This is a genomic window from Nostoc sp. (assembly GCF_036917135.1).
GTDB lineage: Bacteria > Cyanobacteriota > Cyanobacteriia > Cyanobacteriales > Nostocaceae > Nostoc.
Map to the genome: position 1 here is coordinate 115343 of NZ_JBALEA010000061.1, position 57671 is coordinate 173013.

The 57671-nt window shown below is 42.2% G+C and carries 49 protein-coding genes and 4 pseudogenes (2 of these 53 running past the window's edge); 25 read left to right on the forward strand and 28 right to left on the reverse strand.

Annotated features, from left to right (window positions below; genetic code table 11):
• The 3 genes from V7K50_RS18470 to V7K50_RS18480 form a co-directional block, all read right to left on the reverse strand.
• Positions 1-491, reverse strand: the start of a protein-coding gene (locus V7K50_RS18470; RefSeq protein WP_334962480.1) for an Hsp70 family protein. Its footprint begins 1108 nt before the window's first position; the window shows 491 of its 1599 coding nt (coding positions 1-491); its start codon is at positions 489-491; the stop codon falls past the left edge of the window.
• Positions 492-532: 41 nt separating this feature from the next.
• Positions 533-751: a hypothetical protein gene (locus tag V7K50_RS18475; protein WP_334962482.1), complete on the reverse strand. Its 219-nt coding sequence runs from the start codon at positions 749-751 to the stop codon at positions 533-535.
• 85 nt (positions 752-836) lie between these two features.
• A complete protein-coding gene (locus V7K50_RS18480; RefSeq protein ID WP_334962484.1) occupies positions 837-1880 on the reverse strand; it encodes a RelA/SpoT domain-containing protein in 1044 nt (347 codons plus the stop codon).
• Between the two features lie 91 nt (positions 1881-1971).
• Here V7K50_RS18480 and V7K50_RS18485 point away from each other — a divergent pair, with 91 nt between their 5' ends.
• Positions 1972-2304: a WYL domain-containing protein gene (locus tag V7K50_RS18485; protein ID WP_334962486.1), complete on the forward strand. Its 333-nt coding sequence runs from the start codon at positions 1972-1974 to the stop codon at positions 2302-2304.
• Between the two features lie 114 nt (positions 2305-2418).
• On the opposite strand, the gene V7K50_RS18490 is transcribed toward V7K50_RS18485, so the two are convergent.
• A complete protein-coding gene (locus tag V7K50_RS18490) occupies positions 2419-2658 on the reverse strand; it encodes a hypothetical protein (protein ID WP_334962488.1) in 240 nt (79 codons plus the stop codon).
• A gap of 413 nt (positions 2659-3071) precedes the next feature.
• Positions 3072-4907: a signal peptide peptidase SppA gene (gene sppA, locus V7K50_RS18495; RefSeq protein ID WP_334962490.1), complete on the reverse strand. Its 1836-nt coding sequence runs from the start codon at positions 4905-4907 to the stop codon at positions 3072-3074.
• A 340-nt stretch (positions 4908-5247) separates the two neighbouring features.
• Here sppA and V7K50_RS18500 point away from each other — a divergent pair, with 340 nt between their 5' ends.
• From V7K50_RS18500 to minE, 6 genes are all read left to right on the forward strand, one after another.
• Positions 5248-5415, forward strand: a complete 168-nt coding sequence (locus tag V7K50_RS18500; RefSeq protein WP_334962492.1) for a hypothetical protein — start codon at positions 5248-5250, stop codon at positions 5413-5415.
• A 40-nt stretch (positions 5416-5455) separates the two neighbouring features.
• Positions 5456-6118 (forward strand): hypothetical protein, encoded by a 663-nt coding sequence (locus V7K50_RS18505; RefSeq protein ID WP_334962494.1) that lies wholly within the window; start codon positions 5456-5458, stop codon positions 6116-6118.
• A 282-nt stretch (positions 6119-6400) separates the two neighbouring features.
• A complete protein-coding gene (locus V7K50_RS18510; RefSeq protein WP_334962495.1) occupies positions 6401-7726 on the forward strand; it encodes a four-carbon acid sugar kinase family protein in 1326 nt (441 codons plus the stop codon).
• A gap of 191 nt (positions 7727-7917) precedes the next feature.
• Complete coding sequence (gene minC, locus V7K50_RS18515) at positions 7918-8964, forward strand: septum site-determining protein MinC (RefSeq protein WP_334962496.1); 1047 nt, start codon at positions 7918-7920, stop codon at positions 8962-8964.
• 171 nt (positions 8965-9135) lie between these two features.
• A complete protein-coding gene (gene minD, locus V7K50_RS18520) occupies positions 9136-9942 on the forward strand; it encodes a septum site-determining protein MinD (RefSeq protein WP_334802419.1) in 807 nt (268 codons plus the stop codon).
• Positions 9943-9977: 35 nt separating this feature from the next.
• A complete protein-coding gene (gene minE, locus V7K50_RS18525; protein WP_334802418.1) occupies positions 9978-10274 on the forward strand; it encodes a cell division topological specificity factor MinE in 297 nt (98 codons plus the stop codon).
• A gap of 195 nt (positions 10275-10469) precedes the next feature.
• On the opposite strand, the gene V7K50_RS18530 is transcribed toward minE, so the two are convergent.
• From V7K50_RS18530 to V7K50_RS18545, 4 genes are all read right to left on the reverse strand, one after another.
• Positions 10470-11690 carry a glutathione S-transferase family protein gene (locus tag V7K50_RS18530; RefSeq protein WP_334962497.1) on the reverse strand — a complete coding sequence of 407 codons (1221 nt, stop codon included), beginning with the start codon at positions 11688-11690 and terminating at the stop codon, positions 10470-10472.
• Between the two features lie 553 nt (positions 11691-12243).
• Complete coding sequence (locus tag V7K50_RS18535) at positions 12244-12492, reverse strand: hypothetical protein (protein ID WP_334962499.1); 249 nt, start codon at positions 12490-12492, stop codon at positions 12244-12246.
• Positions 12493-12570: 78 nt separating this feature from the next.
• Positions 12571-12936, reverse strand: a complete 366-nt coding sequence (locus tag V7K50_RS18540) for a hypothetical protein (protein ID WP_334962501.1) — start codon at positions 12934-12936, stop codon at positions 12571-12573.
• 513 nt (positions 12937-13449) lie between these two features.
• Positions 13450-14769, reverse strand: a complete 1320-nt coding sequence (locus tag V7K50_RS18545; RefSeq protein WP_334962503.1) for a hypothetical protein — start codon at positions 14767-14769, stop codon at positions 13450-13452.
• A gap of 708 nt (positions 14770-15477) precedes the next feature.
• On the opposite strand from V7K50_RS18545, the gene V7K50_RS18550 reads away from it, so the two are divergent.
• Positions 15478-15786, forward strand: a complete 309-nt coding sequence (locus V7K50_RS18550) for a hypothetical protein (RefSeq protein ID WP_334962505.1) — start codon at positions 15478-15480, stop codon at positions 15784-15786.
• Here V7K50_RS18550 and V7K50_RS18555 read toward each other — a convergent pair.
• Complete coding sequence (locus V7K50_RS18555; protein WP_334962507.1) at positions 15760-16494, reverse strand: chromophore lyase CpcT/CpeT; 735 nt, start codon at positions 16492-16494, stop codon at positions 15760-15762. The two genes, V7K50_RS18550 and V7K50_RS18555, sit on opposite strands and share 27 nt — an antisense overlap.
• Before the next feature lie 350 nt (positions 16495-16844).
• On the opposite strand from V7K50_RS18555, the gene fmt reads away from it, so the two are divergent.
• Entirely contained in the window at positions 16845-17876 is a 1032-nt protein-coding gene (gene fmt, locus V7K50_RS18560) for a methionyl-tRNA formyltransferase (protein ID WP_334962509.1), read from the forward strand.
• Positions 17877-17997: 121 nt separating this feature from the next.
• Here fmt and V7K50_RS18565 read toward each other — a convergent pair whose 3' ends face one another.
• The gene (locus V7K50_RS18565; protein WP_334962511.1) at positions 17998-18360 is read right to left on the reverse strand and encodes a DUF6464 family protein; all 363 of its coding nucleotides are present in this window, start codon (positions 18358-18360) and stop codon (positions 17998-18000) included.
• A 119-nt stretch (positions 18361-18479) separates the two neighbouring features.
• Positions 18480-19991, reverse strand: coding sequence for a hydroxysqualene dehydroxylase (locus tag V7K50_RS18570; protein WP_334962513.1), 1512 nt, complete (start codon positions 19989-19991; stop codon positions 18480-18482).
• 264 nt (positions 19992-20255) lie between these two features.
• Here V7K50_RS18570 and V7K50_RS18575 point away from each other — a divergent pair, with 264 nt between their 5' ends.
• The gene (locus V7K50_RS18575; protein ID WP_334962515.1) at positions 20256-21158 is read left to right on the forward strand and encodes a class I SAM-dependent methyltransferase; all 903 of its coding nucleotides are present in this window, start codon (positions 20256-20258) and stop codon (positions 21156-21158) included.
• Between the two features lie 216 nt (positions 21159-21374).
• Entirely contained in the window at positions 21375-23183 is a 1809-nt protein-coding gene (modB, locus tag V7K50_RS18580; RefSeq protein WP_334962517.1) for a molybdate ABC transporter permease subunit, read from the forward strand.
• A gap of 180 nt (positions 23184-23363) precedes the next feature.
• On the opposite strand, the gene V7K50_RS18585 is transcribed toward modB, so the two are convergent.
• A complete protein-coding gene (locus tag V7K50_RS18585) occupies positions 23364-24335 on the reverse strand; it encodes a DUF362 domain-containing protein (protein ID WP_334962519.1) in 972 nt (323 codons plus the stop codon).
• 132 nt (positions 24336-24467) lie between these two features.
• Complete coding sequence (locus V7K50_RS18590) at positions 24468-25889, reverse strand: aspartate ammonia-lyase (protein WP_334962521.1); 1422 nt, start codon at positions 25887-25889, stop codon at positions 24468-24470.
• A gap of 130 nt (positions 25890-26019) precedes the next feature.
• Between V7K50_RS18590 and pgsA the strand changes: the two genes are divergently transcribed.
• Positions 26020-26529, forward strand: coding sequence for a CDP-diacylglycerol--glycerol-3-phosphate 3-phosphatidyltransferase (gene pgsA, locus V7K50_RS18595; RefSeq protein ID WP_334962522.1), 510 nt, complete (start codon positions 26020-26022; stop codon positions 26527-26529).
• Positions 26530-26553: 24 nt separating this feature from the next.
• On the forward strand, positions 26554-26877 hold the full coding sequence (locus tag V7K50_RS18600) for a hypothetical protein (RefSeq protein WP_334962524.1): 324 nt from the start codon (positions 26554-26556) through the stop codon (positions 26875-26877).
• 78 nt (positions 26878-26955) lie between these two features.
• Here the strand turns inward: V7K50_RS18600 and V7K50_RS18605 are convergent, their stop codons facing one another.
• On the reverse strand, positions 26956-27840 hold the full coding sequence (locus V7K50_RS18605) for an SMP-30/gluconolactonase/LRE family protein (protein ID WP_334962526.1): 885 nt from the start codon (positions 27838-27840) through the stop codon (positions 26956-26958).
• Between the two features lie 344 nt (positions 27841-28184).
• On the opposite strand from V7K50_RS18605, the pseudogene V7K50_RS18610 reads away from it, so the two are divergent.
• Positions 28185-28918, forward strand: a pseudogene (locus V7K50_RS18610) (Uma2 family endonuclease).
• A gap of 186 nt (positions 28919-29104) precedes the next feature.
• Here the strand turns inward: V7K50_RS18610 and V7K50_RS18615 are convergent.
• Positions 29105-30049, reverse strand: a complete 945-nt coding sequence (locus V7K50_RS18615) for an NAD-dependent epimerase/dehydratase family protein (RefSeq protein ID WP_334962528.1) — start codon at positions 30047-30049, stop codon at positions 29105-29107.
• Between the two features lie 371 nt (positions 30050-30420).
• Between V7K50_RS18615 and V7K50_RS18620 the strand changes: the two genes are divergently transcribed.
• The 7 genes from V7K50_RS18620 to V7K50_RS18650 all read left to right on the forward strand — a co-directional run bounded on the left by V7K50_RS18620 (position 30421) and on the right by V7K50_RS18650 (position 37738).
• Positions 30421-31563 carry a glycosyltransferase gene (locus V7K50_RS18620; protein ID WP_334962530.1) on the forward strand — a complete coding sequence of 381 codons (1143 nt, stop codon included), beginning with the start codon at positions 30421-30423 and terminating at the stop codon, positions 31561-31563.
• 112 nt (positions 31564-31675) lie between these two features.
• Positions 31676-32434 carry a sugar transferase gene (locus tag V7K50_RS18625; RefSeq protein WP_334804768.1) on the forward strand — a complete coding sequence of 253 codons (759 nt, stop codon included), beginning with the start codon at positions 31676-31678 and terminating at the stop codon, positions 32432-32434.
• A 471-nt stretch (positions 32435-32905) separates the two neighbouring features.
• Positions 32906-33985 (forward strand): GDP-mannose 4,6-dehydratase, encoded by a 1080-nt coding sequence (gene gmd / locus V7K50_RS18630; protein ID WP_334962531.1) that lies wholly within the window; start codon positions 32906-32908, stop codon positions 33983-33985.
• A gap of 23 nt (positions 33986-34008) precedes the next feature.
• Positions 34009-34953, forward strand: a complete 945-nt coding sequence (locus V7K50_RS18635; protein ID WP_334962533.1) for a GDP-L-fucose synthase family protein — start codon at positions 34009-34011, stop codon at positions 34951-34953.
• Between the two features lie 66 nt (positions 34954-35019).
• Complete coding sequence (locus V7K50_RS18640) at positions 35020-35595, forward strand: 5-formyltetrahydrofolate cyclo-ligase (protein ID WP_334962535.1); 576 nt, start codon at positions 35020-35022, stop codon at positions 35593-35595.
• 38 nt (positions 35596-35633) lie between these two features.
• Positions 35634-36644: a catalase family protein gene (locus tag V7K50_RS18645; protein ID WP_334962537.1), complete on the forward strand. Its 1011-nt coding sequence runs from the start codon at positions 35634-35636 to the stop codon at positions 36642-36644.
• Between the two features lie 257 nt (positions 36645-36901).
• The gene (locus tag V7K50_RS18650; RefSeq protein WP_334962539.1) at positions 36902-37738 is read left to right on the forward strand and encodes a carbohydrate ABC transporter permease; all 837 of its coding nucleotides are present in this window, start codon (positions 36902-36904) and stop codon (positions 37736-37738) included.
• 189 nt (positions 37739-37927) lie between these two features.
• On the opposite strand, the gene V7K50_RS18655 is transcribed toward V7K50_RS18650, so the two are convergent.
• The 4 genes and pseudogenes from V7K50_RS18655 to V7K50_RS18670 form a co-directional block, all read right to left on the reverse strand.
• A complete protein-coding gene (locus V7K50_RS18655) occupies positions 37928-38581 on the reverse strand; it encodes a sugar transferase (RefSeq protein WP_334962541.1) in 654 nt (217 codons plus the stop codon).
• Positions 38582-39102: 521 nt separating this feature from the next.
• Positions 39103-39234 (reverse strand): annotated as a pseudogene (locus V7K50_RS18660) (transposase); the annotation flags it as partial.
• A gap of 157 nt (positions 39235-39391) precedes the next feature.
• Positions 39392-40180 carry a PRC-barrel domain-containing protein gene (locus tag V7K50_RS18665; protein ID WP_334962543.1) on the reverse strand — a complete coding sequence of 263 codons (789 nt, stop codon included), beginning with the start codon at positions 40178-40180 and terminating at the stop codon, positions 39392-39394.
• A 188-nt stretch (positions 40181-40368) separates the two neighbouring features.
• Positions 40369-44340 (reverse strand): hypothetical protein, encoded by a 3972-nt coding sequence (locus V7K50_RS18670; RefSeq protein ID WP_334962545.1) that lies wholly within the window; start codon positions 44338-44340, stop codon positions 40369-40371.
• Between the two features lie 616 nt (positions 44341-44956).
• Between V7K50_RS18670 and V7K50_RS18675 the strand changes: the two genes are divergently transcribed.
• The 3 genes from V7K50_RS18675 to cobT all read left to right on the forward strand — a co-directional run bounded on the left by V7K50_RS18675 (position 44957) and on the right by cobT (position 47947).
• Positions 44957-45658, forward strand: a complete 702-nt coding sequence (locus V7K50_RS18675; protein WP_334962547.1) for a Crp/Fnr family transcriptional regulator — start codon at positions 44957-44959, stop codon at positions 45656-45658.
• A 258-nt stretch (positions 45659-45916) separates the two neighbouring features.
• Positions 45917-46657 carry a DUF2232 domain-containing protein gene (locus V7K50_RS18680; protein ID WP_334962549.1) on the forward strand — a complete coding sequence of 247 codons (741 nt, stop codon included), beginning with the start codon at positions 45917-45919 and terminating at the stop codon, positions 46655-46657.
• Between the two features lie 78 nt (positions 46658-46735).
• Positions 46736-47947, forward strand: coding sequence for a nicotinate mononucleotide-dependent phosphoribosyltransferase CobT (gene cobT / locus V7K50_RS18685; protein WP_334962600.1), 1212 nt, complete (start codon positions 46736-46738; stop codon positions 47945-47947).
• Between the two features lie 376 nt (positions 47948-48323).
• Here the strand turns inward: cobT and V7K50_RS18690 are convergent.
• The 4 genes and pseudogenes from V7K50_RS18690 to V7K50_RS18705 form a co-directional block, all read right to left on the reverse strand.
• Positions 48324-48854: pseudogene (locus V7K50_RS18690) on the reverse strand (IS630 family transposase); the annotation flags it as partial.
• Entirely contained in the window at positions 48851-49273 is a 423-nt protein-coding gene (locus tag V7K50_RS18695) for a helix-turn-helix domain-containing protein (RefSeq protein ID WP_334962550.1), read from the reverse strand. The pseudogene V7K50_RS18690 and the gene V7K50_RS18695, both read right to left, overlap by 4 nt.
• Before the next feature lie 45 nt (positions 49274-49318).
• Positions 49319-49672: a hypothetical protein gene (locus V7K50_RS18700; RefSeq protein WP_334962551.1), complete on the reverse strand. Its 354-nt coding sequence runs from the start codon at positions 49670-49672 to the stop codon at positions 49319-49321.
• Positions 49673-50126: 454 nt separating this feature from the next.
• Positions 50127-50498: a hypothetical protein gene (locus V7K50_RS18705; protein WP_334962552.1), complete on the reverse strand. Its 372-nt coding sequence runs from the start codon at positions 50496-50498 to the stop codon at positions 50127-50129.
• Positions 50499-50854: 356 nt separating this feature from the next.
• On the opposite strand from V7K50_RS18705, the gene V7K50_RS18710 reads away from it, so the two are divergent.
• On the forward strand, positions 50855-52033 hold the full coding sequence (locus tag V7K50_RS18710; RefSeq protein ID WP_334962554.1) for an extracellular solute-binding protein: 1179 nt from the start codon (positions 50855-50857) through the stop codon (positions 52031-52033).
• Positions 52034-52318: 285 nt separating this feature from the next.
• Here the strand turns inward: V7K50_RS18710 and V7K50_RS18715 are convergent, their stop codons facing one another.
• From V7K50_RS18715 to V7K50_RS18730, 4 genes and pseudogenes are all read right to left on the reverse strand, one after another.
• The gene (locus tag V7K50_RS18715) at positions 52319-52882 is read right to left on the reverse strand and encodes a hypothetical protein (RefSeq protein WP_334962556.1); all 564 of its coding nucleotides are present in this window, start codon (positions 52880-52882) and stop codon (positions 52319-52321) included.
• Between the two features lie 41 nt (positions 52883-52923).
• Positions 52924-53715, reverse strand: a pseudogene (locus V7K50_RS18720) (class I SAM-dependent methyltransferase).
• A gap of 168 nt (positions 53716-53883) precedes the next feature.
• Positions 53884-54849: a trypsin-like serine peptidase gene (locus tag V7K50_RS18725; RefSeq protein ID WP_334962557.1), complete on the reverse strand. Its 966-nt coding sequence runs from the start codon at positions 54847-54849 to the stop codon at positions 53884-53886.
• Positions 54850-55158: 309 nt separating this feature from the next.
• A protein-coding gene (locus V7K50_RS18730) for a CHAT domain-containing protein (RefSeq protein ID WP_334962559.1) crosses the window boundary here: on the reverse strand, positions 55159-57671 show its 3' portion. 1252 nt of this gene lie beyond the right edge of the window; 2513 of the gene's 3765 nt are visible here — the last part of the coding sequence; its start codon lies beyond the right edge, outside the window; its stop codon occupies positions 55159-55161.

Consider the following 57671-nt stretch of genomic DNA (forward strand, 5'->3'; position numbering starts at 1 on the left):
GCGGCTGTAGGTTCATCCAGCATTCGCACCTGTTCAACGGGAAGTGCTTGACAAACTTTCCCCAACCAGTGACGATAAGCTTCAAAACTGTCTACGGGTACAGTTAGTACTAGAGAATCTAACCCACCTTGTAGGGGTGCGAGTTCTTCAATTACTTTGGTGAGGAACCATTGCCCAACTTGTTCAAAGGTGACAATTTGCCCGTCTAGTTCTGGTAAGAAACCTTGGATATCTGCACCGATACCCCGCTTGAAGCTGCGGAAAAATCGCGTTTCGCCTTTGAGGTCAAGACCGCGATCGCGTACTTGTTGACCTACCAAGACTTTATTTTGGGTTGCGTCTTCAACATAAACCAAGCTGGGAATCAGTGGCGGATTGAGACTTTGTTTAATTGATAAACCTGGTAGATTCAGGGTTTCTGGCTGCTGGGTGACAGGGTTCCAACGAGCAATGACTGTGTTGCTAGTACCAAAATCGATTGCGATCGCCATATTTTATATTTATTCTCTCGCACGAAGATGCCAAAGCTGCTTTATTTGTGATTATTCTCTATAAGCCACCAAGAATGCAAATGCGCCCAGACGCTTGCTTCTTTGCATCCCAATCCAGATATCGATTCAGTCTGTTGCAGCGAAGTGTTAGCTGTAATGGATAGCACAGTTAGACAATGATCCTGGGTTTTGACGTGTCCAGAAGCTGTAATTAACTCATAGTTTTTCAGCCGAACTCGGTCATGCCAGTAATCAAACAATGTATTGCTGTTTGTCCATTATTGTCCGTGCGATCGCTTGTAAATATACTCCGCGATGACAAATACTGATTCTCTGGGGATTCACTTATATTTCTTTTGCTAGAGCCTCGTTAAGTTTGTCTAAAAACTCTTTAGAGTCAGCAAAATAATTTGGATATGCTTTTTTTAATGTCTTTATTGATTTGGCGTTAACTAATACGATATCTACCTCTTTTGTATCTTTGTATTTTTTCTCAAAATTATTATAGTCTTCAGTTGCTTGAAAACGGTATTTTTCTTTGTAAGACCATATTTGAACATCTTGTTTATCAATATTAAGCAGAATCAGAAAATAACCACAAGCATCGTTTTTTCCATTATCAGTAATTAGATGAGTTGAAACTGAAAATGCCTGAAGTTTTTTGAATACTTCTAATTCTACTACTAATATATTTACTTCTTCTTTAATTTCTTTTAACCTTTCGTTGGTTATATTTTCTGGTAAACAATTTTCTAGGAATGCCAAAAGTAAGCTTACTAACTTGAAAAAATGTAACCATTTTTCAGAACCTTCTCCTGACTTTAGAGATTGTTTTAAGAATGTTCCTACAACTTCTACTGCTGTAGCCCATGAGTGCTGTATCTTTGTTCTTACTTGTATTTCAATTGTATACCCATTATATATATTATCTTTTTTACCTTTATATTTATAAATTAAATGTATCCCTCTATATCCTGAAGGTTTAGGATTTTCGATATAATCATTTTGTTTTACCAATTCATTTTTTGTTTTGCTATTCAATAGTAAGTCTCTTAAAGTATGTACTTTTTTTATATCTGATAAAACTACTCTACATCCTCCAATATCCTGCATTGTATGTAATCTCATATTAGGAAGGCGTTTCAGTTTTCCTAGTATTGATGGAATACGCTTTAATCTTTGGGTAATTATTGCATTTTTTTCAACATTTTTTACCTTAGACCTTAATAAACTTGCAATAATATGTAAGGTAAATGTATATGATGACCTCCAATTGCTGACGATATCTAATGATTCTAGATTTTCTTCTTCAGATGAATCCGAATTTATTAAAATATCACCTGCTCTGCTTACTGCTTTCCTGCTAGATTTTGGTTCAACCCAAGTCATATTTTTCTTGTATATTTTATATTCAAGGTAAAGATCCAATATACTTTAATATAACTTCAAAGGTCGGGGGTCAGATATCCAATGGAAAAGCTTGCATATCGCTCATCGACTCTTAGAGGCAGGTTGGGCGTTGAAGTTGGGTTCAAGAGAAGATCAGCAACGCGAGATCCTTGGAGAACTAGAGCTTGTAGAAGTGCGAGTTCTATTTTTTCCTGAAGTTATGGAATTTATCCAGGAGGGAGAGAAGCGACATCCCAAGCAAGACATTGAACTCGGGCCAAAGAGAAAAGATGGCAAACTTGCTTACGTAGATTATATTGTTAAACTTCCTGAGCGATCGCTGGAGGAGTTTTGTCGCTGGGTGTATCGCTTCATGGGCAATGCTCAGTTCATCTCTCCTCAAAATCTAGCTGAACAACACTAGAAATTTGCTCGTGCATTAATAGATCGCTATTCTTCCAAAGCCACATAAATCAGAATGATTAACAGTCCAGAAAACTAATCTAACCCGAAACTCCGGGTTAGTGGTAATTCATGCTCAATCTTCATGCCGTAACTGCCATACTGCACCGAAAGCAGCCCCAGCCCCAGCTAACAATCCGGTACTCATTCCTTCGATAGTTTTTTGGATTGGATCTTGGGTTAGGCACTCACTTGTAACTTTACTGTCTCCCAAGCAGAGATTACTTTCTGCCCAACCAGCAGTACCTCCTAAAATTACACCAGTCACACTACAGCAAATAATTAGCAGCAAAAGGCGTTGTGTTTTTCTAGCCATAGATGGATGTTTTACTCAATTTTGTATTTTAGACTTTAGACTGGGCTTAATATGTGAATGCAATTGGTCTGAATCAAGAATTTTAGATTTTTCCATAGTTGAGCCACTATTTAAGCGGGCTGCCTCAGCAAAATTTTAAATCTAAAATTCTGTCAAAAGTTAGAGATTGTAGTTGACTCTCAACTACTTTACACATCAGGGCTGCAAATGTCAGCTGGTTTATGGCTAGCGAGGCCAATTCATGCGCCTCGCCGTAGTAGTCTGTGAAGTTTAAATTTATGGGTAAGCAAGTTCGTAGTAAGGACTTTAGTCCTTATTTTCTCAGGACTAAAGTCCTTACTACAAACTCTTTATTACTAGTTTGACAAAGTAGTAGTTGTGAATGGGTTGCCCACTGATGCTCAAAAAAGCATCTACTCAATCTTCAAGTTGAAAGGCAAACGGGCGTAGATCCCCTGTGGATCGTTCATCTTTTGCAGAATCCCGATTTCTTGTTGGAGTTTCTGGAATTCAATGGTGAGGGGATTAGATTGTTTGACTTGCGCCGACTCAATTCCTAAAGCAGTCCGCGCCTCTTCTGTTGCACGCCCAAAAAAGCGTTCTCCAAAGCTGCCAGTGCGAGGATATTCTTGCACTTCCCAGTCTTCTCCTAGTTTTGCCTCTTTAGCAGCATAAGCGATCGCAGTATTCAAACCACCAATCTCATCTACCAAACCAATTTCCTTGGCCGCCACACCAGACCAAACTCTTCCTTGGGCAATTTCTGCCACTTTTTGTCCTGGTAAGTTTCGACCTTGAGAAACTTTATTCAGAAACATATTATAGATGCGGTTGACACTGCGTTGATAAAGTTCCAACTCTTGGGGCGATTTCGGACGCGAAACTGTTTGACTATCAGCATAACGTGCAGTTTTCACCGAATCCCAGGTGATGCCGTTGTTATTGGCTAGCTTTTCCCCATTAAATAGCATCCCAAATACCCCTATAGAGCCTGTAATGGTATTTGGTTCGGCAAAAATGCGATTAGAGTCGCTAGCAATCCAATAACCACCAGAGGCGGCGACATCACCCATTGACACCACAACTGGTTTTACCTGACGAGTTAATTTCACTTCTCGCTGCATGACTTCGGCTGCGGTAGCGCTACCACCAGGACTATTAATCCTTAATACAACAGCCTTCACATCTTTATCTTGGCGTAGTTTGTTGAAGATTTTGGCAAAGCGATCGCCTCCAACTTGCCCATCTTCTCCTTTCCCATCGACAATCTCGCCCTCAGCATAAACAACGGCAATTTGATTTTTGGAGTTACGTTCTACACCCAAAGATTTGCCGGAAACTTCCGCGTAGCTATTGAGGCTAATTTGTCGGAATGTTTTGTCTTCTTGATCGCTAGCTGTCAACTTTTTGAGGTCATTAACCACTTCATCGGGGTATTCTACTTGATCAACTAAACCGTTAGTTTTGGCTTCTGTCGCTTCTAGTATGGACTGATTATCTGCGATCGCCTGCAACTGTTCAGGTTGAATTTTCCGACTTGCGCCTACAGCAGTGCGCCACTCTCCCCAAACATCATCCAATAATTTCTGAGTTTGTTCGCGGTTTTCTGGACTCAACTTGGTGAGGATAAACGGTTCAACGGCTCCCTTAAACTTCCCTACCCGCACGACTTGAACACCAATACCGTACTTTTGCAATGCTCCCGCGTAGAACATCGGTTGTGAACTCAAACCGTTGACTTCCATCATTCCCAGAGGATTAATTATAATGGAATCTGCCACTGAACTGACGTAATATTCCTTTTTACTCCAATCACTGCCATAAGCGACAATCTTTTTGCCAGCTGCGCGAAACTCCTCCAGCGCTTTCCGAATTTCTTTCAGGGAGGCATAGCCGACGTTACTAACTTGGCTGGCGCTAGTTGCATCCAGATAGATCCCGACAATTCGCGGATCGCGCCGTGCCTTTTCTAAAGTTTCCACAACTTTGCGGAGTGCCATTCTCTCGTCATCCACACCTGATATTGTGTTTTGAAACACTTCGTCTGAACTAGGTTCGCTATCAGTAATTTTCATTGACAAGTCAAAAACCAGCATGGACTTATCTTTCACCTTTGGCCCAGTATCTTTAGAGGAAGTAGCGGCCAATACCAGCAAGAACAGTCCAGTGGTTCCCAAACCACCGAAAATAATTAGTCCTAATAAGGTGCCAACTAAACTAGCAAAAGTTTGTTTGATAAAATTACGCATTAGTTATTAGTTATTAGTTATGGGGTATTGGGCATGGGGCATGGGGCATTGGGCATTTACAAATGACAAAGGACTAATGACTAATGACCTATTTACTTATTCTATGCGCTCTCAAGTGCCAGAGTGCTTTAACTGATACAAGGTGGTGTTGCCAGTGCAAAATAAGACTGTAGTGATTTAGCGACACTGAACATCTTGCTCTAAACAAATCTGAATGAAGGAGACGAGCAGCGATCGCATTTTGTTGGCAAACCTAACTATTACAGCTATTTTCAGGTAAATAGACCACGGGGTAGGGGCACAGCATGCTGTGCCCCTACGACATCTGTGGTTCAAATACATGAAAACTGCTGTAAGGTGCGATCGTGCGATACCTAGGTTGGTAAACTACGCTGTCAACTTACCATTGACATATTTACTCTTATACCCAATTGGCTCTTTAGAACAAATCTTAGATGAAAACTGGTTTCCTGAATATAACCACAATCATCACGGTAAACCCGATTAAAATAAATACGCAACTGGGGTTTCCATAGGAGTATGCAGCCGTGCAGCCGGACTTAATAGGCTTGGAAATTAGCAAGGGGGAACTGAGACGTTTGACTGGGTTCGATCCAGAAGACGTTTTTCGCCCTTCTGTTCTGCGAGATAGCAAAAAGCGATTAGGGTTTTTGATCAATGAAATGCTGGTGACGCTGGCGCTAACGCCAATAATTGTTGGGTTTATTTATGCGTTTATTATTCTGCCGACAATTGGTTCTTCAATTAAATTCGGAATTCTTTTACTAATTTTAGTGCCAATGCCGATATTAGTGGGGCGATGGCTGTGGCGACAATTAACTTGTCCCGAAGGACTGACAATACTTTTAGATGAAGTTGATAAATATCATGACCTAGTTGCTGCCATCGATATTAATGACCAATTGGCAGCGTCAGGAAACGTAGAAAGCAGCATCCATGACCGAGATAAAGTCACCGCCGCCCTGCAACTAATCAGAGAAGATTTAGTCCGCGCTTTGAAAACGGAACGAATTTTGCGGGATAATAAAAAGCTGCTTGCTAATAACCAAGAGTTATTTGTCAATAATTTAGCCAGTTTGCAAGCTTTACAAGTTAGTAGTCAAGCAGGCGAATATGGTCAACTGCTAAATCAATCATTGCAAATTGCGATCGATGTGCAAACAGAAATCAGAAAATTGCAGAAAGGCTAAGTAGATGACTGACAAATAAAAAAATATCCAATTAACTCTTGTGGGGTGGGCGTCTCGCCCGCCCTATGGAGTGGGCGTCTCGCCCGCCCCACAATATTGGATAATTTATTTCTTGGAGTTCCCTAGATGTTTGTAAAGCTTGGGCGACTAGAAGTCGCAGCTACAAGAGACTTTACCTGCCTCCGCAGGTTAGAAAACCCTTGATTTATTAGTCCACGGAGGTGGACTAAGCTTTGTGTAGTCGCAACTTCTAGTCGCCCAATACTTTCCCAGAAAACTTAAATGACCAACAAACCCAAAATAATTGTCTTGGATGATGACCCTACAGGTTCTCAAACAGTTCATAGCTGCTTGCTGCTAATGCACTGGGATGTGGAGACTTTACGTATCGGGTTGCAGGATGATTCGCCGATTTTCTTTGTGCTGACGAATACTAGATCCCTAACCCCAGAGTCAGCTGCATCTGTCACCAAAGAAGTTTGCCAAAACCTGAAAATTGCTTTGAATGCTGAAGGAATTGACGATTTTCTCATTGTCAGCCGTTCTGATTCTACCTTGCGGGGACATTACCCCATTGAAACAGATGCGATCGCTCAAGAACTCGGCCCTTTTGATGCTCATTTTCTCGTACCAGCTTTTTTTGAGGGTGGACGCATCACCCGCGATAGCGTGCATTACTTGATTATTGGTGGTGTAACTACTCCAGTCCATGAAACCGAATTTGCCCGTGATTCCGTCTTCAGCTACCATCACAGTTACTTACCCAAGTATGTCGAAGAAAAGACTCAAGGAGGAATTAGTGGCGAAACTGTAGAAAGGTTTCTCCTAGCCGATATTCGCGCTGGTAGCTTGTCACGCTTACTAAAACTGAGTGGTAATCAATGCGCTGTTGTCGATGCTGAAACTCAAGACGATCTCAACCGCTTTGCAGTAGATATCTTAGCAGCAGCAAGTCAAGGTAAACGCTTTTTATTTCGCAGTGCAGCCAGTATTTTAACCGCTTTAGCCGCTTTACCTCCCCAACCCATTGCCGCCGAAAACATGGCGCAGTACGTGCGACAAGGCAAACCAGGTGCGGTGATTGTTGGTTCCCATGTGAAAAAGACTACTCAGCAATTAGAGGCGCTATTGCAACTAGAGGGAACTGTGGGGATTGAAGTGAATGTAGCGCGATTACTTGATGATGGGGCAAATCAATCTGTGGCATTGCTAACTGAAATCAAAGAAAGTACACGGGCGGTACACGAAGCTGGCAAAACACCAGTAGTTTATACTAGCCGTCAAGAACTGAATTTTAAAGATGTCAAGACACGATTGGAGTTTGGAGAAAAAGTTTCAGGTCTATTGATGGATATTGTGCGCGGTTTACCATCTGATATAGGATTCTTAATCAGCAAGGGTGGTATTACTTCCAACGATGTCTTGAGTAATGGACTAGCTTTAACTTCAGCCCGTTTACTCGGTCAAGTTTTAGCTGGTTGTTCAATGGTGTTAACGTCATCCGATCATCCCCAGTTTCCTGATTTGCCTGTGGTGCTGTTTCCAGGTAATGTCGGCGATGCTGATGCCTTGGGGACAGTTTATCAGAGGTTGACCGTGCCAATTTGAGATTTGAGACTTCGGCTACGCTCAGTCGAACGATTTGAGATTAAAGAATCTTTTGCTTGATGTCGAACAAACGTCCCGCTATGCGCTTTCACCCCTTGTGGGTGACACAAATCCAAAATCCAAGTTGCGCTGTCAGCGCACCAAAGGTGCGACCCAAAATTTAAAATCTGTTGTCTTTTGGCTAGTACTTCATGACTTCTGATTCTGCGATTCCCAATCTCAAGTCAAATTCTGCACTTCCTAATGCAGAATCAAACTCTATCTTTTCTGAGGTAGAGGTAAATCCTGATGTTTCTGATGTAGAGTCAGATTCTATCCCCCCGGATGCTGAGTTAAATTCTGTCCTCCTTTATTTAAAATCAAATACTGTCCTTGGGGATATAGAGTCAAATCCTGCTAAACCAGATGTAGAGTCAAATACTGATACGGCATCAGATTTTATCCTTACAGATTTAAATCCCAATGAGTTAGCATTACCAGGGCACCGCGTAAATGATAATACTCAAGTCCAGTTAAAAAGTAAGGAGGGACGACTGTTATTAATTTTGCCCCCGGAATCTCAACTATCTGCCTCAGAACTCACTTGGTCTGATATTTGGCAACAAATCAGGCAACGTCTAAATGCAGGCGATCGCTTTCGTGTATCTAATACACCTGTACATCTAATGGCACAAGACCGCCTAGTAGATTCTAGACAACTCCAAGAACTCGCCGAGGCTTTAACTGAAGTCCAACTGCGACTCATATCTGTCTCAACCAGTCGGCGACAAACTGCGATCGCCGCCGTGACATCTGGGTACTCTGTAGAACAATTACAGCCCGTAACTTCCCTGAGTTCCGAGCCAACGGCTACAGCCATCCCCCAGGCAGATGCCCTTTATCTGGAAATGACAGTCCGCTCTGGAGTCGAAATTCGTCATCCTGGGACAGTAATTCTCTTGGGAGATATAAATCCAGGTGGTATTGTAATTGCAGATGGAGATATTATCATCTGGGGTCGCCTACGTGGAATTGCTCATGCTGGGGCTGGAGGCAACCGTGAGTGTCTAATTATGGCCTTGCAAATGGAACCAACCCAATTACGGATTGCGGATGCTGTAGCGAGGGCACCAGAAAAACCGCCAATGCAGTTTTCTCCAGAGGTGGCACATATTACACCCCAAGGAATTCGCATCGCTAGGGCTACTGATTTTTCCCGAAATCAATTCACCAAGAACAATCAAAAGCCATTTACTTAAAATATTTACTTAAAGAATGAAGTATATAAGTAAGATGAAATAAAACAAATATTCATGCTTCACCTCATCAAGGAGAACAGATATTTCTTCATACTTGATACGATACTTCATACTTTATACTGCAATTTACTGTTTTATATTTCCTGAACCCTCATTGACTGCATTTCTATCATGACTCGCATTATTGTGATTACCTCCGGCAAAGGAGGAGTGGGTAAAACCACAGTTTCAGCAAATTTGGGCATGGCTTTAGCCAAAATGGGGCGTCAAGTTGCCTTAGTTGATGCAGATTTTGGTCTGAGAAATTTGGATTTGCTGCTAGGGCTGGAAAACCGCATCGTTTATACTGCGGTGGAAGTCTTAGCCAGAGAGTGCCGCCTAGAACAAGCTTTGGTGAAAGATAAGCGCCAACCCAATCTCGTACTTCTGCCGGCAGCCCAAAATCGCTCGAAAGATGCAGTCACACCCGAACAGATGAAGTTATTGGTGAATGCACTAGCCCAAAAGTATCAGTACGTGATTATTGATAGCCCCGCCGGGATTGAAAATGGGTTTAAAAATGCGATCGGGCCGGCAAAAGAAGCGCTAATTGTCAGCACGCCAGAAATTTCCTCAGTTCGTGATGCCGATCGGGTAGTGGGGTTACTAGAAGCACAAGGCATCAAGCGTGTTCATTTAATAATTAACCGCATTAGACCCGCAATGGTGAAAGCAAATGATATGATGTCAGTGCAAGATGTTCAGGAACTTCTCGCCATTCCCCTCATCGGGGTAATCCCTGACGACGAGCGTGTTATTGTATCTACCAATCGCGGCGAACCCTTAGTGTTAGCGGAAAATCCCTCTTTAGCTGCCACAGCCTTTGAGAACATTGCTCGTAGATTAGAAGGGGAAAGTGTGGAATTTCTGGAGATCGACTCGTCCCAAGACAGCATCTTCGCCCGTATACGAAGGTTGTTCAGGACAAAGATTGTTTAACTTATTTTCCAGTCTCCGCCCCAGACCTATTCGTAATGATTGAACTTCTAGAAAAACTTTTTTCTCGCGGCCCTGATAGCAGTCGAACTCAAGTTAAACGTCGCCTGCAATTGGTGATTGCTCACGATCGCGCTGATTTAGATCCTCAAACGTTGGAAAAAATGCGAAAAGAAATCCTGGATGTAGTCTGTCGCTATGTCGAAATTGAGACAGAGGGCTTGGAGTTTTCTTTAGAAAGCAACCAACGAACCACAGCTTTAATTGCTAATTTGCCCATCCGCCGGATCAAAGGTGTCATACCTGAATGGGAAAAGGGTGATAAGTCTGTATAGTTTTAATCCTCTACGAGATGCTGCGCCTAGGTTGCTTAAAGGGACTTAAACATTTTTGAGGGAGAAACCAAGCCTCAAAAATGTTTAAGTCCCATTAAGATTAGGGGTAAATGGACTCGCTAACGTAATTTGTAGCTTGAACCTTCTTAATTACGAATTACGAATTATTCGCTCACTCTAGAAACAGCCAAATCATTAATAAATAGATGCCAACACCTGATCTGCTGCCGCCCGGAATGCTGTTGCGGCACCAGCACTCATATCTCGTGGCGCACAAATGCGATTTCTCACATAGGCAAGGGTAATGGCTCCAACAGCAGCTAAGGTTGGATCAATATTTTCTTTTCCACCAACCCTACCCCAAGGTAATGGGACGTTATTTTCATTAATGAGATAGTCTGCTAGTAGTCTGAGATGAAAATCAACTGCTTCTTGAATCGCCGAGATATCGCCATTTCCGGCTAAAGCTTGCACCCCAGAATTTTTTAGAATATCTCCGATCGCAACTTCACGATTATCGCTCAGTCTCTCAGCTGCTTCTGCTCTATATTGGATTTTCTCACTATCTGCTGCATCAAGAGGTAAGAGATTGCCGATAGGTTGTGCGCCCCATCTGCGACGCAAAAGTAAATTGTTGGTAATATTATCTGACTTCACCCGATGATAAGCAGGACGCTGATTAAGTGCCTCAAACCAAGCATTGATGCGAGGAAAGCGGGGATTTCCTTTGAGATGATATCCTCGATACACAGGTAAATTAGCCGCCAATCTATCCAGATGAGGGCTATACATAGTGTCTACTAGACTAAATGTACTGACAAAGTATGCTCCGGGATATTTAGCCAAAGTTTGCTCAAGTTCATCTAATTTCGCCTCAAATGCGGCTTGTAAGTTTGCTAACTCCTGAGCATCTGCGGTTGCTTCTCTGAGGAATTTGTAGGCAATATCTTTAAAACCGTTAGTTTCAGCCTCTTCAAGGAACTGTCTAGCGATCGCGTTTTCCTCGGAATTTTCAGGCAATAATGCTGGATGTGGAAACTTTTCTTCTAAAGCCAAGAGAATATCTTTGGATTCATATACTAATTTCCCGTCAATTTTTGCCGCCGGGACAAGGGTTGTGGGAACTAGGTCGGTGTACCATTTGGGTTTATTACTCAGATCGATAAACTCGGTTGCAAAGGGAATTTCCTTTTCTTCTAGTGCAAACCAAACTCGTTCGCAGAAAGGACACCAGGAATTAGTATCTCGATAAAGGAGGACTGGCAGTTGTGTATCTTGAGGAAGTTTCAGTAAACTGCTGGGGATTGGTGCAGTAGAAGGAGATTGCCCTGGCCTCTTCACTCTCCGAGCCGGAGTATTTTTTCTAGCAGTCTCTAACAAGTCTTCCCAACTGGATACTGTATTTTGAATAGACATTTTTGCCTCGCTTTACTAGTAATGCCAGAAAACAGAAATAATTGTGCAATCACAACTACGGCTAATCTATCGATAATTAGTAGTTTAATTGCACGCAGGCTACCATAGAAGTTCATAGAAAATCAAGTCTTGTTGTTGAACCTAATTATTGAAGATTTACTTGGATACAGTCTTTTTAGGACTTACGCAAACAATAGCCGAAAAGAGTGATTTTCTAGTATGGGCAATTCATGAATTGCCCCTCTGACTTTTCACAGCATCTGTAAAGCCTCTCTCCTTGGTTTGGAGAGAGGCTTTGAATTCTCCCCCAAAGCTACAAGGGTTGGGGGCTGGGGGTTAGGTTTAGCGTTTGTTTTTCCAGATAGCGTGAAGAGTCAGAACATATATCAGGATGTTGGGTTGCGCTCCGCTCCACTTATGTAGGAAGCATAAGTCCTAAGATGATAATTTTTAACAAGAATTGAAATACTATCCACAATTCCCCAACTGAACTTGGGCAAATACCCCACATTACATCAATTTTTATTGATGCATGATGCCGCGATCGAGCCATTTAAAATTGTGTATAATTGTATAGAGCTTCAAAAGAACTGGGGAAGGCGCCAGTATTCTTAATGGTTAGATAATAAGTGAATGCACTACCACTGTTCTCTACTTCCAGTGATACTATCTCAACCTTACCATTAAGACTTGTAGGACGCACAGACCAATCCATAAACCAATTTAAGGGCCAACCAAAAGTAAACCAACTGTTAGTTTCACCAGGGTTAAGCGTTCCTGTGAATTGAGTAGCTACTGCCATAATAAATCTTCCTTATTTTACCGCCTGAGTTGAATTTAACAATGTCATCTGACAAGCCTAAACTTGCTCAAGATTCTGTCACAGATGATACCGTCTCACTAAAGTATTGGATGAGGTATCTACAATATAATCTCTAGATATGTCTACTAGAGAAACATTAGGTAATGCTTTTAATGTCAATTTCAAGATTAATTCGTTAGGCTTTAGTACACATCCTACTTTTCCATTAACTTGACCATCAGGAGTATGCACCTGTGTAATAGAGACAATTGTGCCATTCTGCTGATAAACAAGGATCACCTTATCATCTTTTAGCTCAGGGTTAGTATTTTGTGCCTGAGCTATATTATTGGTCGTAATTGAAAGGGCATTTACAGCCGCAGTTCCAACTACAAGACCACCACCTACTGTTAAAATATGACGCCGAGATATACTATCAGCCATAGCTTGACTACCTCCATTCTTGATAATCGTCTAGTATCCGTTTACAATCGCTACTATCCCTTAATGAGGAACCAAGGATTGCAGCAATTTGCTAGGATCAAGTGAATAACTGCGAAGCTTCTATATTTTAGAAGTCCAATCTTATACATATGTTGGAATAAGTGAATTAGCCATCTAAAATGTGAATCCAACCTATTATCTTTTGCGTTTATTTCTTAGACAATACAAGGTTTTTTTTTACTTTCAAAAAATTAAATAAAACTTTATATTAATAGTGGAACTAGGTTTTATTTAAAGGGGTTTTGGCTTAAGTTGACACTAGTACCGCAAGGCGGAAGTCAAAAGGTTCATATATCAAGACCTGTGCCTGTTTGAAATGGTATGTTTATTTACGCCGTGCTGTACTAGTGGTAAAATCCCCACCCCACAAGAATCATCCCTATTTTATGCAACGCCAAAAAAATCCCGTTGTTCCCAGTGACGACAACGGGAGTATGTAGGATTTTTTATAATCTATCGGTAGGCTACTTGTGGACCTGCCCAAATTTCTGTAACTTTTTTACCAAAAGTAATCGGCTGATCCTCATCTGTTGTGGTTATAGTCTTACCATCATTAGCAACTTGCATTAATGGCCAGTTTTCGTCGCCCAATTCACCTGTACGGAACAGCACATGATCCGGTTGGCTTTTACTCCAGCCTAATAATACGGCAGTTTTTTCATGCTCTTCGTCATTAGCCGGAGCAACCGTGTTAGCGTGATTGTTTTGCCGATCCCAAATTACTGCACTATCTGTAGAATCACCTGTGTTAAATATACCTTGAAACTTGCGTGCTAAGAAGCGATCGCCTTTTTCTGACCAGCTAACTGGAACTAATACCCCAATTTTACCGTCCGTATCAGTTTCTTCTGACGACGTTGCCTTTACAGCCTTTACCTTTAATAAAGGATCGCTAACAGGAGTAGTCGAAGCCATCACCCACAACTTCTTCGTTTGCATATCTTGGACAAACAGAACGCTGGTGACACGGCTGTTGTACATTTGGGGTCTTACCTCTAATTGCACTCGGCTATAAACAGCATATTTCCCATCTGGAGAAATCACGGGTACGCTCCGGTAGTGACGCACTCCTGAACCACCGTTAGAAGCAATTGCTTCTTGAGTAGCTGTAATCCATTTCCAAGGAATCGGATGAGGACTACCTATGGGATCTATTTGTTCTGCTTGGGACTCATCAACTGGTTCAGCAGTAGGTATTTCCCTCGTTGTGGTTGGTTGTGATTCTCTCAAATTTGGTGCTACTTGAGTTGCTGTCAATGATTTAGTAAAAGACTTTTCTCCAGAGAGAGAATTTTCTTCTCCTTTCAAAGATTTGACATTAGCAGCTTTGAGTTTTTGTACTAAATTAAGTTGACTAATAGGAACATCTGTTAATGGTGCAAGTTCAACTGCTGCCAAAGAATCAGGAACAGTTAAATTGCTGCTTGAGACAGAACTATCTATTTGAGCCGAAGACTCAATTTTATCTGCTGGTAATACTTGCGGTTCCTGAACAGCAGTACTGTGTGTTGGCGCAGAGTCAAATTTTCCTGTTGACGAGTTAATTTGATCTGCTTTTAATGTTTCAGCTATCTCAGGTTCCGCAACTACAGCTATTTCCTTTGATACAGAGTCAGACTCTCCAGTTATCGAAGTTAGTTTAGCTACTTCGGATCTTGCTGGGTTTGATTGACCCGATGCCCCAAGCAAGGGTGCAATCAGTATCACAACGACAACGTAATTGAGAAATGGTTGCGCGCGGAACCATCCTGACAGCAAAAGGGGTTTAAGCATTTGTAGACTCTCTAGAGGGGCGGTTGCTATGTGAGAAGCAATACATCAGCAGCAATGGGGCAGGCAGTAATTATATGTATAACAACAAACTAAAAGCTTTGACGAAATAATTTCGTCAAAGTTTGCAGAGTTTTACAAAAATTAAGTATCATTAGCTACGGTTTTTCTTCCTCATGTACTGGATGTTTTTTTGCACAAATATGCCAGTATAGTAAATATGCTGATAACTCAGTAATTACTACACGATATCTAATGTTGCTGTTGATATACCCAACCGCACCAAAAACAAGTATTGGTTAAGGGAGATTCCGGGTATAGTTAAGGCAATGACGCTAGCAATCAGAAGTGAGATAACTCGGTTATTGGGGATCGTACTAGCGATCGCTAGTACAAAGCAAAGAAGCCAGTTAACACACTAATATAACAGCGCCAACCCTCATAATGGTAAAAGTGAGGCGTTAAGTTAAAAGCTGGGAAAGCGGACGGATAATACATCATACTCAGAAAATATTGCTGTCAGCAACCCAAAGTCAAAAATTGCGATCTGAACTACAAAAACAGCTAGAAGACGCAACAATTTTCTAAAAACCCAACTCTATTCAAAGCCAATTTTGGGAAAATGATCGGGAACACAACAAAATTTACTCGGTAGATGCTCTAGTGGCTCGTGACGAGACACCACTAAACGATTAGGTTCACAAAAGGGAGATGCAGCTGATACTAGCTGTTACAGTTGTCAACTTAACTATTAATATTAAATTAATCAAGCAGCCTTTGGCTTCACCAATACGAAAATATTGTACCACCAAACAGCCGATATTAAACCAAGTTGCGGGTTATAAAAGTCTGGCTGCTTCACACCTACCGAGTGGTGCGATCGCTCATGAAAAATTGGGCATTGGTAACTTCTTCCCCATGTCCCATGCCCAAAAACTCCACGCCACTTGCGGGATAGAGTTTTTTATTGCTTTGTCGCATAAATTGCTAACTTTAAACAGAGGTTTTATTCTTTTTTGATTTCTGTTTTAGGTTATCTGAAATTGCATTTTTTGTACTCCAAATTCCCAAAGCCAGCAACCCGAATGTGACAGAGGGTTCTGGAACAGAGTCAACTCGACGGAATTCGATGGGTGTGGCGATCAGCAAATTACCTTTAGCATCAAAAATCTTGTCTAGGGAGTCAATGGTACTCTGCTCAATCGTTACGTTGGAAACCACTTTGAAGCCATCACTTGTTATACAGCCATTGGGAGCGTTATTTGCAATGTAGCTGTTCGGCTCCCAAAATAATTGCAGATTACAAGTGTTCTTTTGAACATTGTTAATGCTAATAGTTCGCGTAGACTGAGAATGATTGCATAACCCGCGTACAGTATTTTCATTCAAAAAGCTGCTAATACTTAAATTCACAGCCGAATTTGCTTCACTAAAAGAATAAAGGCGTAGGCGTTCAAAACCTGGGCTATCTTGTTCCAGATAAACGTTTTGTGTGTCAGCCAAAGGATTAGTATCATCCAGTTGCACACTACAATTTGACATAGTAATTAATGGTACAGAAGGGCTATTAGTAACCTGTTGGGCATTATCAAAAAAACCAGTGAACCACTGTGCTACTTCCTTTACCTGTGTCTTAACTGGTGGCGCAATGGTGTCAGCACGGCTTTGTTGAACAAATGAAAATGTTGTTACCAATACCGTTAAAATTGATACTTTGAGTAAATGCATATAGGTTCTGACTCCAACAAGACCAGATTACAGCACATTTGATCTGAATGAGGTACACAAGGGCGGGCAGGATGCCCACCCCACAAGATTTATCAGATTAAGATGTGTACTTCATTTATTTGCAAAGTGCTGTATAGACAGATGACAAATAATTTACACTATCAAGCCCCATCTCCCGCCAAGAAATTTATTTATTGGCTATTGTCAGTGAGTGGGTAGGTATCGCTCTTCATGCCTCCAGAATACAGGAGCCTGCTAAATCCTAGCTTGGTGAATTTGCAACTTAAATGTTTGTTGTCAGTTATGATGGGCGCATTTACCATTAACTAATGACTAACAACTAATTATTAATGAAAATTGTATTCTTTGGTACACCCCAGTTTGCTGTGCCCACCTTGGAAAAGTTATTGAATCATTCAGAATTTGAGGTGTTGGCAGTTGTCACTCAACCAGATAAACGCCGGGAACGGGGAAATAAACTTACGCCCTCACCAGTAAAAGCGATCGCAACTGCTCACAATTTACCAGTATGGCAACCCGAACGGGTGAAAAAAGATACTGAAACTTTAACCCAACTCAAACAATTAGATGCAGATGTGTTTGTTGTTGTCGCTTATGGGCAGATTTTATCGTCAAAAATATTGAAGATGCCAAAGTTGGCTTGCATTAATGTGCATGGCTCGATTTTACCCAAATATCGCGGTGCAGCCCCAATTCAGTGGTGTTTGTACAACGGAGAGAGTGAAACGGGGATCACGACCATGTTAATGGATGTGGGGATGGATACTGGCGCAATGTTACAAATAGCCACTACACCCATTGGATTACTGGATAATTCCCAAGATTTAGCCGACAGACTAGCGGCGATTGGTGGAGATTTGTTGGTAGAAACTCTGTTGAAGTTGGAACGTCAAGAAATTCAACCAATTCCCCAAGATAATTTAGCAGCTACTTATGCACCTCTGATTCAAAAACCAGATTATGGTTTGGATTGGTCAAAAAGCGCGATGCAATTACATAATCAAATCAGAGGCTTTTACCCTAACTGCACGGCTACCTTTCGTGAAAACTTGTTTAAAATCACTGCTTCTGCTCCCCTTGGTTCTGTAAGCGATGTCTGGCGACAAGCCGCTCCGCGTCTACGCGATCTACCACCAGAATTACAAGAATTAGCTCATAAGTTGCCTGATTTGTCAAATATATCAGACAGACCGGGAGTTGTAGTGAACATTGTTAAAGGAATTGGGGCGATCGTTCAAACTGGGGAAGGTTTGTTGCTGTTGCGAGAGGTTCAGCTAGCTGGTAAACGTCCCCAGTCGGGATGGGATTTTGTTAATGGTACTCGCTTAACTGTGGGAGAAGTTTTTGGTGCGGGAAGTTAGTTCAATTTTAGATTTTGGATTTTGGATTTTGGATTAAAGGAAAAATTCAAAATTAAATTACTTTCAATTTTAGATTTTGGATTGAAGGAAAAATCTAAAATCTAAAATCTAAAATCCAAAATTAAACGGCTTCTGACTTTTCATAAAAACGGCAAGATTCGCAGGGGCCATCTGGGTTGACTGCACAGCGAATGAGTTCTGAATGAGCATTGTAGCAGCAGGTAGCATCACCGATTACCCAACGTCCCCCTACCAAACTTTTCTCAGATGGTCGTTTAGCAGACTGCACGTAAATGGCAATATTATGCAAGCGGTAGCGCCCGCCGTAAAGTTGATATCTATGTCGGCGCTCTAAAACCGCATAAGTTTTACCTTCAAAATCGAGATAATTTCCGGGTTGGGGTGTCCAATCAAGTTGCACTTTGCCGAGTGACTCACGCGGATGTGTCAGAATCACCTCGGTTGGTAAAGAGTCTGGCTCCATAAGCTTATGTGATTTGATTTACATTACATTATAAGGATAGTATTGCGATCGCTTTCTTTAGCTTACCGAATTTAGATTACAATTAATGATTGACTCGATTTGCGATAAATATACGCAAATTAGGGTAGCCAAAAGTCAGGTAGGATAGATTGGCCCAAGTCACGCCAAGTTTGGTTGAGCGATCGCGCCACTTGGATATGCACTTCATCCTCTTCTACGGCTAAAATCTCAGATGGCTGACCTTCTCCCAAATAAGACACCACCAAATTCGCCGCCTCCAAACCAGTAACATAAGCCTTTTCCTGCGACCAGGAACCATGACGGTTCACAATCCAATCTCCACTCATAAACACATTTTCAAAACTTGTCTTAGCGGGCAACATATAACGATAGCTACCAGGTGCAAAGTGAGTCACCGCCTGAGGCAGCCGAATTACACTGCTATCAATTATCTTTGCTTCTCGAAACGCTGGTACACAAGTTGCTAAATAACCCTGAACGATTGCTAAAATTTCCTCATCACTCAAGCTGAGGAGCTGATTGGCGTGATAGAAATCAGCTTCAATCACCGTTCCCGGCTCATCTCGATATTCATCATGTAGAGCATTCAAATCAAAAAACGTCCAACCTGTACTTGTATCGAATCCAAAACAAGCATTAGAAGGACGAGGAATATCAATTTTGCGGTCAAACCATAGCCGCGTTGCTAAAACATCAATTGCTCCTAAATTGCTCAAATTACGAAATTCTTCACGGCTTTGCAAAATAGGACTAGTTGAGACAATTTTCTTCATCCCCGTAACTCCAACCGCAAAAATCACGGCATCTGCTTCAATTACTTCATCACCGCAAACCACACCCTTGGCTCGATGATTACTATCAACAATTAAATCTGTAACCCGACGCTTGGGTAACACTCGCACACCAGCTTTTTCAATACGTTCCACCCAAGGACGAAATATCTTTTCGCCGACAGTTCCCCGACACCAAACTACATCAAAATCCGGTTGATGAGCCAGAATAAAAAAGTAAAGCATCCCTAAAGTGGCGGCGGCTGAACATTGTTCACCAGGGGCAAATAAACCCACTAATAACATCGGTTCAAAAGCCTCACGGTAAAGCCGTGCAGAAACGTTAAAATCTTTGAACAATTCACGGGCGCTGACAAAATCATAGCGCCGCCAAGCTGCATCAGAATTGTTAAAATCAACAACAGCATAAAGTAGAGGGAGGGCGCTAAGACGGTCAATTAGTGGTAGCCGCTTAAACTGAGTGTAGAGAAAAGTTCCCAGTGGCGAGGGGAGTCGCGGTAAGTCTTGAAAAATTGGTGATTCAACTTCCAAACCTGCTGGCGAATATTGCGAAGAACGAGTCCAAGTAGTAAAAGGATTAATTCCTAATTCATTGATTAGGGAAAAAATATTTCTGTAAGGATACCAAAAGCCATGAATTCCAGCTTCTACAGATTTTCCGGCGGCTGTTTGCCAACCTGCCACCAATCCACCGGGATAGGGGCCTGCTTCTAGAAGGGTAACGTCATAACCTTGTTTTGCCAAATGGTAGGTTGCTCCTAAACCAGCCCAACCAGCACCTACAACTACTACCCGTTTTTGTTGTGACTCTTCTACCATCACAGCCTCCAATTGTTGCAGTCCATCAACTAATGTATACGAACTTGGGTTCTAATCAGGCGACGGGTTGTTATTATAGCGGTTTTCCTTTGGATGCAATAGGCGCTTTGGTAGCAAATCTGTCGCATCCCATCGAATTTAAAACAGCTATAGACTTTAAAAAAAAGCTTCCCGTAAGCAGTTCAGTAAAAATCACTTGCGGTTAATGCTGAGTTAAGAGTATAACAGAAAACAGACTTAAACTATTCATGAGGAATAATCATAATGTCTCAATTAGCAAATGTAAAATTCAGTTTAAATGACTTTGAATTACGAGATGGGATTTATTTTCCTAGCGACTATGAACAATTGAATAATACTCAACATAAAAAAACATGGGATGCAATTGGTAAAACCTATTATGGTTCCCAAAAAATCGAAAAAATTACAGATGCATCGCCCATTAAACAAGATTACACTCTGCTAACTGGAACGCCTGGAGGTACTTGGAACAAATTTCCGTTGAATAAATCTGTCGGTTCTATTCTGGAAATTGGTTCTGGTTATGGTCGCGCACCTTTGCATCTTTCTAAAGCAAAAAATCTGAGATGCGATAAATATTATGGCATTGATATTTCTGAGCCTTTATTACGGCGGTTAATCAAGGTTAAACAAGAATATAATTTTTTCCCAGAAGCTGAATTTAACTTGATTTGCACTTCTGCTGAAATATTGCCTTTAGAAGATAATTCTATAGATTTAGTAATTTCTAACTGTGTCTTTATGCATATCCCTGATGCACAATTAAGAAATTTGTTGGCTGATATATCTCGTGTGCTAAAACCTGGTGGGATTTTTGTTTTTAATCATTCCTTTCACAACAAGTCTTGTCCTTCTCATATTATCCATAATTTTATCAGAAGGCTGAACCCATTTGTGAGAAATCCAGTTTATCTCAAGCAATATTCAGCTGCTGAAATAGAAGAAATGTTAGCGACTGCTGGGATGAAAGCGAAGTGTCCCCAATACATTGTCGAGCCAACAGAAGAATATGCAATTTTGCCGGAAACCATTAAAGGAATCCCAGTACCGTTTGCTAATGCTATCAACAGAAGTCTCAAGCCATCAGGTAATTTAAAAGAAACTTTGGCTTATGGTTTTAGTGCCTACAGCAGTCAACTGGACTAATTACTGTCACTAGCCAAAATATATAGCAATCCTATTTGATTTGAGAGAATTGCAAGCCCCAGATCCCCGACTTCGTAAAAGTTGTTGGGGATCTTGTTTCTTATGAATGATTCAGGATTGCGATATTTGTTAGGTAATTTACCAACTTTTACTAAATTTTTCAGATTAAAGTTGGTAAATTAGGGATTAGTTGAGCTAATTCTTCCCCAGACAACTATGCCATTGGATTTCTCGCCTCTTTGGATATCACTCAAAACTTCATTCCTTGCCACATTTATCACCTTCTTCTTCGGTATTGCTGCTGCCTACTGGATGCTGGGATATCGTGGCAAAGGTAAATCGTTGATTGAGGGTATCTTTATTGCGCCTCTAATTTTACCGCCTACGGTTGTTGGGTTCTTGTTGCTGCTATTTTTTGGGAAAAATGGCCCTGTAGGGAAACTCATGGGGGCTTTTGACTTTACCATCGTTTTTACTTGGTATGGTGCAGCGATCGCAGCCACAGTAGTTTCTTTCCCTTTAATGTATAAAACTGCACTGGGAGCCTTTGAACAAATAGATAGCAACTTGCTGCGAGTAGCCAGAACCCTTGGTGCAACTGAAGCCACAATCTTTTGCCGCATCAGTTTACCCCTAGCACTACCCGGCATTGTCGCCGCCACAATGCTGGCTTTTGCCCGTGCTTTAGGAGAATTTGGGGCGACGCTGATGCTAGCTGGTAATATTCCCGGACAAACTCAGACAATCCCAATGGCGATTTATTTTGCTGTGGAAGCGGGAGCAATGAACGAAGCTTGGTTTTGGGCGATCGCTATTATGGTGATTTCTCTATCTGGAATTATTGCAGTCAACTTTTGGCAAGAATTGAGGGAAAAGAGGAGGGGAGCAGGCGAAGCAGGGGGCAGGGAGCGGGGAGCAGGGGGAGAAATTCTTTATACTCCGCAATCTCGCTTTGAATCTGGGGGATTGTTAGTCAACATTGAAAAAATACTTCCTAGCTTTGATTTAAAAGTTGCTTTCAGTACTGATGAGCAACCCTTGGGCTTATTGGGGGGTTCGGGGGCGGGTAAGAGCATGATTTTACGCTGTCTTGCGGGGATAGAAACGCCCACAAGAGGGCGCATAGTTTTAAATGGCAGAGTTCTGTTTGACTCGGAACAAGGAATTAATTTACCCAGCCGCGATCGCCGCATCGGTTTTTTAGTGCAGAATTACGCCCTGTTTCCGCACATGAGTGTGGCGCAAAATATTGCTTTCGGTTTACCCAAAAAACTATCTGCTGGGAGTATTAGAGTACAGGTAGAGGAGCAATTAATAGCAATGCAGTTGCAGGGATTAGGCGATCGCTATCCGCACCAACTTTCAGGGGGACAACAACAACGGGTAGCCTTAGCAAGAGCATTGGCAAGTCAACCAGAAGCATTACTTTTAGATGAACCGTTTTCGGCACTTGACACCCATCTGCGTAGTCAATTAGAGCAGCAAATGACAGAAACTCTTGGTGACTACCAAGGTGTGACTCTATTTGTTACCCATAATATGGAAGAAGCTTATCGAATTTGCCCGAATCTATTGGTTTTGGAGCATGGTAGAGCGGTTCATTATGGTAGCAAATATGATATTTTCGAGCATCCTGCTACTGTGAGTGTCGCCCAACTTACCGGATGTAAAAACTTCTCCCGTGCTGTTCTTCAGTCATCGCAACAGGTAGAAGCGATTGATTGGGGTTGTACTCTGAAAGTAATTGAACCAGTTAAGACCGAATTATCCCACGTCGGCATTCGTGCCCATCAGTTCATATTTCCCAACGACTCATCACAGGAAAATACCTTTCCCTGCTGGGTAGTAGGAACAAGTGAAACACCCCATCGAATGACATTGTTTCTGAAATTACATTCGGCTGGCAAGAATTCTCAAGATTACCATTTGCAAGCTGAAGTCTTCAAAGAAAAATGGGCGACGATGAAAGATCAAGCTTTTCCTTGGTATGTGCGTTTAGATCCTCTGCGCTTGATTTTGATGTAATGAACGCAGAGATGTACGGGATATAGGGAAGTTTCAAAAATTGCTCTAATATACATCTCCGAAAAAGAATTGTTTTGACGTAGCACTGCTACGTCTCTACAAGGGTTATGGGTAACGCATATTTAATTTCTGGAGATATCTAATACTATATCCCCTTGTTCCCCTCATCTCCCCTACTCCCTACTCCCTTGCATAAACACTCATTGGTTCCTTAATAAATCGGGTGTAAAGATGCTTAAACGTAGACTTAATTACGCGGGGCATACCAAAATCGATGGGCATCAACTTATCTGGTAGTCGCCAATCTTCTATTTTTAATAAGTCAGGATTTAAATGCGGAAACTCAATGTCAGCAAGTTCTGGACAAACTCCTAGTCTTTGGGAAGCTGCAACTGTAGGCACTTGTTCAGGAGGAACATTGAGAATTTCTACCATTGCCCGATCTAAGGCAAATATATCTGATGCGGCTGCTAAAATTCCCAGTTGGCGAGGTTCCCCGTTGCTGGGGCCATTTCCTTCATGACCGATGATGCCATCTAGTATGGTTAAGTTAGGGTTAATTGCTCTGGCAGTTTCTACTAACATTTCACCAAATCTGTTCGCGTCTTTTCCCGCTTCCATGTGCCACCAAGCTTTCATTTTGCCGGGAACGCAACCAAATAAGTTTTTTACACCCAGCGTTAATGTCAATTGAGCATGAGATTTCACTTTTGGTAGGTTAATTACTACATCTGCTTCCATTGCTTCCTTGGACAGCCGCAGATGGTTAAAATTGTCACTAATGGTTTGGTAACGCTGACCGTGAAAATCGATAATGGGAAGATTGAGTTCTTCTAAAATAGGCAGATAGCCGTTTGCCACTGCTACGCCCTTGGCACTGCCAAAAGCGGGACTATCGCCCAAGAATGGTTTACCGCCAACCTCAATTACCATCTGGGCAACTTGGTAAACTAGTTCGGCACGGGTGATACACTCTTTACCAGGACGCGTACCTGTAAGTAGATTAGGTTTTAGTAAAACGCGATCGCCTTTTTTCACAAACGCTGCCATTCCTCCAAACGGTTCCAGGAGAATGACTAAGGATTCCCGTAAGGCTTCTCGTTCGTAAGATGTAGCCCGAATGAGACTAACAGATGGTTTTTGAGTCTGCATGGATAGATGGGGGATAGAGGGAGTGGGGAGAAATCAATTCAAAATTCAAAATTCAAAATTCAAAATTGAAGAAAAAGACAAGGGGATAAGGGGAGAATAACCCATACCCCATGCCCAATGCCCCATAAACTATTATTCTGTTTTGAGCGGTAATATACCACTCATTTGTTCTAGATTTAACACTGTGGCTAAGTCTGTTTCGCTCATCAATCCTCGTTCTAGGACAATCTGGCGCAGGGATTTACCAGTTTCTAAAGATTCTTTAGCTACAGCTGCGGCATTTAAATAACCAATGTGGGTATTTAGTGCGGTTACTAAAGCTAAACTGCCTTCGGCATAAGCTAAACAACGTTCTTGGTTAGCAGTAATTCCCTCAATGCAGCGTTCGGTGAGTGCGGCGATGGTATTACCGAGAATTTCGATACTGTGAATTAGGTTATAGGCAATCAGTGGCATCATCACATTTAATTCTAATTGTCCGGCTTGTGCGGCTAATGCGATCGCACTGTCGTAACCCATTACCTGAAAACACACCATTGATGTCATCTCTGCCATCACTGGGTTATATTTCCCTGGCATAATTGAGGAACCGGGTTGTACTGGAGGCAATTGAATTTCTTTCAAACCAGTTTTTGGCCCCGAATCCATCAACCGCAAATCGTGAGATATTTTGACTAAATCCTGCGCTAAGTTGCGTAAAGCACCAGAAACATTTACAAATGGTGCCATACTCTGCATGGCTGCCATGAGATGCGGTGCAGGTTCTAAAGGAGTATCAATCAATTCTGAGAGAACTTCCACCACACGGGCGCGATACAGAGGATGAGTATTTAACCCCGTTCCAGCTGCACTACCTCCCAAACCCAGCACCATCAAATCTCCAGAGGCGGTGTAAATCCGGTTTTGGTGTTCTGTCAGAATTTGCGCCCAAGCCCGAAAATTTTCACCCAAACGCACAGGTACAGCGTCTTGTAAGTGGGTTCTGCCAGATTTGACGATATCTTGAAATTCTACAGCTTTGTTTTCTAAAGATGCGATCGCACCATCTATTGCTGGGTGTAATATCTTGGATAATGCCAATAATCCACCAATGCGAATTGCGGTAGGAATCACATCATTGGTAGACTGCCCATAATTAACGTGATCGTTAGGACTAACACGTTTGTAATTGCCCTTTTCTTCACCCAGAATTTCTAAGGCGCGATTTGCGAGAACTTCGTTGATATTCATGTGGTGGGATGTTCCCGCACCCGCCTGATAAACATCCACGACAAATTGATCCCGGAACTTCCCAGCTAAAATTTCATCAGTTGCTTGGACAATCGCCTGACTAATATCTTGAGGAATGCAATTCAGTTCTCCATTGACAATTGCTGTAGCTTTTTTAATTATCAATCCAGCATTTACGTAAGTAGCTAAAGGCTTGATGCCGCTAATGGGGAAGTTTTCGAGCGCCCGTAGCGTTTGAATGCCGTAATAAAGGCTACTAGAAATTTGGCGATCGCCCATCGAATCGCGTTCGATGCGGAATTGAGAGTCTGGGTGTTCAGTCATAGTATTGTTTTAGGAGAGCTACAGAAAACAGATTTTCCCACGCAGGCACACTCAGATACACTAATCTGCATATATTTTGCATATTTGCTTGGCTGCTTGTTGCTTTACACTCGTTAATTTTTAATTTTCCATGACCCTACCCAACTGGATTACCTTCTCTCGCCTTCTGGGTGTGCCATTTTTGCTTTACGGTTTATATAATCCTACACCTCAAGCTAGATGGATATGTTTAACAATTTTTATCATTGCGGCGTTAACTGATTGGTTAGATGGCTATTTAGCGCGGAAACTCAACCAAATTACTGACTTGGGTAAGTTTCTTGATCCCTTAGTGGATAAATTTCTGGTACTTGCGCCGTTGCTGGTTTTTATTGAACTTGGAAAAGTGCCGGCTTGGGGAGTGTTTTTAATTTTAGCGCGGGAATTAGCGATCGCTGGTTGGCGGGTGAATCAAACGACAATTACCGGGGCGAACATTTGGGGTAAACTCAAAACGGTTAGTCAAATAGTCGCGATCGCACTTCTGATTGCACCCCTACCTGAAGTCTGGCAAACTCCCTCTCTAATTGCCTTTTGGATTTCCGTCGCCTTGACTTTAATCTCTGGGGGTATTTATCTTTTGCCGTTAAGTACAAAGTGAAACCAAAAAAGCTCCACGGGACTGATGTTTTTTTATTTGGAAGTCTCTTTAAACTCGAAAGTTGAGCCTCTGAACTCGGAAGTTGCACCTCTGAACTCGGAAGTTGAGCCTCTGAACTCGGAAGTTGAGCCTCTGAACTCGGAAGTTGCACCTCTGAACTCGGAAGTTGCACCTCTGAACTCGGAAGTTGCACCTCTGAACTCGGAAATTGCACCTCTGAACTCGGAAATTGCACCTCTGAACTCGGAAGTTGCACCTTTGAACTCGGAAGTTGCACCTTTGAACTCGGAAGTTGCACCTCTGAACTTGGAACTTCAAGATCAAAAGTTCAAAACTCGGAATTTTTAGAATTCGCAAACAAATAAAGAGTCGAGTTGAACAAAGATGAGAGGCAATTTAGCGCCTCACGTTGACACAGCTACTACTTTATTTCTCAAAATCATAGCTAGGTAAGCCGGTAACATCAGTTTTGAGAGCAAATAAATCACCTGAGTAAAAACTTTTTTCAATCTCCCCTTGGCTGAGTCCAACTGAAGCAGTGGTAATGTAGAGTGTTTGCAAATCTTCGCCGCCAAAGGTGCAACTGGTTGGCAATTGCACAGGTAGTTTTATCCGCAATATCTCTTCACCCTTGGGGTTGAAACGAATTACACACCAACCATCCCACATCGCTGACCAAATATTTCCTTGACTATCTATCGTCAACCCATCTGGGTAGAAAGATTCATGACTTAAATCAACAAAAATCCGGCGATTAGTAATATTACCTGTTACTAAGTCAAAGTCGTAAGCATATATCTTTTTGTGAGGAGAATCACTCAAATAAAAAGTTTTTTGATCGGGACTCCAACCCAGACCATTAGAGATCGTCAATCCTGTTTCAATGATATGTAATGAACCGTCACGATCGTAGCGATAAAGGCTAGCCTGGGGTTTTTCCAAAGAACACATTGAGCCGATCCAAAAACGCCCTTGAGAGTCACATTTGCCATCATTCAGACGGTTATCTGACAGATTTCCTTCAATTTCCAAAATAGGAGTAACTTCACCTGTCTGGGTATTGAGGAATGCCAAGTGATGACGCAGTGCCATAATTAATCTATCTTTACCTGCTATTGCGATCGCACCTACCACATCTCCCACATCAAAAAACAAGTCTTTCCCCATAGCAGGATTGAACTGATGTACCCGATGGTTGTAAATATCGATCCAGTAAATTACGTTTTGGGTAGAATCCCAGATGGGGCTTTCACCTAAACGCGCACGGGCTTCTAGAACATTGTGGAGTGGATATTGCACAACCTGGCTCATTTTATAAACCAACAACAGCATTTACAGAAACTAGTTTTAGTAGCCTTCAAGCAATTCTAAAAAAGGTTTGCCTAACTAATAGAGAAAATTTTCATTCCTATTTCAGTAAAAACTACAAACTCAATTTATCGTAAATCAAAGGGTTTAAGACCCCTACCTCTACAGGTAGCATCATTTTCAGACGGGGATTTAAACCCCGACTGAAAATGTCTTTAATTTTGAATTTTGAATTTTGAATTGTTAATGCGTCTTTCCCAAGTAGAAGAAAATATTTTTGATTTTGATTTTCGCCAAACCTTTACCACGATCCGTTAACTTAAAGTTAGTCGGTCAAGATTCTCCTTATGTACCAAACAGACCCGCCTCTGTCTCCCAGAGAAGTCCTACCAACCATGTATGATCTTCCCAGTGAATACCCGGAGGACTCTGGTTTACCTGACGAATTTCACCTTTTTCAGCCCCAACTTCTGCGCGAAACCTTCTGTCCACCTAACTATCCAGCAGAGGAAGTATTTGTTGCCAGTGACTTAAACCTTTATTATGACCTCCGGCATACACTGTGGTAAAACGCCCGGACTGGTTTGCTGCCGTGGGAGTTTCGCGTCTCTACGAACAGCAAAACTTGCGTCTAAGTTATGTCATCTGGCAAGAAGGGGTCGCTCCTTTTGTAGTGGTAGAATTTCTTTCTCCTGGCACTGAAAAAGAAGACTTAGGACAAACTCTACGGGAGATTAACCAACCGCCAACCAAATGGGAAGTTTATGAGCGGATTTTGCGAGTTCCTTACTACATTGTCTTTGACCGCTACACTGACAAACTGCAAGTATTCCAATTAGTTGCAGATCGTTACAACGAATTGGACTTGAGTACCCCACGGGTGTGGATGCCAGGTTTGGAACTGGGCTTAGGACTTTGGCAAGGTTCTTACCAAGGAATTGAGCGATTGTGGCTACGTTGGTATGATGCATCCGGGAATTGGCTTCCCACGCCGCTAGAAAAACTAGAACGAGAAAGTCAACGTGCTAACAGATTAGCAGCACAACTGCGAGAGTTAGGCGTTAACCCTGATGAGTTATGAAATATGCGAAAAGCATCAGTCAACTTAACGTGAAACGGGCGGTTATAAACCGCGTTTACACAAACAAAACCCACCGACCTGGGTTTCAAACCCTTAATTTGACCTTAGTCCGCAAAGGCGGACTTTGCCTGTGTAGCCGCGTTCGCCCCTGGCGTGCCGGAGGCATTATTCTAATTCGCCCTCGATCTAAGTTGACAACGCTTGCAAAATCTCCTCATCTACAGAGAAATCAACATCAGCTTTATCTTTTGCATTAGCCAAATAGTCATTTTCCAGAGAGTCTTGTAACCCAGAAATCAAATCATATTCAGGATGCCAGTTTAATTCTGTTTGCGCTTTATTCACCGAAGCAAAGAAATGCTGCACCCGCATCGGAAAAGCTTTGCGTTTGCCGAAATCAAACTTTTTCGGGTCGTAATGGACGATTTTTACAGCATCAGGTGATTTACCAGCCGCTACAGCGCTAGCACGGGCTAAACCATCAAAAGTGACAAAGCGATCGCCAGAGATATTATAAATCTGTCCTATGGCTTGTTTGTTGCCCAAAACCTGAGTCATTGCTAGTGCTAAGTCTTTTACATGACCTAGCTGGGTGATATGCAAGCCATTTCCGGGGATAGGAATGGGGCGATCGCGCACAATTCTGTCAAAAAACCAGCCTTCCAACTCATTATAATTACGAGGCCCGTAAATATAAGTAGGACGAATAGAGGTGAAAGGTAATCCCAATTGAGTCAGATAAGCTTCTGTTTCATGTTTACCCTTATGGCGACTTTTGGGATCTACAGCATCGCCTTCTATGTGGGGCAACTGATCGGATTTGAGATACACTCCCGCAGAACTCATGTATACAAAATGTTGCACTCGGTCTTGAAAAATCTCTGCTAGTGGTTGAGTATCAGTAAGTTCCCGCCCGTTATTGTCAAAAATGACATCAAAGTTTTCTTGTGATAACTTTGCTTTTAATTGAGTAGCATCAGTGCGATCGCCTATAATTTGTCCTACTCCCTGTAAAGAAGGTACTGGCCGATTCCCACGATTGAACAGTACTACCTCGTGCCCTTGTTCCACTAGTAATTGAGTCAAATAGACACCAATGAACCGAGTACCACCCATAATTAGAATTCGCATAAATTCACCCTTTATATATCAGTTGTCGTCAAGGGAGTGGGGACTAGGGATTGGGGACTGGGGACTGGTGACTAGAGACTAGAGACCGGGGATTGGGGAGACAAGGAGGACAAGGAGAATAACCCATACCCAATGCCTCATGCCCAATGCCTCATGCTTCATACCCAATCCCCAATCCCCATTCCCCAATGCCCAATGCCCAATGCCCCAATCTGAGATTATCAGGTTGCAGCATCCATCTGGAACCTCTGAAATAAAGATTCCGTCTTATGTGCTAATCTGGGGCGCTTCCCATTAATTAATCACAAGGGGAAACTTTTCAGTTAACGTCATCAAATTGTCTAAGTATTTTCCATTTATTCAAGTTAGCTGTGCCCTTGAAATATGCTCTAGTTCATGAGTGGCTAACCCCCAAAGCCACCGGTGGTTCAGAACTCGTTGTCCGAGAAATTCTGAATCACATTGATGCTGATTTGTATGCCCTCATAGATTTTGAATCGAGCAATAGAGAAAGTTATTTATACAAGCGTCAAATTGGCAAGACGTTTCTCCAGAACTTTCCCTATGCCCAAAACGGTATACAAAAGTACTTGCCTTTGTGGCCTTTGGCAATTGAACAACTTGATTTGCGGCATTATGATGTAATTCTGTCTTCATCTCACGCTGTTGCCAAAGGAATCCTTACCACTCCCGAACAGATGCATATTTGCTACTGTCACAGCCCTATGCGTTATGCCTGGGACTTGACTTTTGATTATCTGCGCCATAGCAAACTAGGTAGTGGCTTACCTGGGTGGGTGACACGATATTTATTACATCGTTTGCGCCAGTGGGATGTATTGAGTGCCAATCGCGTTGATTACTTCATTGCCAACTCACAGCACACAGCTCGGCGGATTTGGCGTTGCTATCGGCGAGAAGCAACAGTCATTTACCCACCCGTGAATATTGCGGAATTTCCATTTCTGTCTCAGAAAGAGGACTTTTACCTGACAGTTTCTCGGTTAGTGAGTTATAAGCAAATATCGTTGATTGTCAAGGCTTTTAATCAACTAAAACGACCATTAGTAGTCATTGGTACAGGAGATGAAATGAACAAGATTCGCGAGATGGCAAACTCCAATATCCAAATACTGGGATGGCAACCCGATAATGTGGTAAAAAAATATATGTCTAAGGCCAAGGCATTTGTGTATGCAGCTTGTGAAGATTTTGGTATTGCCTTAGTAGAAGCACAAGCCTGCGGTACGCCGGTGATTGCCTACGGTGCCGGGGGTGCCCTAGAAACAGTGCGAGATATCCGCTCTTGTGTGGATACAGGGACAGGTATATTTTTCAAGACGCAAACAGAGGCGGCTTTAGTGGAGGCAGTAGAAAAGTTTGAAGTGTATGAGAGTTCGTTCAGTTCCGAGTATATGCGATCGCACGCCGCGCAGTTTTCACCGCAAATTTTTGCAGATCGTTATCTAGATTTTGTAAACAAGTGCAACGAAAAAAGACCATTTTTGCAATGATGGTCTTGGTTAATCTAGTTATTTTTTAGGCTTTTGGCAATTTTCCCCCAGAAGCATCTCATTTTCGCTTTAATATTGGGACTATGTGTGGTGTGGATTATTAAGGAGTATGATGACTGCCCAGAGCTCACTCCTCTCCGGCAAGCGGGGCGTACGGCAAGACACTAGAGCGTCTACGCGTACTTTCTTAAAACGCGGTCAAAAAACAAAGACGCCAAGAGTTAAGCCCAAAGGTTTACCTTTTCAGGGTTTAAACGGAGAGTTTGCCAAACGACTGTTCGATATAGTGTTTTCGCTGTCGGTGTTAATTTTGTTCTTCCCCGTCTACTTAATTTTGACCTTGCTGATTGCCTTTAGCTCAGAAGGCCCAATTTTTTACATCCAGGAACGGGTAGGGAAAAATTACAAAGCGTTTAATTGTATTAAATTCCGAACAATGGTAAGCAATGCGGACGAAATCCTCATGCAAATGATGGAAACATCGCCCGAACTGCGACAAGAATTTGAGAGCAGTTTTAAGCTGAAACAAGACCCCCGGATTACCAAAATTGGTCGATTTTTGCGAATTACTAGCTTAGATGAATTTCCCCAGTTCTGGAACGTTTTGAAAGGGGACATGAGTGTAGTCGGCCCCCGACCCTTGGTAGCAGAAGAACTGCCAAAATACGGTTGTCACATTGACGAGATTTTAACAATCCGCCCAGGAATTACTGGTTTGTGGCAGGTATCTGGCCGTAATGACATTCCCTACCCTCGGCGAGTCCAAATAGACCTGCATTATGTCAAATTTAGGAATTTCTGGCTTGATTTATGGATCATCTTGAAAACTGTTGATGTGGTAATTTTACCCAAAAATAACGGGGCATACTGAGTAACTACTTAGGGTCGATTCTGTGGGGCAGTTAATGCCCCTAAGACTAAACGACTGTTCTATCTAATTGTCTATATTTGTGTCTTTCTACGTAGCTTAGAATGATCTGAGCGTCTACCTGTAGTTCATTTTGCCCTGATTGAGATTTTTGCCCGAAGTCTAATTTTAAATACCTATTTTATTAAGTCTTTACAAAACCAGAGAGATATGAAGTTTTGACAAAAAACAACATACACAAAAAGAATCTTGTTTTACTTAGTATAAAAAAGTATACATATTTTAACAATCTTGAGCTATTGAAGGTTAGGCTGACATTATTAAATTCCTTTTTACTAAGTATATTTATTTAGGGAAAAAGTCTTATAACAACAAGAACTCGTAGGTTTCCCATTAGGCAATTCAGCAATTAGTTGCTAGGTTGTATCATATTGCCTGTAACTTTTTAATCAAAGCAATAAGGGATAATTGAGCATGACGCAACAGAAGCGAGCGTTGATTACTGGTATTACTGGACAAGATGGTTCATATCTAAGTGAATTTTTGTTGGAACAAGGTTATGAGGTTCATGGCATCATTCGCCGGACTTCTACCTTCAATACAGACCGCATCGATCACATTTACGAAGACCCCCACAAAGAGGGAGTGCGGTTGTTTCTTCACTATGGTGACTTGACAGATGGTACGACGTTGCGGCGCATTTTAGAAGAAGTTAAGCCAGTAGAGATTTACAACCTCGGCGCTCAATCTCATGTCCGAGTCAGCTTTGACTCACCAGAATACACGGTTGATGCTGTAGCAATGGGTACATTGCGTTTGTTGGAAGCAATTCGAGACTACCAACATCGTACCGGAATTCAGGTGCGATTTTACCAAGCGGGTTCTTCAGAAATGTACGGTTTAGTACAAGCAATACCTCAAAGTGAGACAACGCCGTTTTACCCTCGTAGTCCTTATGCCTGTGCAAAAGTTTACGCCCACTGGCAAACCATAAATTATCGTGAGTCTTATGATTTATTTGCTTGTAACGGCATACTTTTTAACCACGAGTCACCCCGCCGTGGTGAAACCTTTGTAACCCGCAAAATTACTAGAGCTGTGGCTGGGATTGTTGCTGGTAAGCAGAAAAAGATTTATATGGGTAATCTAGACTCCAAGCGAGATTGGGGCTATGCAAAAGATTACGTCAAAGCAATGTGGTTGATGTTGCAGAAAGAGCAGCCAGATGATTACGTAATTGCGACTGGTGAAACCCACTCGGTGCGGGAGTTTTTGCAACTGGCATTTAGTTATGTGAATCTCAACTGGGAAGATTATGTAGAGTTTGATGAGCGTTACCTTCGTCCATCTGAGGTAGAGTTGTTGATTGGCGATTCTACCAAAGCACAGCAGAAGTTGGGTTGGAAACCATCAATAACCTTTGAACAACTAGTTTCCCTAATGGTAGAAGCAGACTTACAAGCATTGGGTCACACTTCACCCAACGGAAATGGTTCGCAATTTCCATACGACATTGCGACTGTTCGTCAAGAACTGGGCGCTTTGCACTTCTGATTCGCACCACAGAGGATAAAAATATGACCGCCTTAGAACTAAAAAATCAACGTATTCTCGTCACTGGTGGGTCGGGGTTTCTAGGTCGTCAGGTGATAGATCAACTGTGTAAAGCAGGGGCCGAACGTGACAAGATTACAATACCGCGATCGCGCGATTGCGATCTACGTGTTTGGGAAAATAGCCAACGTGCAGTTGACCAGCAAGACATAATTATTCACCTAGCAGCTCATGTCGGTGGCATCGGTCTGAACCGCGAAAAACCCGCAGAGTTGTTCTACGATAATTTGATCATGGGAACCCAGCTAATTCACGCTGCCCATCAAGCTGGAGTCAAAAAATTTGTTTGTGTTGGCACAATCTGCGCCTATCCTAAATTCACCCCAGTGCCGTTCAAAGAAGATGACCTTTGGAATGGCTACCCAGAAGAAACCAACGCCCCTTACGGAATTGCAAAGAAAGCACTTTTAGTTCAATTGCAATCTTACCGCCAGCAGTACGGTTTTAATGGGATTTACTTACTGCCAGTGAATTTGTATGGCCCAGAAGATAACTTTGACCCCGGAAGTTCTCACGTCATTCCAGCATTAGTTCGCAAAGTTCACGAAGCCAAAATCAAAGCAGAAAAGCAACTCCTAGTTTGGGGTGATGGCAGTCCCACGCGTGAGTTTCTGTATTCAGAAGATGCAGCGAGGGGGATTGTTATGGGGACTCAATTCTATAACGAATCGGAACCAGTTAACTTAGGAACGGGTGATGAAATCTCCATTCTTGATTTAGTAACTCTAATCTGCGAATTGATGGAGTTTAAGGGTGAAATTGTTTGGGAAACTGACAAGCCTAATGGTCAACCCCGCCGGTGTTTAGATACTGAACGGGCTAAGGTTGCCTTTAATTTTACGGCTCAAGTGAGTTTTGAAGAAGGGTTAAAGAATACCATTGAGTGGTATCGTCAACACGCTGCATAACGAATGTATTAGTAAATGTAGGGTGGTATAAGCTGGGCGATGCCCAGCTTATTTGTATAAATTTTTATGAATAAAGTTAATCATCAACTAAATAAAGCAGAACTACGCCGCACTCTACTTAAAACACGTCAATCAATGTCTGTTGGAGAGTGGAGAGAAAAAAGCGATCGCTTATGCTCTCATTTACAAAACTCTACTTTATTTACCCAAGCAAAAACAATACTTGCTTATTTCAGTTTTCGCCAAGAACCCGACCTCAGTCCACTATTTGCAAACACCAAATACCGTTGGGGATTTCCTCGCTGCGTTGATAAATCCCTGTGTTGGCATATTTGGACACCTAAAGATTCTCTCCAAAACGGCGCTTATGGCATTACTGAACCCTACCCCGACGCTCCCCTATTAAATGCTAGCGAAGTAGATTTGATTCTTATCCCCAGTGTAGCTTGCGACTATCAAGCATATCGTTTGGGTTATGGGGGCGGATATTACGATCGCTTGCTCAGTTTACCGCAGTGGGAGATGAAGCCGACTATCGGAATTGTCTTTGAGTTTGCTTATTTGGGACAAATACCTATTGAACCTTGGGATAAACCACTACAAGCTATTTGTACGGAAACCGGATTGACTCAAAAAGGCTGAAGGATTCAGGATAATGAAGACACATTATCAAATGTTTTATGACTAACCCAACGTCATCTACCACTGAGCAAGAAGCAATAATCGACGAGATTATCGCAAGTAGTCTCCAAGCTCAACAAAAAACCGGCCCAGACCTCCGCCAAATTCATAGCAAAAGTCATGGACTTCTTTGGGGACAGTTTATTATTGAACCCAATCTTCCTGAAGACCTGAGAGTGGGTTTGTTCAAAACGCCCCAAACCTATCCTGCGTGGATTCGGTTCTCTAGCGGTGGTTCGCCTGAAAAACGTGGTAAATTTAGCTCCGATAGCCAACCTGATGTTCGCGGTATCGCCATTAAGGTGATGAATGTGGACGGGCAAAAAGTGCTTGATGATGAAGAGAAAACTCAAGATTTTATACTCAACAATTATCCTACTTTCTTGGCCAAAGATGTTCGTGATTATGCGGATCTATCCAAAGCAGGTAGTGGAGAACTTAGCCCAGAAAGGCTGGAGGAACTTGCTTATGTCTTTGCTATCTTGCAAAAAATTGGCAGCCAGAAGGTAGGAAATCCGCTTTTGATTCAATATTGGAGTATGGCTCCGTTTAAATTTGGTAGTCGCATTGTCAAATTATCCGTCAAATCTCAACAGCCTGAACAACCACCAGAAGCACTTCCAGAATCAGAAAATTACCTCCGAGAAACGCTGGTAAAATATTTGACTGAAGAAGGTCGAGAAGCATCTTTTGACTTTTTAATTCAATTTTATGTAGATGATGACAAAACGCCAATTGAAGACCATGTTAAGGAATGGCAAGAAGCAGATTCACCGTTTATAAAAGTTGCAACTGTCCGCATTCCTAGTCAGACATTTGATTTGGAAGAACGCAAACGCTTAGATGAGGGTATATTGTTTTCCCCTTGGCATACACTGCTAGAGCATGAGCCTGTTGGAAGTGTGAATCTCTCTCGCAAGAGGCTTTACAGCGAACTTGCAAAATATCGGCGAGAACAAATTGCCCAACGTTCGCGGGAACCACAACCTTATGTTGCGGTTGAAAATTAACCACTGTGAATTTGCTTCAGACTGTAGGATGATAGGCTATAAGCCTACTTGATTAGATCCGATTTTTTGCTTTGCTGATTTGATGTATAAAAGTTATAAGTTTTGCAACCAAGAATCTTGTAGAGACGTAAAATTTTACGCCTCTACATCTATATGCTATGGATTTATAACCCCGACTTATTCAATAAGTCGTTACTGATTGTTGTGCTTACTCTCACAGTTAATTTTAATACAATATAATTTCCCTTATTAATCAAATGCTGAACTGGAAAAAATCACGATCGCAAATCCTGCTAATTTATGTACTATTGGGAGCGATCGCACTGGTGATGCTCTTTCCTTTACTATGGCTAATTAGTACAGCCTTAAAATCGCCTACGGAAAATATTTTCCAGTCGCCGCCACAGTTATTACCTGCGTCACCGACACTAAATAACTTCTCTAGTGTGTGGAACTCTCTACCTTTTGGACAATACCTGTATAACAGCACTTTGGTGTCAGTGTTGACTGTGGGCTTAAATCTGCTGTTTTGCGCTTTAGCTGCCTATCCGTTGGCAAGATTGTCGTTTATAGGGCGAGACTGGATTTTTGTGGCCATCGTCTCCACGATTATGATTCCCTTCCAAATCGTGATGATTCCCCTGTATATTTTGACAGTCCAGTTGGGTTTGACAAATAGTTATTTGGGAATGATTTTTCCGAGTTTAGCTTCTGCCTTTGGCATTTTTCTGTTGCGCCAAGCTTTTATGAGTGTCCCCAAAGAAATAGAAGAAGCCGCCCGAATGGATGGCAGCTCAGAGTTAGGATTGTGGTGGCATATTATGTTACCCGCAGTTCGCCCAGCACTGGTAACTCTAGCTATTTTCGTCTTCATTGGTGCTTGGAGTGACTTTTTGTGGCCTTTAATTATCATCCAAGACGAAAGTTTATACACTCTTCCTTTGGGAGTTGCAAAACTAGCAGGGACATTTTCCCTTGACTGGCGATTGGTAGCTGCTGGCTCAGTGATTGCGATCGCCCCAGTATTATTACTATTTCTCTTTTTACAACGTTACATTGTACCCACAGAAACAGGTAGCGGCGTCAAGGGTTGAAGAAGAATTCAGAACAAGAAAGTGGTAGATGAGGGAGATTAGCGCTATTCTATGACTGCGGCTACAGAAACAAAGTCCGCCTGCGCGGACTAACGCTAAAATAGGCTTTCAAATTTAATCTGACGAGAGTAATAAAAGAGCGTTAGGGAGAAATAATTAATGCCCAATGCCCCATTCTCCATTCCCAATTCAATAAGCACCAGTTTTTTTAAATACCACCCAGATAGTTTTAATAATCAGACTCAGGTCATAACTTATAGACCATTTACGTTGATAATCTAGATCCATCTTGACAATGGTTTCAAAGTCTGTGATGCTAGAGCGTCCATTAGCCTGCCATTCTCCGGTAATACCTGGTTTGACTCGTAATCTATCCCAGTGGTGTAGCTCGTAATGGCTGACTTCATCAAGAGTAGGTGGACGAGTACCAACTAAACTCATGTCCCCTAACAAAACATTCCAAAATTGGGGTAATTCGTCCAAGCTAGTACGCCGCAAAAATTTACCTACAGGAGTAATGCGAGGATCGTCAACAGATTTAAAGATGTGACCTTTGGCTTGGTTTTCAACCAAATGCTTGAGTTTATCAGCATCGACAATCATGGAACGGAATTTCCAGATGCGGAAAGTTTTTCCGTTCAAGCCACAGCGAATTTGGGAATAAAGTATTGGACTTGGCTCATGAATAAAGGTCGCAATTGTTACGGGGATTGCTACCATAAATGTAATTACCAGCCCTACAATGGCTCCAACAATGTCAATTAATCGTTTTCTCACGCTTAAAGTTGACGGATGTGAAGGCTGTTGCAAACAATTAACTGAATAAAGATAAAGATTATTCACAAGGGCTAACTTATTTTATAATAGAAGTTTTTGCATCAGTAGTGTAGACATGATTTTTAGGCGATTTTTATTGTTTTTGTCGCCACTATCTAGTGTTAATATACACAAAGTTATAACAATAGAAAAACTGAAAACCCAAAGTTTACAGAATCTTTGAATTAAAGTGATAGATTGTAAAACTACAGTATTTTTATCCATCAAATAAAAAAGATACTAGTATATTAAACATCCAAAAAATTATTTTTCTGAAGTATTAGTGGTCTCTCTCTCATTAGTTACGAAGTGTGAACAAGTTCGTAGTCAGGACTTTCGTCCTGGATTTTTAAGCACTGAAGTGCTTACTACGAACTCATGTAAATTAATGAGAATGAGACAGGCTGCTAGTAGTGCTTTGCAAAATTCCAAATGCTTATCTCATAAGCATTTGGAATTTTGAGTAATATCTTTATTTCTAGCGTAATGTACTAGTATCAATGATCAACCTCTAAGAGGGTGTTTGAAAAGTTTTGAGGAGTCAAATTTTATGCCAGTCGCCTCACCATGATCCGGCTCATGGCAAGGTAAATAAACGTCTCCGATGTTTCGGGTAATAACTCATAGTCTCTGACCAACCGTCGGCACCCCATCACCCAACCGAAAGTACGCTCCACGAACGTTTTTTGAGCAGGACAAAACATGAAGGTTATCTAGGCTTTGGGAGCGTTTTTGCGAGAGTGCGATCGCAAAACGGGCATTTGACCACAAAACCTGAATTTTGGCCTGATCCCGTGGTGCTTTCTAGTACACGAGAGATTTGCCGTGAGCAGAAGATTATAGCGTTCGTTCTAAATTCTGCTGTTTTCTCTTTGCCACTAGGCGTTTTTCATACAGTTTCAGCCATTGATGATTTTGCTCGCTCATCTCATATAAGGAGGGATCTTGCTGATATGTGTAGGAATCGCAGTCGTCAACAGCAGGGCTGTGATCAGTATCAGGTGAGAGTGCCCTATCCGCAGTCGGCAGGGCATTTTCATATCCTTCATACCCGACACCATAAGAGGTAGGAACATAGGGAGGAGCAGGAGGTTCAGTTCCATACCCGGCGTATCCAACCCCAGAAGAAGTGGCAGTATCGTTAAGGGTAGGAGGTTCAGTTCCATACCCGGCGTATCCAACCCCAGAAGAGGTGGGAGTATCGTTAAGGGCGGGAGGTTCAGTTCCATACCCGGCGTATCCAACCCCAGAAGAGTCAAAGACACTAATTGAAGATGAAGGACGGTAGACTTGTCTGACCCGATGTTCATAATCAAAATCAACAGTCATAGCATCCGTAAACTCAGGTAGCGCTTCTACCTCGGCTTTAGTGAGGTTAACTGCATAGACGCGGTGGGTATCATAGTCTACCTGGGAACATCCGATTGGCAGCAGAACTTTTTTGCCAAAAATCCAGATGCCTGTGTTGATCACCAGATAACGAATGTGGCCATCATCATCAACCAAAAGGTCTTCAGCAGAGCCAACTTTTTCGTCTTTGGAGTAAAGGTCAAACCCCCGAATATGCTCTTGAGAATTTTGTTCACGATCATTGGCATCAAAATCTTCGATTTTATGAAGAGACATAATGTCTTTTGTCCTCCGTTCTTTATGGTTTCGATTCATAGACTGAGGTGGAAACAATCATCTGCAAAGATTTAAGGGATCATTATCCCAAATCCACTCCAGCCCAATGATCGCAGCAAGCTGCTAGTTTGCTGCCTCTCTGAAGGATGAGATTTTGATTCTAGAGTTTCAATAACCTGTCAGACTTTTCAAACACGCTCCAAGGCAAAATTCACGGTATATGGTTCCTCCAGTGATTGCTGATTACTAGCCTTGATCGCAGCTAGATAGCGACGTAAAGACAATAGTTGTTGGGAATTGGGACGATAAGTGAGACTCCCTTGTTTTTCAAAAAGTGGCGCTGCGGTGATCGCTTGATAGTCAGGATTTTCTTGTGAACTCTGGGTGAGCCAGGTTGAATCTGTAACTGAAGGTATCAAACCCGAAGGTAGTTCACCTGACAAAAAAGCTAGCAGCCGTTGCTGACAAGTGCGAGTATTGATCCCGCGACCCTCAAATAACTGGATAACTTCACCGAAAGATAAGGGTCGATCTGGTAGCAGTCGCAGCAATTCTGTAAACAAGAAATAATCAGTGTATTGTTGCCTGGGTATATCTAAAATCTGAGGATGTAGAGGCAGCATTGCCAAACCATAGGCAACCCGACTGCAATTAGGAGCGCCGTTTTCACCGAGATATGAATCTTGAATAATCTTGGCGCTGGGGAGTTTTTGGCGTAACCAGCGATTCACCGTTCCGATACAAGCCACTCCACCAGTCAGAATAGCTTGATTAATCGCTTCTGTAGGGATGCCACGAGCTACTAATAATTTGTTGAGTTCTCGGTTCAGGCGGCGCACAAAGGGGATAAATACCTGACTTTCTAAGTCTCTTCGCTGCAAAATCCACCGTTGATCAGCTAATTCTAGGGTAAAAGAGTCTTGGTGTTGCAAAATCAGCTTTAGGGCTAGTGCTGCATCTAATACGGCCTGTCCCAGTAGAGAACTTTCTAGACGCTGCTGGAGGCGAATTCGAGCGGTGATATCTGGTTCTCCGACTCTGGGTAGTTCTAATTCTTCCAACCCTAAACTCTGCCAACGCATTTGGTCTAAACCGGGAATTGACGGTTGCCATTGCCAAGGATTACTGGTGATGGTTTTGCCTAGGCCTAGCCCGCCGCAGGCATCGCTTTGTGTTTCTAGGCGTGATTGCCGAGATTTAGGTGGCAATAGCAGCTGGCAAATAATATCTTGTTCAATTCCCTTGCCAGCATAAGCAAAACTGTGAAGCATGAAATCATTGTATGTCAATTGTACCAAGCTTTCTGGTACATTCACCAGCAACATCTCTGTAGCAGTTGTCCCAATGTTAATTACAAGGGTATTGCCAACAATGGGATGTTCGCTGGTTTTTGCTGGATGATCACCTTCAGAATCGCTTAATTTTACTTGCTCACCGTTAGCAGCATTGAGTTCTGGGAGTAGACTAGCGATCGCTTCTTCGACAAAAAAGACTTGCTGCGGATGTTGAATGAGTTTGCTGGTGAGTAAAGCTTCCCGCACGTTAAAGCGGTATTGTTCCGACCAACTAGATGGACAGGTGCAAATTATACCAGCAACATTATTGATAATCTGGGAAAAATTTTGTTCGCTGATTCCAACAGCAGCAGCCATTAATCTAGGGGTGGTGCTTGTTTTTTCGGATTTGAGGGTTAATAGTAGCTTAGAGAGCGATCGCACAACCCAAATCAAAGGCCCTGCCGAAAATTCATTTAATTGCAAAACAGGTTCCCATTTTTGCCGTTCACTCTTGTAGGGAATGGCTACTTGTAAATAGGGCTTCAACTGCGCCGAGTAGAGATTATTTGTCGTCGGATCTGCTGTTGATCTCGGTGTTGTCGAAGTGCTGGTGGAGTGATCAGGCACTTTATCTTGGGCAACAGCCGCAGGTGTCGTCTGCTCATGTGTTTCTATACTTTCATTTTCTCCGTGGGGTATAGAAGCTGTAGGCAGATAAACCTCTGTTGGTAAACGAAACGATTGCTGGAAGGAACTTGTTCCCGTTGGATTTTCTGCTGACCAGTAGATAGGATGTACAACAAAAGTCGAGCGATTTAATAATGCGGCAGAAATTCCTGTTGTACCTAAATCAATTCCTAAATACCAAACCGATTCTAGAACATTGGGCGAAACTTCTGAATTATTTATGGGATTGGAAATTGCAGGTAAAGAACTTTCTTCAACAGGAGTTATGACTTCCTTTTTTTTCTCAGTCTCCACCAGGGGAACTGCCAAACTAGAGAAATCAGCAGTTGAGGTATTCTCTGCTATTTGAAGATTTTCAGAGTCAGTTGTAGAGATTGTGTCTTGAGTGTGATCAAATAGTTCCGAGAAAATATCCAAGTTAGTAGCCGACTGAGATTCAGAATTTAACTGCTGATCAAAATTAGCCAAATCTCGATCCAATTGCTGTAACTGTTCTTCATCTAAAGAAATATCAGGTACGGCTGGAGCCTGGTTTGACTCAATAGAAAGCAAGTTTTCTTCTGGTGAAGCAGCAATGTAGTTATCTGAAGACGGTTCTGGCTGATTATCGTTAATTAATACTTCCGGTGTGGCGATACTTTCGGTAGATTTTGCCAAGGCAATTTCTGCTACTTCTGGAGTAACTGGTGCTGTAGTTGTGGCATTATCCACAGAAGATGATACTTCTAGCAATTGCTGCTCACTATCGGTATCAGGCAATAGGTCAGTTAGGATATGAATTGTATCAACACTAGCTGGCTGAGTATCGAGTTGCACCGGGAAACTGTCAGTTTGTGGTGTAGAGAAGCTAAGAGGCGAGTCTAGCTCAGTATCCTCTTCAAAAAATAGTTCTTCCTGTGGCTCTGATAAATCTGTGGTTTCTCCTAAAGTCTGTTGGGTTGAAAAACCTGTATCTGGTATCACAACAGCAGAATCGACAGTTGGAGTCTCAGCGATGTTCAACGGTGAAGCTTCATTTGTGGCAACATCGAGGCTTGGATTATTAACATCACCAGCACCAAACAAACTGGCGTAAAGTTGGTCTACCTCATCACCAATTAACGCAGAAATATTTTCCGGTAATTCGGTCGGGGTTTCGGAAGATTCAGACGAATCCAAACCAAGCTGCAACAGCGCTGCATCTAAATCTTCAGTGAGGGTAGTCTCCTGTTGCTCAGAATTAATTGTGAGTGGAGATGAAGTTTCCGGCTGTATCAGTTCTAAGGCTTGAGGCGAAACTTCAGCAGCGATCGCGGCTGAGTCAGGCAATAATGGTGGTGTCTCAGATTCTACCCCCAGGAAAGATGGCTGGGAACTAGGGAATTCTTGCTGCAAATGCTGGGTCAAATTGTTGAGAAAGCTGGCCATCAGCTGTTCACCCTGCATTCCCTTGCTATGCATTCTTGCCAGTGCTTGCGACAGAGATTCGTAATAAGTATTAATGTTGCGCTGTAGTGCCTCAAAGACTACATTCACCGTCCCATCTAGTGATAATAGGCGTTGATCCAACTCCCTTGCCAGCTGGGTTAACTGCTCCACACGGTCTGGGGATTCTAACAAAGGTTGAGTTCCAGAGGTTGGGTGATTATTTGCTCCTGAAAAATTGGCAGAATTTTCCCCCGTCTGTCCTACCAGTGGCGTTAAAGTTGGTACAAGGCGACTCATGAGTACCTGTAAAAACTCGGTAATTATTTGCTCCTGGTTTGTCAACTGCTGCGCTAGGGAGTAGTTTTGCAATCGCCTTTGGTCTAGCTGGCGAATTTCCTGGATGAGGGTGGCTCGTTCTTGCAAGAGCGATTCTAATTCCGATCGCAATGGCTGAATCAAGCTCGAAAATTCGTTTTTTAATTGTCCTGCGCCAACAGCACTCTGTTCTTGACTGGGTTCGAGCTGCGGTAGTGGATACTGGTTATTACCACGATCAATAAATTTTGTTAACAAGGGCGTTCGCGGTTCTTCAGAAGACTGATTTGGGCTGCCGCCCTGTAATGCTTCTTGTTCTTGTAACCTCATCAAGAAGTCCCGAATTCGTTCTAAAACTTCTTTAGGTTCTTGCGCCTGACCAGACAGAAATCTAGACAGGCGCTTGCCACCACTGGCAAGTAAGTTGTCAATATCTGCGATCAGCTTTTGAATTTCATCTGCACTGGAAGTCACTTTTATTACCTTATGTAGAAATTTATGTCCACTAATGTGACAATTACTTTACAATCACCGTACCCAAATGGGGATCTTGCTACGCGCAGTGTCGACCATAGGAAAAGTTTTGAGTGGCAAAAGCCACTGTTTGGATTTGTGACTGTCATTATGTTATGGATTCCTGGGAGTCGTGGCAATCTTCAATCAGCGTTTGTGTGAAGGAGGCAGTTCTTGCTGGAGGCAGAGGGCAGTATTCCTCCTACCTTTTTTGTTAAAAAGCTTAGTTTTGCAGCTCATTGGTTGCTTATTTTTGAAAATCGCTAAAATACCTGAGCAATAATTTACTCACTTTAGTATCATTGATGTTGTTTGCCTATATTCTTAATTAATCAAGTTTGCAGTGCAGCTAGCCGGTAAGCAATACAAGCGTCGGCTATAAACTACTTTTTGTTTGCAAAACTTTTACCCCGTTTAAACTTATAGGTAAAGATTATTTAGAAAAATGTTCTTGTCGTTTTCTCGTGTAGCATAGTTTAGTTTTCTCTTTGAAAGGGAGCTGTGCAATGATAGCTTAGGCTAAAAATGGCGCTCTTGTTTGTTGTGTGTACATAGCAGCTTGAATAAAAATGTCGTAATGGAAGACCGATATAGCTTGCAACCACAGGCTAATCCCTGGATGATCACCTCGGCTCCCTTTTTTCAAGGGTTGCCAGAAACTGCTGTGGAATCAGCTCTCATCCATCTTGTCACCCGCACTCACCCAGCCAATCAGGTGATTCTGCTGGAAAATGACTGGGGCGGTTCTGTGTATTTTATTATGGATGGATGGGTAAAAATTCGCACCTACAATCTGGAAGGAAAAGAAGTAACGCTGAATATTCTTGGTAAAGGAGAATTGTTTGGTGAAATGGCGGCGCTAGATGAAGTACCTCGATCCACAGATGTGATTACTTTAGCCCCGACAGTAATTGGCAGCATGCCTGCTCAGGATTTTGTCAAGTTACTTCAGATAGAACCCTTGGCAGGAGTTCGATTGGCGCAACTGATGGCACGAAGATTGCGGCAAGTAAATCGCCGATTGCGGTTGCGGGAATCTGATAGCCAGTCACGTGTGGCAGATACGTTGCTATTTTTGGCAGAAGGACAGGGAAAAAAAGCGCAAACAGGAACCGAAATCCCCAATCTACCTCATCGGGAATTGAGTAGTTTGAGCGGTCTGGCGCGGGAAACGGTGACACGAGTGTTGACAAGGCTAGAAAAAAAAGGCTTGATTAAACGGGATCAAGACACTATTTGTATTCCCGATTTGTCAGCCTTAGAAAGAATGATCGTTTAACAGGTTGCGCCCTTTCCTTCCCCAACTTCTCTACGAGACGCTACGCTAACAGCTAAGAAAAGTTGGACAAGAATAGGCGCTCCGGGACTGGGTACTGGGTACTGGGTACTGGGTACTGCAAAAGAAATTCTTTTAAGATTTGATTGGGATTTATGCCCCAACCAAATTTTCCTAATTCCCAGTCCCTAGTCCCCATTACCCCTTATCCCCAGAGGGGACCCCACCTTCCCCAATCCCCAGTTTAAGAACTTGTCAGATATGAGTATTTTAGATTCTCTGCCAGATGAGCCGGAGGAAGATCCATCCCCTGAATCTCCAACTCCCCAGAATCATTGGTTAGACAAAGAACAGCAGTTAATGCCTCCTCAACTTAAAGCTGATGTGCCCTTGAGGATGGTGGAAACGGCATTTTTAGCCAGTACCGCTAGCTTAATTTGGTTTATTAATTTCTACTTTCCCTTGGGTCCAGTTTTGCGGATATTTTTTCCGGTACCGATCGCTCTAGTTTATTTGCGTTGGGGCAAACGTGCGGCATGGATGGCAGCGCTCACCTGTGGGTTATTGCTGACGGTACTGATGGGACCAGCCCGCAGTTTGCTTTTTGTCATGCCCTACGGGTTCATGGGCGTGCTTTTGGGAGCGACGTGGTATCGTCGTCGTGTTCCCTGGATTGTTTCTATCACTTTGGGTACGCTGTTGGGTACTTTGGGAGTCTTTTTTCGGCTGTGGTTGTTGTCTGTTTTGTCAGGTGAAGACTTGTGGATTTATGTGATTACCCAGGTGACTGAATTCATCGAGTGGGCATTTTTGAAGCTGAGTTTGTTGGCGAGTCCCAGCGTGTTTTTGATCCAAGTGGGAGCGATCGCTCTAATAATACTCAACAACTTTATCTACCTTTTTGTGGTACACCTAGCAGCATGGTTACTTTTTGACCGCCTGGGCAACCCTATTCCCCGTCCACCACAATGGGTACAAGTCCTTATGGATTATGAGGGATAGTCATTTGTCATTTGTCATTTGTCATTGGTTAAATGATGAAGTCCTAACTAATCAGCAATGCCCAATTCCCAATGCCCAATGCCCAATGCCCAAATTAGTATTTATACCCAAAAAGAACAGGGTGAAGAATGGCTACGACGCTATCGTGGTTGTCTACCCGTGTTTGCTTGTGTTTTAGGATTTACTGAAACTGGTTTAATTCCAGGGATTTCAGCAGCCGGTCGCACTCCAGAAGATCGGAAATATACCGCTTGTGCCGATGCCGAATTTTTGTATTATGGCCCGGAACATCAAGCCCATTATCCCTTACCACCATTAGCGGCTGGGGCTTCACCTGTGCTGATTTCTCGTGCTGTCTTTGAGTCACTAAAAACACCAGTTCATTTATTTAATGCAGGTTTACCCCAGCCTCCTGCTGTGCCAGTAATTGATTTGGGTGGCGCTCCTGCTAAGTGTTTAAGTGGAGGTGCTGCTATGGAAATCACAACGGTACACCACTTGTTTGAACAAGGGCTACTTTGGGGAGAACGCCTTGCTGCCAATATCCAACAGGGGTATTTGATTATCGGTGAGTGCGTCGTCGGAGGCACTACAACAGCCCTGGCCATCTTAACTGGTTTAGGTATAGATGCTGCTGGAAAAGTTAACAGTAGCCACCCTGTTTGTAACCACGCGCAAAAGTGGGCACTAGTGCAAGCTGGGGTGGAGAAGATGAGGGTGAGCAGGGGGCATACTTCGACTGCGCTCAGTACAGGGGGAGCAGGGGCAGAAAATTTTACTTTGTCCTCCTCATCTTCCTCAGTGAACCCCTTGCAACTCGTTGCCGGCGTGGGTGATCCGATGCAAGTGGTGGTAGCTGGGATGGCGATCGCAGCTAGCCGTAGTTGTGGTGTAATGCTAGCTGGTGGGACGCAAATGTTGGCAGTTTATGCGCTGATGAATGCGATCGCTCAAACTTACGCCTTATCATGGCTACCAGAAGAAGTAGTTGTAGGCACAACTCGGTGGGTAGCAGAAGACCCTACTGGCGCTACAGTTGACTTAGCCCTCAACTTAGGAAAAGACACCCTAACGAAGAGTGGAAGAACCCCTCCCTTATTAGCAACTCGTCTGAGCTTCGCTGATTCTCGTTATCCCCAGCTGAAAGCTTATGAGCAGGGCTTTGTTAAAGAAGGTATGGGTGCTGGAGCCGCTTGCATAGCCGCCCATCTTAGCCAAGATTGGCAGCAACAACAACTTTTGGCAGCGATTGAAGCCCAACTTGAACGGCTAAGTACAGCATTAGATTAATATAATAGCGAATTCTCTGCGTGTCTCTAGGCTTACCCCTGCGCCCCCAATACTGCGGGAAGCGAAGCGCATCTACGTTTAAATTTAAACCCTCAATTCGGTACAATTATACGCAAAGCTGTACTTAGCAAAATTAACACTTCATAATCTAATCGTCATTCAAATTGCATCTGCGTGTCTCTTGAACTTTTGATCTCAGAAAACCAGAAGCTTTTGACTTGTGGGTGTGTAAGAGTGTCTTTCTAGCAGTTTGAACCCACTTTCCGCACCCAAAGTGTCACACATCAATAAAAAGCAGATTGAGTAGTACATAAAAACTAACATAGAAGTAAGAGAAAGTAGAGTTAATGAGAAGAAGTAGCATTTACAGCAATTTTCAGGTAAATAGACCACAGTGGTTGAACCAACAGAAGGCATCATCTTCGGTAATATAATTTACAGCGTCAGCCATAGCTTGATCGAGTAATTCCAGTGTGCGCGCTTCACGGGAACGGAGAAATTGCTTCAATTTCGACCAACAAAGTTCTATGGGGGATAAATCAGGAGAATAGGGGGGCAAAAACTTGACTTTTGCACCAACAGACTCGATGGCAATTTTTACACGCTCTGCGTGATGAACCCTCAGATTATCCATAACCACGATCGCCCCTTTCCACAATTGAGGAGCTAAGACCTGAGTTATATATGTGAGAAAAACCTCAGTATTTGTGCTTCCTGGCACAGTCATCGCTGCAACCAGTCCATCGAGGTTCAAAGCACCAATTAAGGAAACGTTTCCACCCTTTGTTCCTGGAATGCTACCAATTGCTCGTTCGCCATCTACTGCTCTAGCAAACAAGCGTGACATTGATAAATTCAATCCGGCTTCATCGACAAATACTAAGTTTCGCACGTCAATTTTATCTAACCAACGGCGATAGTCATGCCGTAATTCCTGTACTCGTGGAGTATCCTGCTCACTTGCATAGAGACTTTTTTTTTACAGCGTAAGTCTAATTTTTCTACTGCACGATGCATTGTCCAAATGCTGATCCTAATTCCTATATCTTTAGCGAAGCGATCGCATAACTCTGAGAGCAACAAATCATTTTTCTCTTCCACCCAAGACTTGATCGTGCTTAGATGTTCATCCTGAATAGTTGGTTTTTGGTATCCCCCACGTTGTTTTGCTTCAATTTGTCCACTTTGACGATAATGGCGCAGTAGGTTTCGCACAAACGACAAGCTAACCTTAAATCTTTCCGCCAACTGGCGTTGAGAGCCTTCCTTGGCAACACACGCTTTAATCACGCGACGACGCAAATCCCCTGAGTAAGATACTGGCATCTAATTAAACAATCACTCCAGATCCAGAGTACAGTAATTTGTGGTTCAATTACCTGAAAACTGCTGTAATTCCTGAGTAATTTTAACTGCCCCTACCCGTTGATAGGAAATGGTGTCATTAGAATCGAGTCCCTTATTTACAACTACTTGTGCTGCTTCTTGAGGGCTAAGTAGTTTGCCGAAATAGTCGTAATAGCCTAGCGGCTGAGTAGGAGCAGGTTGCAAAAGGTCAACCTTACCGAAGTTAGCGAAAGCTGTCTGGCTTGTCATCAACCAATTTGATAACAAGATGCCAAAAACACTAATGAGAAAAATGCAGATTAATAAGAAAATCTTGGTTTTTAAACCATACAATACCCTAACAACACGAGTTTTAGGGTTGTTGTTTTTTTGTTTCACAGTGAGATATTAACTAAAAATCTATAGGTAGATATATCACACTATTACGTAAATATATGTAATAGTGTGTTTAAGTTTTCTATCAATTTGATAGCTTGTATTAGTTGCTTCTATTTAATATATGCTTATCAAGCTATCAATCGAAATTAAAACTAAAGGCTTGCCTTCTCTACTTCCAGCCATTATTTAATTCGTTTAAGTAGAGCGGCGTGAATAATTCAAGGTTTGTAGTGAGGAATTTAGTCCTCAAACAAGGGCTGAAGCCCTTACTACGAACTAATTTCAATGTTTTTTACATTACTTAATATAGTTTGATTTATTCTCACCGACTTACTTAATTCAGATTCAATGTTAAATATATTAAATATAATTATTCACTCCCCCATGCAAAGTAGCAAAAACTATTGATTTATCCTTGACAGATAGGGGGAAGTGTGAAAGGTTACGGTTAAATTTAATGAATTCTCTGTCTAAGTAATTGTTCTTCCAAGGCAGCAATACGATTGTATGCTGCTGTTAATTGCGCTGTCAGTCGTTGTATTTGAATTTCTGGTGTTATGTTGTCTCCACCTTGACGATGCATATCTAGATAAATGCCATCTGTCAACACATCCTTATGTTCCATTTCTGGATTTAAATTGATACGTCCTTTGAACTGGTAGCCTTCAGCCGCCCCATTTTGCTGATAATTATCCTTTGCTTGTGTATTGGCTAAAGAACACTCTGAAAAAGCTTGAGTAACTTTATCATCAAGCTGCTCAATCACTTGACACAGGGCATCCAGTTTTTGGCTTAAAGTCAGAATCTGCTGCTGTAATAGTTCCATTTAATACCTTTATCCGTACATTTTCTTTATGTTATTCAAGTTACTGCCAACCTTAACAATACTTATGGATTATTTAAGTATTGATAATTTTTGGTGGAAATGTGACATTTAAATCATTACTTCTAAATATAAGTAAAGTTTCTCCATAAGTACTAGCAAGGAAATTTATAGAGAAAAATTAATCTTTAGGTAGTTATTTGCCGAAAAAGTCGCTAATTAGAGTCAAAAATTCAAAATTATCGGTATTATGAACAAAAAATACTGATAATTCTCTAACTCCACTTTTTCAGCTAGTCAGCCTTTGGTGAATCTCTGCTTAATATTAGGTATAATCAAAAATCTCAAATCCAAAATCAATGGATCGACGGTCTTTTTTGCTAAGTACAAGCACACTGGCACTTTCACAACTGCTTTTTGGCTGTGGTGGAAACAAGCAGATGCAACTAAAAGTACAGTTATTAAAAGGTTCTATACCTGGTCAGGTAGTGAATCAGTTCCACAAAGGTTTACAGCAACAAGTGCAGTTAAAGTTTGCTCCAGTTGAGCAAGTACAGGATTTATTTCGGCAATTACAAAATTGGCAGCAGAAACCAAAAACTACCGATGAGCAGGGATGGAGTCGCTTTATACCCTTTAGGCAAGGTCAAAAAGCGGTTGATGTAGACCTCGTGACATTGGGAGATTACTGGTTAAAAGCAGCCATTGAGCAGAAATTGATTCAACCACTCCAAGAGGTACAGGGAAACCAATTAAAGCAGTGGTCTGCTTTGGATGAAAGGTGGAAACAACTGGTAACGCGCAACGACAAAGGTAATTTAGATACTCAAGGGAAGGTGTGGGGTGCGCCTTACCGATGGGGTAGTACGGTGATTGTTTATAACCGTGACAAGTTTGAAAAGTTGGGATGGACGCCCAAAGATTGGAGTGATTTGTGGCGAGATGGAATGCAGCAGCGCATTTCCGTACTAAATCAACCACGAGAAGTTATTGGTTTGGTCTTAAAGAAGCTCGGAAAATCTTATAATACAGAGAATCTTGACCAAGTACTAGATTTGGAAAAGGAATTACAGACATTAAATCGACAAGTGAAGTTTTACAGTTCCAATCACTACTTGGAACCTCTGATTATGGAAGACACTTGGCTAGCGGTTGGCTGGTCAAGCGATGTACTGCCATTTCTGGGGCGTTATCCGCAATTTGCGGCAGTTATACCCCAGTCAGGAACAGCAATTTGGGCTGACTTGTGGGTACGTCCCGCAGGTATTACTAAGAGTACTTTATCAGATCAATGGATTGATTTTTGTTGGCAACCAAGCACAGCTAAACAAATTTCGGTGCTGACTAAAAGTAATTCGCCAATTTCTACAAATATTACTGCTTCCGATATTCAAGAACCATTATTGAGTTTGTTGCAGAGCGATGTCTCCGACGGGCTACGCCTACGCAATGTTTTCGATAAAAGTGAATTTTTGCTTCCCTTACCGCCATTAGTAACCAAACAATACGAGTCTTTATTTGCGAAAATTAAGGTTTAATTGGGCATTGGGAATTGGGTATGATTATTTATTCTCCTTGTCCCCCAATCCTCACTGCCAACTCTCTTTTATTCCCTTGAATATCCCTGTTCAAAGCTTATCAGGGAGCTTATATCGTCCAGGGATAAAAAGCGCAACTTTAGAGGAAATGGAAACAGCAATTAGAGAAGGTTCAAGTGAACTGTGTTGTTGGTTCTAGTTTTTTTGATCGCTCCAAGTCTAGACCTCCAGAAAATTCTTGAATATAGCCATCTCATGTGATAAGTAAATTTCCACATTTTGAGATTAGTGGGATAGGCTCAAAGAACGCTGTAACCCTATCTTGTTCTTAACAGTCGTTTGGATAGTGCATAAAGGTGGAGTTGTACTAAAGTTACAGGTGTAGCTTGCCAAGGGTTCTTTTTGATAATTAAATACCCGGATGTTGTAACCAAAGTTTCGTGCAGCGCTACCCAAGCGATTCACGAAGTCGTAGCGCTCTACATATTCTAATAAGCTCCAAATTTGCTGATTCACAATTAAGTCTACTCGTGCAGGTTCTTTTTCAGAAGCCGGATATGCTATCCAATTATCCAATAGCTTTTTCTCAGAATTTTGTTGTGCCCACCATAAACTGGGAATGGTTAATCGCGCTGGGTTTATGGTGTTAGCTGTGATTACATAGTCTTTTGGCTTGGTTAATAAGTCTAATTCTAGGGGCGCACTAGAAGGGGACGGTATTGAGGGCGTTTGCGCTAGTGAGGGCGCGACTAGTAAAGTGTTGAGGGCAATGGTTAGTAGTAATGAAAACGATATCTGGCGATCGCTGCGCCCAGACCAAGGGCGATCGCACAATTTAGGTATATGCATAACTAATTCGTAATTAAGGCATAAGTAATAATTGGCATAAGCTAAGTTTTAATGGCAACGATGCGAATTCTTCGATAATCTGCTGTCCAAGTTCCTTGTTGATACAGCGTTGGCTTCAGATATTCCTCAACGACCCGAATCACTTGTATTTGTTGCTCATTAGAAAGTTCTGTTAAAAAACTGCTGGCGAACATCTTAATCCAGTTTGCCATACCTGCTTCTGTCTCTGTTAAAAGAGTTGGACGAGCAAACAGGATGCTATAGATGACATCAAAGCCTTGCTGTTCTAAGAGGCTGGCGTATTCACCAATGCTAGGGAAATACCAAGGATTTAGGGTTTGTGCAGAAATATTTAATGCTTCTAAGGCGGTGGATAATGCTGTGGCGATCGCCAATACATTCCCTTTACCCCCAAATTCTGCCACAAAACGGCCTCCGGGTTTTAGGGATTGATGGATGGAAGCGATGCCTGTGGCGGTAAACTACGCACTATCTGCTTCTTTCACCCAATGTAGTACAGCGTTAGAAAACACAGCATCTAATGGTTTGTCTACTTGAAAGTTTATAGCATCAGCAACATCAAAGCGGATATGGGGATAGTTTTGTCTGGCCTTTTCGATCATCGCAGGTGCATGATCAACTCCCATTACTTCAGCACCAGCTTGGGCAATTTTTTCGGTGAGTTGTCCAGTTCCACAGCCGAGATCCAAAATGGATTCTCTTGGCTGAGGGTTGAGGAATTTTAGTAAGCCCTCACCATACTGCCAAACAAAGGCGTGTTTATCTTCGTAAAGGGAAGTGTCCCAATTATTGCTTGTCGAAATATTATTCATAAGATTTTATGGTGTGTATAGCAATCCTATTTGATTTGGGAACACCGAGAGGCTCAGATCCCCGACTTCTTTAAGAAGTCGGGGATCTTTTTGTTCGTAACTCATTTAGGATTGCTATAGAGACATTGCATTGCAACATCTCTACATTAAACTACAGCGATCGCTGGTTTACTTTCTACCAAATAATTTATCCAAGAAATCCATTTTCACTGCAAAGTTGATAACATCTTGCCCTGTGCTAGGGATTGTCACCTCACCATTATTGAGGGCGACAATATATGGCCAGTTATCAATCGAATCGACGATTGGCCCACCGGAAGCGCCGCCTGCGGTAGCGCAATCATGAAGTAAAAGGTTTGATTCTTCACTAAGAATACTGCAATTATCTTGGTAGCTCGCAGTCCATCCCTTGCCAGCAGTCAATAATTCATAGCCTTCTTTGGTGGGATCTGGGTAGTCACCAGAGTAACCAACAAAGAATAATTTGCCTTGCTTCTGTTTAATCAAAGTAGAACTAGGTACAGATTTCCATCCTAAACGACCATATTTGCGGGCTAGGGGCTGATTAATTCTCATCAATGCCCAGTCATTGCTTTGATTCTTAACGTTATCGAAACCACCATTCTTGAAATCTGTACCGTACCACACATTTTTTGCAACATTCTCTACTTTGGCAATATCTTCTTGACTCTGGGGTTTGCCATTAATAACATTGGGTATAAACCGAAGTTCTTTACTGAGTTGATGAGTCTCAGTGTCAATTACACAGTGAGCATTGGTTAAAACAATATCGTCAGCAATTAATGTGCCCGTGCAATGATAGCTTTTAGCGTCGGCTGTTGTTCCTTGCACTCGTCCGATCGCTGACCAGGGATAATATCTACTCAGCATAGGCTTACGCTTATCTATGCCTCCAATGATACCGCGATCGCCATCATAAGGTTTTTCCGACTGTTCAAGATCAGCAGGTTTAAAGGGTTTACCATCCCCTACCAAATTCAGATGTTCTGTATTTGGCGATATCGGTGATTTTGTTCCTGCTTGCACTGATATCCAACCACCTAAAGTGGTAAAAATTACAATTCCGGCGATAAAGAAAGCAAGCAGTTGTTTGTAAATAGACGGTTTACGCATTGATTTTACTCCTGAGTTACAAAGTGAAAATTTGAGATTAGCGATTTCCAAGAAATAGCTACTACTTGTGGGGTGGGCATCTTGCCCGCCCGTAATCAAGGGCGGGCAAGATGCCCACCCCACAAGAAATAATTGGATATTTGTGTACACACAAGTACTTTCGTTCACAAAACAAGTCTTTTTTAAGCTTTTGAGAGAATGAAACAGCTTTGTTTTTCAAGAGGGGTTGGGGAGATTAAAAGTCTGTGGAGCCACTCTAAAAGACTTGTGTGTACACGGTAGCCTTTTACGAGAAGGTCAATTAAGTATTCACCGCCACTCCCCTTGTAGGGTGAAAGCCGCCCAATAACGGGGATGTTTCCAATCTGGATTTTGCATATCTTTCATTTGCCACATTTGGCGTTGGGCGAAATTAAGGGCGGCGGCGGGAGATTTCTTTTGTTCCAATATTTGTTTGTAGAATGCAATCATTAACTCCTTGGTAGATTTATCGTTCACCTTCCACAGAGACACGGTGACTCTAGCTGCACCTGCATACATAAAGCCTCTTGTCAAGCCCACCAGCCCTTCACCTTGGACATCATCGCCTAGTCCACTTTCACAGGCACTTAGCACTATCAACTCTGCTGGTAAGTCGAGGTTGAAAATATCGTTGAGCCGCAAGAAGCCTCTGGTTTGGGGTTTACCTTTTCTATCTACGAGAGACAGCACGATACCTGATAAGGCTGGGTTCACAGGGTCGAAAATACCGTGAGTTGCAAATAGCAGATAGCGATATTGGCGTAACTGTTTACTAGTTGCAAAGTTGTAGTTAGCATCAAAGTCAAAAGCGGAAAGCTTTTCACTAGGAGAATTCACTAAGCCAAGAATCGCCACTCCCTCGTCTTTCGTACCTGGGAGTGGGTCTAATTTGTCCTGATTGATGTTTCTCAAAGACGTTTCTAAAGCTGAACGGTCGAGGTTGTTTTCTACAGTTGAAGGTTGACTATTTTTCAACCGTGCATCATCAACACTAAACACAGGATTAGCGAGAACGGCTAGAGTTTTGGGTGCTATTTTGCGTATTTTGAGTTTCTTTCTGTGAGTTGCAATGCTAGATATTGAAGGAAGATTGACAATTTCATGATTCACAACCAGAGGTTGATATTCTGTGCTTGCTGACGATTTTCTCGGTTCGTTTAAAGCTGCGAATGGTACTTGATGTAAAATCCCATCAGCAACGATAACTAAACGTTTATTTCCTAACTTTCCTGCTACAGGTTTAAGGATAAGTTGACTGAGTGCGTCTACGGCTAAAGCTGTCTTGGCAAGAGCTTCGGCGTTGTCTGCTGCGGTTGCTCCCTGAATTAGTTTTTGCGTTAAAAGGCTGTTAAATTTCTTTGCAGCTTCCACTATCTTTTCTTGTCCGGGGAGTTCGTAGCTTTGTAGAGAATTAGGGGTGACTACCCACATATAACTGCGTTCTTTCCCCAGGGAATATTGCAACATTATGGTATCTTGATCTAGTTGTTGTTGAATTCCTGACAATTCCAGCACGTCTTTTGGGTCAATTAATTCTGCACGCTCTGGGTTAGTCGCCCTGATTTTTTCAGAAATTGAGTGCGATTCTTGGATAATATTTGTAATTTCTTGTTTGGTTTTCGTTATCAGTTCCGTGGGCGGTTCCTTTCGACTGAATAAGTCTGATAACAACTTATCTTTGGCATTCAATTTAAAATTTAAACGACGTTCTTCTGCTAATAGTTGCGGATCAACGTCTTTGCGGAGATTGACATTACCTGCTTTTAACAGTTCGACTAATATCCTGGCGCGAGAACGTTCGCTAATGTGCAGTGCTAATGCATTATATTTTTTTGATGGGTCTTTTTCATGCAGTTGCATCAACAAGTCGATGTAGAATTTGTAGTAATTCTGCACTGTGGCGAAGTATGAGGTACGCAGTTCATCGCTTTGGACATTACCGCGTATGTTTTCAACAATATTGATTGCAGCTTTGATGTTAGGAAGTGCGGCTTCGATGTTTCCGAGATTGCGTTGGTTAATGGCGATTTGGTAAAGTGCTTGTGCTTCGCCTGTGCTATCTTTTAATTCTCGCCGCAATTTTAGTTCTTCATTCAGTGTATCTATCGCTTGGTTATAATTTTTCTGTCGCTGATAAGTGATGCTCATATCACCTAATATTAGGGCTTCTCGAATACGTAATCCGACTTGACGAGAATACGCCAAAATTTTTTTAGATATATCTAATGATTTTTGATACTCACCTTTTGCACGATATACACTAGCAATAATATTAAGAGAAACTTCTTCTTGAAAAGAGTTTTGCTGTGATAATTCTAATGCACGGTTAGCAAACTCCAATGCCTTAGTGTAATTTTTCAAAAAGTTGTGCGTTCTCGCCATGCCATGACGTATTAGGATTTCAGATTTATCATTATCTTTACTTAATAGCGATAGCGCTTGGTCATAATATTGAAGTGCTTCCTCGTACTTGTTTTGCATTTCGTAAACGATTGCAATAAACCCTAAAGTTTGGATTTCTTCAAACTTAGCTGGTAAACGCTTATAGATATCTAATGCTTTATTGTAAGTATCAATGCTTGACTTATAGTCACCTAGATGTCGATAGATTAATGCAATATTACGAAGCGTAAGAGCTTCCGATCTAGGATTTGGTATTGAACGTGCAATAGTCAAAGATTTGTGATACTCGTCTAATCCTTGTTGATAATTACCTTGTGATACATAAATATAAGCTTTGTCGTTAATAGTATTAACTTGTCCATCTTGATCATTCTCCTGAAGTTTAAGAGCTTCATCTA

What these genes read in the sequence shown, in the direction of transcription:
- V7K50_RS18480 (WP_334962484.1), bottom strand. Translation starts at nt 1,880, where the DNA reads ATGACTTGGGTTGAACCAAAATCTAGCAGGAAAGCAGTAAGCAGAGCA.
- V7K50_RS18490 (WP_334962488.1), bottom strand. Translation starts at nt 2,658, where the DNA reads ATGGCTAGAAAAACACAACGCCTTTTGCTGCTAATTATTTGCTGTAGT.
- sppA (WP_334962490.1), bottom strand. Translation starts at nt 4,907, where the DNA reads ATGCGTAATTTTATCAAACAAACTTTTGCTAGTTTAGTTGGCACCTTA.
- V7K50_RS18500 (WP_334962492.1), top strand. Translation starts at nt 5,248, where the DNA reads ATGAAAACTGCTGTAAGGTGCGATCGTGCGATACCTAGGTTGGTAAAC.
- V7K50_RS18510 (WP_334962495.1), top strand. Translation starts at nt 6,401, where the DNA reads ATGACCAACAAACCCAAAATAATTGTCTTGGATGATGACCCTACAGGT.
- minC (WP_334962496.1), top strand. Translation starts at nt 7,918, where the DNA reads ATGACTTCTGATTCTGCGATTCCCAATCTCAAGTCAAATTCTGCACTT.
- minD (WP_334802419.1), top strand. Translation starts at nt 9,136, where the DNA reads ATGACTCGCATTATTGTGATTACCTCCGGCAAAGGAGGAGTGGGTAAA.
- minE (WP_334802418.1), top strand. Translation starts at nt 9,978, where the DNA reads ATGATTGAACTTCTAGAAAAACTTTTTTCTCGCGGCCCTGATAGCAGT.
- V7K50_RS18530 (WP_334962497.1), bottom strand. Translation starts at nt 11,690, where the DNA reads ATGTCTATTCAAAATACAGTATCCAGTTGGGAAGACTTGTTAGAGACT.
- V7K50_RS18535 (WP_334962499.1), bottom strand. Translation starts at nt 12,492, where the DNA reads ATGGCAGTAGCTACTCAATTCACAGGAACGCTTAACCCTGGTGAAACT.
- V7K50_RS18540 (WP_334962501.1), bottom strand. Translation starts at nt 12,936, where the DNA reads ATGGCTGATAGTATATCTCGGCGTCATATTTTAACAGTAGGTGGTGGT.
- V7K50_RS18545 (WP_334962503.1), bottom strand. Translation starts at nt 14,769, where the DNA reads ATGCTTAAACCCCTTTTGCTGTCAGGATGGTTCCGCGCGCAACCATTT.
- V7K50_RS18550 (WP_334962505.1), top strand. Translation starts at nt 15,478, where the DNA reads ATGCAGCTGATACTAGCTGTTACAGTTGTCAACTTAACTATTAATATT.
- V7K50_RS18555 (WP_334962507.1), bottom strand. Translation starts at nt 16,494, where the DNA reads ATGCATTTACTCAAAGTATCAATTTTAACGGTATTGGTAACAACATTT.
- fmt (WP_334962509.1), top strand. Translation starts at nt 16,845, where the DNA reads ATGAAAATTGTATTCTTTGGTACACCCCAGTTTGCTGTGCCCACCTTG.
- V7K50_RS18565 (WP_334962511.1), bottom strand. Translation starts at nt 18,360, where the DNA reads ATGGAGCCAGACTCTTTACCAACCGAGGTGATTCTGACACATCCGCGT.
- V7K50_RS18570 (WP_334962513.1), bottom strand. Translation starts at nt 19,991, where the DNA reads ATGGTAGAAGAGTCACAACAAAAACGGGTAGTAGTTGTAGGTGCTGGT.
- V7K50_RS18575 (WP_334962515.1), top strand. Translation starts at nt 20,256, where the DNA reads ATGTCTCAATTAGCAAATGTAAAATTCAGTTTAAATGACTTTGAATTA.
- modB (WP_334962517.1), top strand. Translation starts at nt 21,375, where the DNA reads ATGCCATTGGATTTCTCGCCTCTTTGGATATCACTCAAAACTTCATTC.
- V7K50_RS18585 (WP_334962519.1), bottom strand. Translation starts at nt 24,335, where the DNA reads ATGCAGACTCAAAAACCATCTGTTAGTCTCATTCGGGCTACATCTTAC.
- V7K50_RS18590 (WP_334962521.1), bottom strand. Translation starts at nt 25,889, where the DNA reads ATGACTGAACACCCAGACTCTCAATTCCGCATCGAACGCGATTCGATG.
- pgsA (WP_334962522.1), top strand. Translation starts at nt 26,020, where the DNA reads ATGACCCTACCCAACTGGATTACCTTCTCTCGCCTTCTGGGTGTGCCA.
- V7K50_RS18600 (WP_334962524.1), top strand. Translation starts at nt 26,554, where the DNA reads ATGTTTTTTTATTTGGAAGTCTCTTTAAACTCGAAAGTTGAGCCTCTG.
- V7K50_RS18605 (WP_334962526.1), bottom strand. Translation starts at nt 27,840, where the DNA reads ATGAGCCAGGTTGTGCAATATCCACTCCACAATGTTCTAGAAGCCCGT.
- V7K50_RS18615 (WP_334962528.1), bottom strand. Translation starts at nt 30,049, where the DNA reads ATGCGAATTCTAATTATGGGTGGTACTCGGTTCATTGGTGTCTATTTG.
- V7K50_RS18625 (WP_334804768.1), top strand. Translation starts at nt 31,676, where the DNA reads ATGACTGCCCAGAGCTCACTCCTCTCCGGCAAGCGGGGCGTACGGCAA.
- gmd (WP_334962531.1), top strand. Translation starts at nt 32,906, where the DNA reads ATGACGCAACAGAAGCGAGCGTTGATTACTGGTATTACTGGACAAGAT.
- V7K50_RS18635 (WP_334962533.1), top strand. Translation starts at nt 34,009, where the DNA reads ATGACCGCCTTAGAACTAAAAAATCAACGTATTCTCGTCACTGGTGGG.
- V7K50_RS18640 (WP_334962535.1), top strand. Translation starts at nt 35,020, where the DNA reads ATGAATAAAGTTAATCATCAACTAAATAAAGCAGAACTACGCCGCACT.
- V7K50_RS18645 (WP_334962537.1), top strand. Translation starts at nt 35,634, where the DNA reads ATGACTAACCCAACGTCATCTACCACTGAGCAAGAAGCAATAATCGAC.
- V7K50_RS18650 (WP_334962539.1), top strand. Translation starts at nt 36,902, where the DNA reads ATGCTGAACTGGAAAAAATCACGATCGCAAATCCTGCTAATTTATGTA.
- V7K50_RS18665 (WP_334962543.1), bottom strand. Translation starts at nt 40,180, where the DNA reads ATGTCTCTTCATAAAATCGAAGATTTTGATGCCAATGATCGTGAACAA.
- V7K50_RS18675 (WP_334962547.1), top strand. Translation starts at nt 44,957, where the DNA reads ATGGAAGACCGATATAGCTTGCAACCACAGGCTAATCCCTGGATGATC.
- V7K50_RS18680 (WP_334962549.1), top strand. Translation starts at nt 45,917, where the DNA reads ATGAGTATTTTAGATTCTCTGCCAGATGAGCCGGAGGAAGATCCATCC.
- cobT (WP_334962600.1), top strand. Translation starts at nt 46,736, where the DNA reads ATGCCCAATGCCCAAATTAGTATTTATACCCAAAAAGAACAGGGTGAA.
- V7K50_RS18695 (WP_334962550.1), bottom strand. Translation starts at nt 49,273, where the DNA reads ATGCCAGTATCTTACTCAGGGGATTTGCGTCGTCGCGTGATTAAAGCG.
- V7K50_RS18705 (WP_334962552.1), bottom strand. Translation starts at nt 50,498, where the DNA reads ATGGAACTATTACAGCAGCAGATTCTGACTTTAAGCCAAAAACTGGAT.
- V7K50_RS18710 (WP_334962554.1), top strand. Translation starts at nt 50,855, where the DNA reads ATGGATCGACGGTCTTTTTTGCTAAGTACAAGCACACTGGCACTTTCA.
- V7K50_RS18715 (WP_334962556.1), bottom strand. Translation starts at nt 52,882, where the DNA reads ATGCATATACCTAAATTGTGCGATCGCCCTTGGTCTGGGCGCAGCGAT.
- V7K50_RS18725 (WP_334962557.1), bottom strand. Translation starts at nt 54,849, where the DNA reads ATGCGTAAACCGTCTATTTACAAACAACTGCTTGCTTTCTTTATCGCC.